The 57,671-nt window shown below is 71.4% G+C and carries 45 protein-coding genes (2 of these 45 only partly in view); 22 read left to right on the forward strand and 23 right to left on the reverse strand.

What is annotated here, in order from left to right:
• From ACIBAG_RS30905 to ACIBAG_RS30920, 4 genes are all read right to left on the reverse strand, one after another.
• Positions 1–619, reverse strand: partial view of a MurR/RpiR family transcriptional regulator gene (locus tag ACIBAG_RS30905; protein ID WP_399109521.1) — the 5' portion only. The gene continues 305 nt to the left of window position 1, outside the view; the window shows 619 of its 924 coding nt (coding positions 1–619); it begins with the start codon at positions 617–619; its stop codon lies beyond the left edge, outside the window.
• 82 nt (positions 620–701) lie between these two features.
• The gene (locus tag ACIBAG_RS30910) at positions 702–2,381 is read right to left on the reverse strand and encodes an ArnT family glycosyltransferase (protein ID WP_399109842.1); all 1,680 of its coding nucleotides are present in this window, start codon (positions 2,379–2,381) and stop codon (positions 702–704) included.
• Between the two features lie 93 nt (positions 2,382–2,474).
• Positions 2,475–4,397 carry a phosphatase PAP2 family protein gene (locus ACIBAG_RS30915; protein WP_399109523.1) on the reverse strand — a complete coding sequence of 641 codons (1,923 nt, stop codon included), beginning with the start codon at positions 4,395–4,397 and terminating at the stop codon, positions 2,475–2,477.
• A gap of 196 nt (positions 4,398–4,593) precedes the next feature.
• Positions 4,594–5,502, reverse strand: a complete 909-nt coding sequence (locus ACIBAG_RS30920; protein WP_399109524.1) for a BadF/BadG/BcrA/BcrD ATPase family protein — start codon at positions 5,500–5,502, stop codon at positions 4,594–4,596.
• A 331-nt stretch (positions 5,503–5,833) separates the two neighbouring features.
• Between ACIBAG_RS30920 and ACIBAG_RS30925 the strand changes: the two genes are divergently transcribed.
• From ACIBAG_RS30925 to ACIBAG_RS30950, 6 genes are all read left to right on the forward strand, one after another.
• Positions 5,834–6,955, forward strand: a complete 1,122-nt coding sequence (locus tag ACIBAG_RS30925; RefSeq protein WP_399109526.1) for an ROK family transcriptional regulator — start codon at positions 5,834–5,836, stop codon at positions 6,953–6,955.
• A gap of 274 nt (positions 6,956–7,229) precedes the next feature.
• Entirely contained in the window at positions 7,230–8,552 is a 1,323-nt protein-coding gene (locus ACIBAG_RS30930) for an extracellular solute-binding protein (RefSeq protein ID WP_399109528.1), read from the forward strand.
• Between the two features lie 123 nt (positions 8,553–8,675).
• Positions 8,676–9,587: a carbohydrate ABC transporter permease gene (locus ACIBAG_RS30935; RefSeq protein WP_399109530.1), complete on the forward strand. Its 912-nt coding sequence runs from the start codon at positions 8,676–8,678 to the stop codon at positions 9,585–9,587.
• Positions 9,584–10,486: a carbohydrate ABC transporter permease gene (locus ACIBAG_RS30940; protein ID WP_399109532.1), complete on the forward strand. Its 903-nt coding sequence runs from the start codon at positions 9,584–9,586 to the stop codon at positions 10,484–10,486. The genes ACIBAG_RS30935 and ACIBAG_RS30940 overlap by 4 nt, the downstream gene beginning before the upstream one ends.
• A 2-nt stretch (positions 10,487–10,488) precedes the next feature.
• The gene (locus ACIBAG_RS30945) at positions 10,489–12,207 is read left to right on the forward strand and encodes a hypothetical protein (RefSeq protein WP_399109533.1); all 1,719 of its coding nucleotides are present in this window, start codon (positions 10,489–10,491) and stop codon (positions 12,205–12,207) included.
• A gap of 71 nt (positions 12,208–12,278) precedes the next feature.
• The gene (locus ACIBAG_RS30950) at positions 12,279–14,111 is read left to right on the forward strand and encodes a hypothetical protein (protein ID WP_399109535.1); all 1,833 of its coding nucleotides are present in this window, start codon (positions 12,279–12,281) and stop codon (positions 14,109–14,111) included.
• Positions 14,112–14,122: 11 nt separating this feature from the next.
• On the opposite strand, the gene ACIBAG_RS30955 is transcribed toward ACIBAG_RS30950, so the two are convergent.
• Together ACIBAG_RS30955 and ACIBAG_RS30960 are read right to left on the reverse strand one after the other, a co-directional pair.
• Entirely contained in the window at positions 14,123–14,728 is a 606-nt protein-coding gene (locus ACIBAG_RS30955; RefSeq protein ID WP_399109536.1) for a hypothetical protein, read from the reverse strand.
• Positions 14,729–14,732: 4 nt separating this feature from the next.
• Complete coding sequence (locus ACIBAG_RS30960; protein WP_399109538.1) at positions 14,733–15,413, reverse strand: nucleoside/nucleotide kinase family protein; 681 nt, start codon at positions 15,411–15,413, stop codon at positions 14,733–14,735.
• Between the two features lie 211 nt (positions 15,414–15,624).
• Here ACIBAG_RS30960 and ACIBAG_RS30965 point away from each other — a divergent pair, with 211 nt between their 5' ends.
• The 4 genes from ACIBAG_RS30965 (at position 15,625) to ACIBAG_RS30980 (ending at position 20,367) form a co-directional block, all read left to right on the forward strand.
• Positions 15,625–17,121 (forward strand): hypothetical protein, encoded by a 1,497-nt coding sequence (locus ACIBAG_RS30965; protein ID WP_399109540.1) that lies wholly within the window; start codon positions 15,625–15,627, stop codon positions 17,119–17,121.
• Positions 17,118–18,062 carry a lysylphosphatidylglycerol synthase domain-containing protein gene (locus ACIBAG_RS30970; RefSeq protein WP_399109541.1) on the forward strand — a complete coding sequence of 315 codons (945 nt, stop codon included), beginning with the start codon at positions 17,118–17,120 and terminating at the stop codon, positions 18,060–18,062. The genes ACIBAG_RS30965 and ACIBAG_RS30970 overlap by 4 nt, the downstream gene beginning before the upstream one ends.
• 75 nt (positions 18,063–18,137) lie before the next feature.
• A complete protein-coding gene (gene prcB, locus ACIBAG_RS30975) occupies positions 18,138–18,992 on the forward strand; it encodes a proteasome subunit beta (RefSeq protein WP_399109543.1) in 855 nt (284 codons plus the stop codon).
• A 166-nt stretch (positions 18,993–19,158) separates the two neighbouring features.
• Complete coding sequence (locus ACIBAG_RS30980) at positions 19,159–20,367, forward strand: HoxN/HupN/NixA family nickel/cobalt transporter (protein WP_399109545.1); 1,209 nt, start codon at positions 19,159–19,161, stop codon at positions 20,365–20,367.
• Here ACIBAG_RS30980 and ACIBAG_RS30985 read toward each other — a convergent pair.
• Complete coding sequence (locus ACIBAG_RS30985; RefSeq protein WP_399109546.1) at positions 20,333–21,292, reverse strand: hypothetical protein; 960 nt, start codon at positions 21,290–21,292, stop codon at positions 20,333–20,335. The two genes, ACIBAG_RS30980 and ACIBAG_RS30985, sit on opposite strands and share 35 nt — an antisense overlap.
• Before the next feature lie 11 nt (positions 21,293–21,303).
• Positions 21,304–22,776: an APC family permease gene (locus ACIBAG_RS30990; protein ID WP_399109548.1), complete on the reverse strand. Its 1,473-nt coding sequence runs from the start codon at positions 22,774–22,776 to the stop codon at positions 21,304–21,306.
• Between the two features lie 312 nt (positions 22,777–23,088).
• Here ACIBAG_RS30990 and ACIBAG_RS30995 point away from each other — a divergent pair, with 312 nt between their 5' ends.
• Entirely contained in the window at positions 23,089–23,589 is a 501-nt protein-coding gene (locus tag ACIBAG_RS30995; protein ID WP_399109550.1) for a DUF5709 domain-containing protein, read from the forward strand.
• 22 nt (positions 23,590–23,611) lie between these two features.
• Here ACIBAG_RS30995 and sthA read toward each other — a convergent pair whose 3' ends face one another.
• Positions 23,612–25,015, reverse strand: a complete 1,404-nt coding sequence (sthA, locus tag ACIBAG_RS31000) for a Si-specific NAD(P)(+) transhydrogenase (RefSeq protein WP_399109552.1) — start codon at positions 25,013–25,015, stop codon at positions 23,612–23,614.
• Positions 25,016–25,203: 188 nt separating this feature from the next.
• On the opposite strand from sthA, the gene ACIBAG_RS31005 reads away from it, so the two are divergent.
• A complete protein-coding gene (locus ACIBAG_RS31005; RefSeq protein WP_399109554.1) occupies positions 25,204–26,340 on the forward strand; it encodes a sulfite oxidase in 1,137 nt (378 codons plus the stop codon).
• A gap of 108 nt (positions 26,341–26,448) precedes the next feature.
• Here ACIBAG_RS31005 and ACIBAG_RS31010 read toward each other — a convergent pair whose 3' ends face one another.
• Both ACIBAG_RS31010 and ACIBAG_RS31015 read right to left on the reverse strand, forming a co-directional pair.
• Positions 26,449–26,655, reverse strand: coding sequence for a hypothetical protein (locus ACIBAG_RS31010; RefSeq protein WP_031487251.1), 207 nt, complete (start codon positions 26,653–26,655; stop codon positions 26,449–26,451).
• Positions 26,656–26,867: 212 nt separating this feature from the next.
• Positions 26,868–28,076: a glycoside hydrolase family 64 protein gene (locus ACIBAG_RS31015; RefSeq protein ID WP_399109555.1), complete on the reverse strand. Its 1,209-nt coding sequence runs from the start codon at positions 28,074–28,076 to the stop codon at positions 26,868–26,870.
• Between the two features lie 494 nt (positions 28,077–28,570).
• Here ACIBAG_RS31015 and ACIBAG_RS31020 point away from each other — a divergent pair, with 494 nt between their 5' ends.
• Positions 28,571–29,467, forward strand: a complete 897-nt coding sequence (locus ACIBAG_RS31020; protein WP_399109556.1) for a GNAT family N-acetyltransferase — start codon at positions 28,571–28,573, stop codon at positions 29,465–29,467.
• Between the two features lie 142 nt (positions 29,468–29,609).
• Positions 29,610–29,936, forward strand: coding sequence for a hypothetical protein (locus ACIBAG_RS31025; RefSeq protein WP_399109558.1), 327 nt, complete (start codon positions 29,610–29,612; stop codon positions 29,934–29,936).
• 137 nt (positions 29,937–30,073) lie between these two features.
• Here the strand turns inward: ACIBAG_RS31025 and ACIBAG_RS31030 are convergent, their stop codons facing one another.
• A complete protein-coding gene (locus tag ACIBAG_RS31030; RefSeq protein ID WP_399109560.1) occupies positions 30,074–30,961 on the reverse strand; it encodes a Gfo/Idh/MocA family protein in 888 nt (295 codons plus the stop codon).
• Positions 30,962–31,334: 373 nt separating this feature from the next.
• Here ACIBAG_RS31030 and ACIBAG_RS31035 point away from each other — a divergent pair, with 373 nt between their 5' ends.
• From ACIBAG_RS31035 to ACIBAG_RS31055, 5 genes are all read left to right on the forward strand, one after another.
• Complete coding sequence (locus ACIBAG_RS31035) at positions 31,335–32,192, forward strand: aldo/keto reductase (RefSeq protein WP_399109561.1); 858 nt, start codon at positions 31,335–31,337, stop codon at positions 32,190–32,192.
• Positions 32,193–32,292: 100 nt separating this feature from the next.
• Entirely contained in the window at positions 32,293–34,062 is a 1,770-nt protein-coding gene (locus ACIBAG_RS31040) for an ABC transporter ATP-binding protein (protein ID WP_399109562.1), read from the forward strand.
• Between the two features lie 400 nt (positions 34,063–34,462).
• A complete protein-coding gene (locus ACIBAG_RS31045; RefSeq protein ID WP_399109564.1) occupies positions 34,463–35,725 on the forward strand; it encodes an MFS transporter in 1,263 nt (420 codons plus the stop codon).
• Positions 35,725–39,069 carry a type I polyketide synthase gene (locus ACIBAG_RS31050; RefSeq protein WP_399109565.1) on the forward strand — a complete coding sequence of 1,115 codons (3,345 nt, stop codon included), beginning with the start codon at positions 35,725–35,727 and terminating at the stop codon, positions 39,067–39,069. Before ACIBAG_RS31045 ends, ACIBAG_RS31050 begins: the two co-directional genes overlap by 1 nt.
• A complete protein-coding gene (locus tag ACIBAG_RS31055) occupies positions 39,066–46,418 on the forward strand; it encodes a MupA/Atu3671 family FMN-dependent luciferase-like monooxygenase (protein ID WP_399109566.1) in 7,353 nt (2,450 codons plus the stop codon). Before ACIBAG_RS31050 ends, ACIBAG_RS31055 begins: the two co-directional genes overlap by 4 nt.
• Before the next feature lie 60 nt (positions 46,419–46,478).
• On the opposite strand, the gene ACIBAG_RS31060 is transcribed toward ACIBAG_RS31055, so the two are convergent.
• Positions 46,479–46,826, reverse strand: a complete 348-nt coding sequence (locus ACIBAG_RS31060; protein WP_399109568.1) for a hypothetical protein — start codon at positions 46,824–46,826, stop codon at positions 46,479–46,481.
• A 140-nt stretch (positions 46,827–46,966) separates the two neighbouring features.
• The gene (locus tag ACIBAG_RS31065; protein WP_399109569.1) at positions 46,967–47,932 is read right to left on the reverse strand and encodes a GlxA family transcriptional regulator; all 966 of its coding nucleotides are present in this window, start codon (positions 47,930–47,932) and stop codon (positions 46,967–46,969) included.
• A gap of 212 nt (positions 47,933–48,144) precedes the next feature.
• Between ACIBAG_RS31065 and ACIBAG_RS31070 the strand changes: the two genes are divergently transcribed.
• The 3 genes from ACIBAG_RS31070 (at position 48,145) to ACIBAG_RS31080 (ending at position 49,631) form a co-directional block, all read left to right on the forward strand.
• Positions 48,145–48,606: a DUF2269 family protein gene (locus ACIBAG_RS31070; protein ID WP_399109571.1), complete on the forward strand. Its 462-nt coding sequence runs from the start codon at positions 48,145–48,147 to the stop codon at positions 48,604–48,606.
• A gap of 125 nt (positions 48,607–48,731) precedes the next feature.
• The gene (locus ACIBAG_RS31075) at positions 48,732–49,268 is read left to right on the forward strand and encodes a hypothetical protein (protein ID WP_399109572.1); all 537 of its coding nucleotides are present in this window, start codon (positions 48,732–48,734) and stop codon (positions 49,266–49,268) included.
• A gap of 147 nt (positions 49,269–49,415) precedes the next feature.
• Positions 49,416–49,631: a hypothetical protein gene (locus ACIBAG_RS31080; RefSeq protein WP_399109573.1), complete on the forward strand. Its 216-nt coding sequence runs from the start codon at positions 49,416–49,418 to the stop codon at positions 49,629–49,631.
• A gap of 15 nt (positions 49,632–49,646) precedes the next feature.
• On the opposite strand, the gene tgmB is transcribed toward ACIBAG_RS31080, so the two are convergent.
• The 9 genes from tgmB to ACIBAG_RS31125 form a co-directional block, all read right to left on the reverse strand.
• Complete coding sequence (gene tgmB, locus ACIBAG_RS31085) at positions 49,647–50,621, reverse strand: ATP-grasp ribosomal peptide maturase (RefSeq protein WP_399109574.1); 975 nt, start codon at positions 50,619–50,621, stop codon at positions 49,647–49,649.
• Positions 50,622–50,637: 16 nt separating this feature from the next.
• Positions 50,638–50,829, reverse strand: a complete 192-nt coding sequence (gene tgmA, locus ACIBAG_RS31090; RefSeq protein WP_399109576.1) for a putative ATP-grasp-modified RiPP — start codon at positions 50,827–50,829, stop codon at positions 50,638–50,640.
• 118 nt (positions 50,830–50,947) lie between these two features.
• On the reverse strand, positions 50,948–51,244 hold the full coding sequence (locus ACIBAG_RS31095) for a DUF1232 domain-containing protein (RefSeq protein WP_399109578.1): 297 nt from the start codon (positions 51,242–51,244) through the stop codon (positions 50,948–50,950).
• Between the two features lie 291 nt (positions 51,245–51,535).
• Positions 51,536–52,663, reverse strand: coding sequence for a hypothetical protein (locus ACIBAG_RS31100; protein WP_399109580.1), 1,128 nt, complete (start codon positions 52,661–52,663; stop codon positions 51,536–51,538).
• A gap of 218 nt (positions 52,664–52,881) precedes the next feature.
• The gene (locus tag ACIBAG_RS31105; protein ID WP_399109582.1) at positions 52,882–53,376 is read right to left on the reverse strand and encodes a lamin tail domain-containing protein; all 495 of its coding nucleotides are present in this window, start codon (positions 53,374–53,376) and stop codon (positions 52,882–52,884) included.
• Between the two features lie 102 nt (positions 53,377–53,478).
• Positions 53,479–54,444 carry a DUF1152 domain-containing protein gene (locus ACIBAG_RS31110; RefSeq protein WP_399109583.1) on the reverse strand — a complete coding sequence of 322 codons (966 nt, stop codon included), beginning with the start codon at positions 54,442–54,444 and terminating at the stop codon, positions 53,479–53,481.
• A 99-nt stretch (positions 54,445–54,543) separates the two neighbouring features.
• Positions 54,544–55,908, reverse strand: coding sequence for an FAD-dependent oxidoreductase (locus ACIBAG_RS31115; protein WP_399109585.1), 1,365 nt, complete (start codon positions 55,906–55,908; stop codon positions 54,544–54,546).
• A 205-nt stretch (positions 55,909–56,113) separates the two neighbouring features.
• The gene (locus ACIBAG_RS31120) at positions 56,114–56,932 is read right to left on the reverse strand and encodes a chitosanase (RefSeq protein ID WP_399109587.1); all 819 of its coding nucleotides are present in this window, start codon (positions 56,930–56,932) and stop codon (positions 56,114–56,116) included.
• A 142-nt stretch (positions 56,933–57,074) separates the two neighbouring features.
• Positions 57,075–57,671, reverse strand: the final stretch of a protein-coding gene (locus tag ACIBAG_RS31125) for a SpoIIE family protein phosphatase (protein WP_399109589.1). Its footprint extends 2,181 nt past the window's final position; the window shows 597 of its 2,778 coding nt (coding positions 2,182–2,778); its start codon lies beyond the right edge, outside the window; the stop codon is at positions 57,075–57,077.

The raw sequence follows: 57,671 nt of genomic DNA on the forward strand, positions 1-57,671 counted from the left end.
CCCAGGTGCCGCCCGCCTCGCGCGACTGCAGCAGCGCGTCGTAGGCGACGCTGCCGCCGCGCGTCACCAGCCGCACGTCCGGGTGGATGCGGCGCGCCGCGTAGGCGAAGTACTCGGCGAGGCACCCCGAGATGCGCAGCCCCAGGATGGTCAGCGGGGTCGACTGCGACAGCTTGCGGCCGATGTCGATCACCTGGTCGGGGTTGGCGAAGTCGCGCCGCAGGTTCTCCAGGTTGTCGATCTCGGCGTCCACCGCGGCCTGCAGTTCGTTCGCGCCGTTCTCCTCGGCCGCCGCCGGGCCCCCGGCGAGGGCGCCCAGGGCGATCGACTGGAGCTTCTCGCGCAGCGCGGGGTAACCGCTGAAGCCGACCGCCGCGGCGAACCGCGTCACCGACGGCTGGCTGACGCCGACCCGGTCCGCGAGGTCGGTGATCGAGAGGAACGCGGCCTCGGTGATGTGCTCGATCAGGTACTGGGCGATGCGGCGCTGTCCGGGCGACAGCCTCGGCTGGTCGAAGAGCGCCCTGAGCCGGGAAGTCGGGGATGCCTCGGCCTCCGGGACCGCTTTGCCCGAGGTGATGGCGGATGCCTGTGCGCGTGCCTGCTGAGGCGATGGCACCGGTGCGCCTCCTTTGTCTCCCACAGTGCTTCAACATAGCTCACACAACGTGGCGACCCCGGGGACCGGCGACGGGCGACGATCAGCGCCGGTAGATCGTGATCGAGTGGCCGACCGTGTCGACCGGACGACTGGTGTCGATCAGTTCGGCCAGCCGCCCGGTCGCCTTGGCCACCGAGGAGTCCGACACGACCAGCAGCCCGCGGACCTCACCGACCGGCACCCTGCGCGGATCGCCGGCACGGATGCCGTAGTGGGACGGCACCCCGCTGCCCTTGTACACGAGCCAGATCCGCTCGCCCCGGTACCGCTCGCGCAGTCGGTCGGCCAGCCGGCCGAGGTCCTGCCCCCAGTCCACGTTGGAGTCGTGCAACCGCAGATGCGTCTTCTCCGGCCCCCCGAACGCCTCGTTGGAGTACGGCAGGTAGTAGGGGTACGTCCGCAGCGAGCTGACCGCGACGAACAGCACCAGCGCCCCCGCCCAGACCGGTGCCCACCGCCATCGCACCGCGAGCACACAGCCCGCCGCCACCGCGAGGAACATCGGTACGAACACCGCATAGCGCGTGCCGAAGTCCCGTGACCCGAGCATGGCCGCGGCCAGCAGCACCGCCGCGGGGGCCAGCAGATACGGCGCCACGGGCCGCAGCCGCCGTACCGCCACCGACGCGAGGGCACCCGCCGCCCACAGGGCGAGCATGCCGAGCGGTGTCTTCACCAGCAGGGCGGCCGGCAGGTAGTACCAGAGCGAGCCCGTGTAGAGCCGGCCGAAGAGAAAGCCCTGCCACGGATACTCCTCGAAGCCGAACTGGACCCGCATCCCGTCCCGGTACGCCTCCGGGAACGGCAGCAGCCGAACGATCAGCCCCCGCAGCCCGTGCACCACCGGCACCGGCTGCTCCGGCGCCCAGCGCAGCCGCGGATCGACGACGAGATACGCGGCCCATACGACGGCGACGGCGGCCAGCGCCAGGACGCCCGCGCCGGCGACAGCGCGCAGGAGCGCCCTGCGGCGGGGCTCCTCCGGCGCTCTCGCAGACCACACGGACAGGGCGGTGAGTGCCAGCAGGACCGGGACCGCCGCCAGGGTGCTCATCCTCGTCGCCAGCGCCGCCCCGAGCGCGGCCCCGGCCAACGGCACACAGAGCCGGGGCCGCCGCCGGGCCCGCCACAGCAGCCAGACCGACGTGAGCACGAACCCGGCCGCCGGCACGTCCAGCGTGGCGAGCGAACCGTGCGCGATGACGTCGGGGGAGAAGGCGTACAGCCCGAGCGCCGCCAAACCGCCCACCGGCCCGGCGAGTTCACGGGCGAAAGTGAAGACGACCAACCCGAACCCGAGCGTCAGCACGATCACGGGGAGGCGGGCGAACAGCATCAGGCGCCACGGGTCGTTCCCGGACTCGTACAGCAGATGGCGGCCCAACCGGCCCTGATCGCCGGTGAAGGACCGGTCGACGTGCGGATCGGCCAGTGCCACCCCGGCGCCGATGACCAGCTTTCCGAGCGGCGGATGCTCGGGGTTGTGCCGCAGACGGTGCTCGCGCAGATACTCCGCCGCGGTGCCCACGTACACGGGTTCGTCGATCGTCGGCGTCTGCTGGACGGCGGTCGTGACCATCGCGACGGCCATCTGGCCCAGCAGCACCAGCACAAGGAGGGGGACGACCCAGCGCCGCGCGGGCCACCGCGCGGTCCGCGCGCCGGGCGGCCCGCAGAGCGTCTCCGGGACCGGGGCCGAGTGCTGTTCGAGCGCCATCATCCGCTCCGCGGCGCCGCCGGCCCCGTGGCGGCGGGAGCTGATGCCGAGCCGGCCCATGTGCCTACTCTGCATCAGCTCCCGCCGGGAACGGCGTTACCGCTTGAGGAGTCGTACCGACAGACCTTCCGCCGTGTAGACGGGTACGGCCCGCAGTGTGCCGGAGTTCAGCTCCACCCGGTCGAACTGGCCGCGCAGCCGCTGTGCCTCGATGACCGGCACCGTGGTCCCGGCGACCGGCGGGCGCTCGGTGTCGAGACGCAGCGACAGCACGCTGCCCCGGCCCAGCACCACCCGGCCGCACACCTCCAGCGCCGGACCGTGGTTCTTGCGCAGCAGCAGCTCCAGGGCCGTGTCGCCCTCCTGGACGTAGCCACCGCGTACCCGCAGCACCTTGTCCGCGCGGAGCGTGCCGCCCAGCACCCGCACATCGCCCTGACCGAGCGCGTTCGCCGACCCGGCGACCAGCACACCCGCCTCTACGACGGTGCCGCCGTGGTAGCGGTTGTGGCCCGTCAGGGTGAGCCTGCCGGTGCCGCGCTTGGTCAGGCCGCCCTCGCCGCGGATGTCGTTGCGCCACGTGTCCGCCGCGCCGAAGCCCCCGGCCGCCGCGTCCAGCGTGACGGTCACGTCGGAGTCGAAGGCGCCGTAACCGTCCGCCGCGGCGAACAGGTTCAGCCGGCCCCACTGCTCGAACGCGTCCAGCAGGACGTACCCGGCGGGCAGCGCGGTCGTGCGCAGCACCTCGCGGCGCTGGGCGGCGTCCAGGTACGGCTGCCGCGTCTCCAGCAGCACCTCCGCGCCCTTGGGTACGGTCAGGGGCTCGTTCCGGCCGCTCCGGGTCAGCACGTACGTCAGCTTGGGCCTGACCGCGCGGGCGTTGGCCTCCCGGTCGGCGTACGGGTCGGTGTCGGTGCCGGCCGAGTGGGCGTACGCGTACAGGGTGTCGGCGGTCGTGCCGGTCCGCTCCTTGAAGTAGGCGAGGGCCTGGGCACGGGCCGCGGCCTTGAGCTCCGCGTTGGCCGGGTCGGCGAGGGCGGCGGCGGCCAGGGCGGTGGCCATGATGCGCCCGCCGAGGACGTCGACCGTGGAGTGCATGCCCGCCACGATGCGGGTGTGGCTGAGCTCGAAGGCGCGGGTCACCAGCTCCTGGAACCGCTCGGGCACGGCGTAGGCGTACGCCAGGGCCGCCAGGTGCAGGGCGTTGGTGTGTCCGCTGGGGAACCCGCCGTCCTCGGCCGCGTTCTCGGAGCGCTGGCGCAGCAGCTGCGGGGCGACGACCACCTCCGACTCGTACACCGGGAACCCGAACGCGTCCTTCTTCCCGGTGTCGACGACCTCGCTGTCCTCGTTCATCCGCCACGGCCGCGGGTACTGGAAGGCGAACTTGGCCGGGTTGCCCGAGGCGAAGGGGCCGCGCACGGTGTCCACCAGCTTGGCCACCTTGCCGAGTTCCGAGTCGTACGACCCGGCGCCGATCGCGGAACCGGCCGGCGCGTCGGCGGGCAGGGCGTCGCTGATCTTCCCGGCGGGAGTGCCGTCCGGCGCGTTGGTGATCGAAGTGACCGCCTTGGCGCCGGACTTGTACAGGTCGGCCAGCGGACCCAGTCCGGCGATCACCGAGTAGCTCTGGTGCTGCCGGTCGACGATGAACGATTCCTTCGCCTCGGCGTCCGTGCGCGTGGCGGTGATCCGGGCGCAGTAGCGCATGTTGGCGCGCAGCACCTCGGGCATGAGCGGCGTGCCGGTGTTCCAGGCGTCGCCGGTCTTCCACACCTTCGCGAAGCCGCCGAGGATGCGGACCACCGCGTTGGTCTCGGGCGTCTGGTTCGCTACGACGTTGGTCTTGTAGTCGTCCACGAACGCGGCGGCGTTCACGGCTGCCTTGGCGTCCGCGGAGGGAAGCCAGCCGGCGAAGGCGGGGACGGCCACCAGGGCCGCGCCACTGCCGACGGAGGTCAGGAGAAAGCGCCTTCTGTTCATGGACGGGGTGGCGTGGCGCCCGGCGGTTGACGGCATGCGTGCCTCTCTTGAGCTCTTCGGCCGTACGGCCGGGGGAGAAGATCGAAACGATCGACTCGGCCGTCCGGAGCGCGGGAGACAGCGGGTGCGCGGAGGCGCAGAGGCGTGGGTAAGCGCTTGAGGCCGAGTCGTACGAGCGAAGATCTACGGGCGAGTTGTGTCGGACTCGGGATGGCCCGGCGTCCGGCAGGTGTCACCCAAGTGAACGGGCGATGGTCACCGCCCCCTCCACCGGAGGGAGTTGGAGCGGCTGGGCCCGTGCCCCGGGCACCCTCTCGGCGAGGGCGGAGGTGAAGGCGTCGTACAGGACGGGCTGGGCCAGGACCGTGCTGCCCGCGACGACGACGTCGTCCACCGCGACTCCGCGCGCGGCGAGCCGCGCCACGAGCGCGGCCAGCGAACGGCCGCCCTCGGCGATCACCGCACGCGCGAGCGCCGAACCGGCCTCGGCGGCAGCGAACACGACCGGCGCGTGCCGGCCCCACTCGGCGGAGATGTCCGTGGCACCCTCCAGCGCCGCGCCGAGCGCGGGCACCTCGTCGACACCGAAGGCGTCGACGAGCCCGCGGGCCAGCGCGTCGGGTTCCTCGCCGCGGTCGTGCGCCGCCCACACGGCCCGCGCGGACTCGCGGACGAGCCCCGCGGAGCCGCCCTCGTCGCCGAGGACCGCGCCCCAGCCGCCGACCTGGACCGGCGTGCCGTCGGCCAGCCGGCCGACCGCGACCGAACCGGTGCCGGCGACCAGGCCGACCCCCTTGTCCAACCCGGCGGCGGGGACGAGCAGTTCGGCGTCGCCCACCACCGACGCGGGCGTGTCGAAATGGAGTTGGAGAGCGGTGCGGATCTGGTCGCACTGGCGAGGGGTTTCACAGGCGTGCCCGCCCACCGCGAGGGCGGACGGGCGGACGCCCTTCGGCAGGGCGCCGGCGACCAGGGTGGCGAGCCAGCCGGCGGCGGTCACGGGGTCGTGCGGCCGCCAGCCGCTGCTCGTCCGGACGTGATCGGCGACCAGGGTGTCCTCGGCGTAGGCGCGAAGATGCGTCTTGGTGCCGCCCACGTCGATGCCGACAACGACCGTGGCCGAGTGGGGGGTGTCCTGCACGGATCCTCTTTCGTCGGTGCGCTTGAGCTGCGACGGCGGGCGAACCGTGCCTGCACGGGCGGGATGCGGGCACCTTGCGACAGGTGCCGCTGAGCGGCCGTGCCCACGTCGCGAACGAGCGGCGTGGACCCGCGCCGGCGGTCGTCGGGAAGCCCCGGGACGGGCTTCGGAATGTGTGCGGCAGGCGAGTACCGCTGGAGTTCGTTAGGAAGTTAACTAACGAAGTAGGGTGCGTCAAGGGCCGCGGAATTCCCGGTGCCCGACGATCATTTCGGCGGTACGTCCGTCTCATTTCGGCGGTACGTCCGTCGCAGCACGACCTGGGGAGACCATGGACCTGAGCGAGAGCGCGCGAGCGGTGTTCGCGGTGCTGGCCGCGGCGGGCACCGCCACCCGCCCGCAGCTGGCGGCCGGTGCGGGCCTGTCCAAGCCGACCGTCTCCGCCGCCGTGGCCGAGCTCGAGGCCGTCGGCCTCGCCGCCCACTCCGGCACCGCCTCCGGCGCCACCGGACGCTCCGCCGCCGTCTACCGGCTCGGGCCCGCGTCCGGCGCCGTACTCGCCGTCGACCTCGGCCCCGCCGAGACCCGGGTGCACGGCTGCGCCCTGGACGGCACCCCGCTCGCGCAGGGCACCGGCTCGCGGACGGAGGCCGCCGACACCGTGCGCAAGGCACTCGGCGCGCTGCCCGCGAACGCCCCCCTGCGCGCCGTAGTGGTCGCCGTCGGCGACGTCACCGTCCGGGACCCGCAGGGCACCGGCGAGCGGCCCGCGACCGCCAAGGCCGGCCCCGTCTTCGACGCCATGACCGTCGCACTGCCCCCCGGCGTCCCCGTCCACCTGGAGAACAACGTCAACTGCGCCGCCCTCGCCGAACTGCACGAGGGCGCGGCCCGCGGCCGCGGGACGTTCGGCTACCTGCGGATCGGCGTCGGTATCGGTCTGGGCATCGTCGTCGGCGGCCAGGTGCTGCGCGGCGCCAACGGAGCGGCCGGTGAGGTCGCCCGGCTGCCCTTCCCCTGGGACGAGAGCCGTGAGCCGCGACATGAGGCCCTGGAGGAGCACATAGGCGTCCGCTCCCTGCTCCGGCGCACGGCCGACGCCTGGCAGGACGCCGACGGACCGTGCCCCGACACCGCCGAGCGGCTCTTCGCCCTCGCCGATGAGGGCCACGCCACGGCCGGCGCCGTGGTCGGCCGGCACGCCGTCGACATCGGGCGCCTCGCCGCCGCCGTGGCCGCCGTGCTGGATCCCGGCCTGATCGTGCTCGGCGGCGCCGTCGGCTCGAACCCGCAGCTCCAGTCGGGCGTGCGGGCCGAGCTCGCCCGGCTGAGCTGGCCCTGCGAGGTCGTCAGCAGCGCTCTCGGCGACAGTGGCACCGTCGTGGGGGCCACCCGGCTGGCCGTGGCACGTGGAATCCAAACCGTGACCGGAGCGGTCGAGGTGAGGCATTGACGGACTCCACCCGCTTCTGCCAATGTCCGGACAAGCGCTTTCTAAGTCGGTCGGGACGCCGGCTTGGGCGAGCGTCCCGCCCGTACTCGACGTACGGCAACCGCACCAGGGCGTGCTTGTGCGGCGGCGGCCACAGCGGCCGGGGACCCTCGTCCGTCAGGATGACGCGGCCGGGCGAGGCCGCGCCCTCGGAAAGCGAACCTTCCTGCAAGATGCACCCGTGCCGCCTCGGTCGGCGCCGTGCTCCGTCCCCTACCACGAAATGGGATCGAAGATGACCACTGTGGGTGTGCGGCGCTCCCGCCGACTCGGCCGCGGCGGTACGCGCCGCCTGGTTCCCCTCGCTGCCGTGGCCACGGCAGGTGCCCTGCTGCTCTCCGCCTGCGGGTCGGGTTCCGAGTCGGGCGGGACCTCCAAGTCGCTGACGTTCTGGATCTCCACGGTTCCGGGGCAGGACGCGGGCTGGAAGAAGATGGTGGCGCAGTACAAGAAGGAAGCCGGCGTCGACGTCAAGCTCGTCAACATTCCCTACGACGGCTACACGACCAAGCTGCACAACGCCGCGCAGGCGAACTCGCTGCCCGACGTGGCGGCCGTGCCCGCGCTGGACCCGATCTGGTCGAACAAGCTGATCGACCTCAGCTCCATCGCCAACGACAAGACCAACAGGATCAACGGCAACTTCGTCGCCAAGGACTCGTCCGGGAAGGTGCTGTCCATCCCCTCGGACATCACCGCGTCCGGCATGTTCATCAACAAGTCGCTGTTCGAGAAGGCCGGCGTCTCCTACCCGACCTCGCCCGAGAAGACCTGGACCTGGAAGGAATTCATCAAGGCGGCGGACGAGGTCCGGGAGAAGACCGACGCCAAGTACTCCCTGACGTTCGACCAGTCGCCGTCCCGGCTGCGCGCCATGGTGTACGAGATGGGCGGGAAGTACGTCCACGCGGACGACTCCGGCAAGTTCTCGGCGGACGCGGCGACCAAGAAGGCCGTGAACTACTTCGTCGGACTCAACGACGACAAGACCATGCCGAAGTCGGTGTGGACGAGCGGCGCCGACCCGTCGGCCATGTTCCAGAGCGGCGACGTGGTCGCCTACTGGTCCGGCGTGTGGCAGGTCGCCGCCTTCGCGGAGAGCATCAAGAAGTTCGAGTGGGCGAGCGTCCCGACCCCCGCCGAGCCGGTGCAGGCCAGCGACGTCAACAGCGGCGGCATGGTCGTCGGGTTCAACAACAACGCCGACGCGGCCACCGCCGCGAACAAGTTCCTCTCCTGGCTGTACGAGCCGGACCACTACCGCGAGCTGTGTGAGGCGTCCGGGTTCCTGCCCGTCGAGACCGGTCTGAACCCGGAGTACCCCTTCAAGTCGGAGGCGGCGCAGGCGGCGTTCAAGCTCTACAACGAGTCGATCCCGCTCTACGACCCGATCTCCGGCTACTTCAACAGCGCGCAGGCGAACTGGGTGCTGAAGGGCAAGAGCCTCACCGAGGACCCGACCAAGACGGAGCTCGGCAAGGCGATCAACGGCCAGCAGTCGGCCGACAAGGCCCTGCAGAACATCGTGGACGGCTACAACCAGCAGGTCGGCGGCTGAGCGCAGGCCGGCAGACCCGGGCGGCGGGGCTCGTCCCCGCCGCCCGGCCCCGGGAGCCCACGTGTTGCAGGGCTCATGGCCTGAGCCCTCGGCAATCCCATCCACCAGCACGGAGTCAGGAAGATGACAAAACGCGCCTCGGACGTGAACGTGAGCCCGCCCAGGAGACGCAGCAAGTACACCCTCGCGCCGCTCGTCCTCATCGCGGCCAACGTCGTGCTCTTCGCGCTGTTCTTCGTCTGGCCTGCGGTGATCGGGCTCGTCTACTCCTTCACGAACTACACGGGCGTGGGGGCGTTCCAGTTCGTCGGACTGGACAACTACAGCAACCTCGTGGGGGACTCCACCTTCTACGACGCGCTGACCCGGACGCTGCTGTACACCGTGCTCTTCGTTCCGCTGAACTTCGTGTTCTCGCTGCTCATCGCGAATGTGCTGGTGAGCAGGCACGCCAAGGGCGTGTCGGTCGCCCGCGTCTTCTTCTTCATCCCGTGGCTGCTGTCGCCCATCGTCGTGGGTGTCCTGTGGCGGTGGCTGTTCGGTGAGAACTTCGGACTGGTCAACTACCTCATCGAGAAGCTCGGCGGAAGTGCCGTTCCATGGCAGTCGAACGCGGACCTGTCGCTGATAGTGGTGGTCGTGGCGGCGTCCTGGGCCTGGACGGGCTTCTCCATGCTGCTGTTCATCGCGGCGATCAAGAACGTGCCGCAGTCGTACTACGAGGCGGCCGCGCTCGACGGCGCCGGTCCGTGGCGCCAGTTCATGAGCATCACGCTGCCGAGCATCGCGCCCACGTCCTTCATCGTCATCCTGCTCAACACGATCCACGCGATGAAGGAATATCCGCTGTTCGCCTCCCTCAACAACGGCGGCCCCGGAACGTCGAACAACCTGCTTGTCCAGTACATCTACCAGACCGGCTTCAAAACGGGCCAGATCGGCTACGCGAGCGCCGCGTCGTTCGTGCTCATGCTCATCCTGATGGCCGTCGCGATCGTCCAGCTGGTCGTCAACCGGCGGGTGGAGAACCGATGACAACCACAGACATGCCGCGCAAGGTCGACGCCGATTCCGTACGCGCCGTCTCCAAGAAGGGGCCCCGCAGCGGGCGCAGTGGTGGGCTCCGGCGCGCGGTGCCCGCGACGACACTGCTGTGGGTCCTGGCGGCCCTCTACGCGGTGCCGGTGCTGTGGTTCGTCCTCAGCTCGTTCAAGCCTGCGGGAGACCTGTTCTCCCTTCCGCTGACGCTGTTCCCGGACAACCCCACCGTGTCGGGTTACAAGGCGGCGTGGGAGAGCGCCAACTTCTCCCAGTACTTCATCAACACGACCATCGTGTGCGTGATCGCGACGATCCTCACGGTGGGAGTCAGCTGCTGTACGGGCTACGCGCTGGCCAAGTACGACAACAAATGGCTCAAGGCCTTCTTCGTCGGCATCCTGGCCACCACGATGCTGCCGGGCGAGGTCATGCTCGCCCCGCTGTTCCTGGTGGTCCGCGACCTCGGCCTCTACAACTCGCTCGCCGGCATCATCCTCCCGGCCCTGCTCACCGCGACCGGCTGCTTCATGTTCCGCCAGTTCTTCCTGACGGTCCCCGACGAGCTCATCGAGGCCGCCCGCATCGACGGCGCGCGTGAGCTGTCGATCTTCCTGAGGATCATGGTGCCGATCTCCCGGCCCATCATGCTGACGCTCGCCATCCTGTCGTTCCAGTGGCGGTGGAACGACTACATCTGGCCGCTGCTGATGCTCAACGACCCCGAGAAGTTCACCGTGCAGATCGGCATCCAGAGCCTCGTCGGGGCGCAGAACATCAACTGGTCGGTGCTGCTCGGCGGATCGGTCATCTCCATGATCCCGCTGATCGTCGTCTTCCTGGTGTTCCAGAAGTACGTCATGAACGCCGACATCAACGCCGGACTGAAGGACTGACCTTGCCCCACCCGCTCGACCACGAGTTCGTCCGGTCGGCGGCACGCGCCGCCGACCGGACGGCGGCCCCGCTGGCGGCCGACCCGGACGTGGAACCCGCCGGCGTGCCGCACCGTGGTCTGGCGCGGCGGGTGAAAACCCTGACAGCGGCATACCGTTCCCCCGACTCGGCACTGCACGGCAGCGGACAGGCGGTCGCCGCCGCGATGACCCACCTCCGCGCCCTGCGGGCCGTGCAGACGCCCTCCGGCCTCTTCGCCGGCGGCGACAACGTCCAGTCACCGCCCGACTCCGCGTTCACCGTCAACGACGTGTGCGACGCGTACGTCCTCGCCGCCGACGCGGGACCGGAACTGGGCGAGGTGACGGCCGCGCTCGCCGAGATCGCCGGCGCCGCCACCGGCAGTCTCCTGAGCGGTGGGGTGCACACCCCGAACCACCGCTGGGAGCTGAGCGCGGCGCTCGCCCGGCTGCACCGGTCGTTCCCGGACGACCGGCTGCTCGACCGCGTCGAGGAGTGGCTCGCCGAGGGCGTCGACATCGACGCGGAGGGCCTGTACTCGGAACGCAGTGCCGTCTACGCGTCCCTCGTGACCAACCCGGCGCTGCTGTTGCTGGCCGAGGTGCTCGGGCGTACCGACCTGCTGGACGCCGTCGAACGCAACCTCGCCACGACCCTGGACCTGATCAGGCCGGACGGCACGGTGGAGACCGTCCACTCGCGCCGCCAGGACCAGAAGCTCTCGTTCCCGCTGTGGCCCTACCTGCCGCACTACCGGCTGCTCGCGATCCGCACCGGCCGGGGCGACTTCGCCCGCGCGGCCCGCCTGGCGGCCGCCGACGGCATCGACGACCCCGACCTGCTCGCCCAGACCCTCCTCACCCCGGATCTGTGCCGCGCCCTGCCGGCCCCGGACGCGGAGAAGCTGCCGCGCGAGCGGTACCTCCCCACCGCACGCCTCGCCGCACACGCCTCGGCCACCGCGCACACCGTGGTGTACGGCGGCTCCGACGTGCCCGAGCACCGGCGCATCCGCTCGGGCCTCGCCTGCAACCCCACCTTTCTGCGCCTGTTCGCCGGTGACGCCGTCCTCGACGCGGTCCGTCTCTCGCGGGTGTTCTTCGACCTGGGCCCGTTCCGCGCCGCCGACATGGAACGGCTCGCCGACAACCGGTACCGCCTCACCCAAACCCTCGCAGCCGCCTACTACCAGCCGCTCCCGAAGGACCAGAGGCGCGACGACGGCGCCTACCGCCTGGTGGACGAGGGCCGCTTCTCCGCAGCGATGGCCTTCCCGGACCGGCCGCAGGACGAGTTGTCCCACACGATCCGCGTCGAGGTGGACCTGCGGGAGGACGGCGCCGAGCTGCGGATCGACATCAGCGGACCACCGGTGCCCTGGTCCCTCGAACTCACCTTCCAGCCGGGCGGCGAGCCGCAGGGCGCCGTACCGCTCGGCGACGGACGCTGGTGCATGACGACCGAGACGATGACCTACCGCGTCGGCGACGACGAGATCCGGGTCGAGGCCGCCGTCGAGACGGGCGAACCGCTGGTCGGGCCGGACCGGAGCGACGTACTGCGGTACGACCCCGGGCAGGACTACACCGTGGCGGGCGGCACCGACGCGACGACCGGAAACCGCGTCTACCTCGGTGGGCACGGACCGCAGACACTGACCCTCGCACTGCGTGCCCGCCGTCCCGCACCCGTCATGTGACCCCGACGAACCACGCCATGGCCCCCCCCAGGCATGAAGGGCTGATCCCCGTGCACCTCACGCCCCCTCCCGTGCATCTCCCTCGCCAGCTCGGCGCCCTGCACGACCTCCCCGACACCCCGGAGGCCTACGACGCCGTCCTCGCCGGTGTCGCCGAGGAGGCCCTGGCCCGGCTCACGCCGGAGGGCAACCTCGAACACCCCGACTGCGTGGACGACATCGGTGACACCTCCCTCGGCATCACCTCGCTCCTCGCCCTCGCCTGGCAGCGCGGCAAGGACCCCCGGCTGCCGGAGGCGGTGCGCCGCAGCCTCGCCTTCCATCTGCGCGAGCGGGTGTACACCGAGGACAACCCCGGTTACCCGAACCTGAAGGTGCGCGACTCCGGTCTGCCGTACGCCCGTTACACCCTCGCCGCGGGCGCGCACCCCATCGGGGACTGGCCCAGCACGGTGTGGGCGCTGCTTCAGGCGGTGAACATGCTGGACCTGGCCGAGGGGCTCGTCGAGGACGGGCAGCGCGCCGAGCTCGTCGAGGTGGCGCACGGCTACTGGCGCTGGCTCACCGAGGCGACCTTCTTCAACCCGCAGGAGGCGGGCAACCAGGCCATCGGCTGCGTCGTCGGCGGGCTGATGCTCGCCCGTCATCTCCCGCCGGAGCAGGGCGCGCAGGTGCGTTCGCGCGCGATCGCCGTGTACGCCGACGAGATCAGGGCCCACCGTGTCGCGGACCGTGGCGCACTGCTGCCTCCCGAGCACGGGGGCGCGTACGACAACAACTACGGCCCGATCTCCCTGTCCTTCCTCGCCCAGGCCCACCGGATCAGCGGCGAGGAGATCTTCGCCGAGGACGGCGACGCGCTCGCCCGCTACGTCGACGCCCGCCTGACCACCGGCGGCTTCGACAACGGCGGACCGCGCTACAGCGAGCAGCACAGCGGTTTCGAGTCGGTGCTTGGCCTGCGCTACTTCAGCGCCCGGATCGGGTCCGACCTCGGCCGCTACCGGGGCGACACCCGGTGGGGCCGGCACGCGGTCAAGGCGGACGGCGGCGTCGACGGTCACTTCGCGTGGATGCTGGTCTGGCAGGTCCAGGACACCACTCGCTGGCACCGCACACCGTCCACGACCCCGGCCCGCCACCAACTCCGCGCCGGCACGGTCTCGGTGGCCTTCGACAGCCGGATGACCCCGTCGCTGGTCGAGGCCGGGGGCACGTACTACCTCCCGGCCGCGGTGAACCGGCAGCACGGCTTCGGCCCGGTGACGGACGGCTTCCTGTACTGCCGCCCCATGGGCGAGGTACGGGTCCGGGACGTCCGCGCCGAGGGCCTGGTGGCCAAGCTGGTCACCAAGCCGGTCGTCGGCCGCGACCATGTCCTGCGTCATGTGCGGTCCCTGTACGTCTCCGACGGCACCAGCCTCTGGACGACCGTCGCGGTGGAACGGCTCCCCGGAACGCCGTACCTGCTCGCCGGACTGCCCTACGCAACGGACGACGGCGACCGGGTGCGCCGGACCGCGGAGGGCCGGGTCACTTCGGCGGGCGAACTCCGGCTCACCCATCCGGAGGCGGACGGCGTGGACCACTTCGACGCCCGCGCCGAGCGGACCCAGGAAGAGGCGGCCTTCGCCCTGGCGGCCGACCCGCGCGGCTACGGCAATCCCGACGAGGGCTGGCGGCACCTGGTCAGCTCCACCGCCCTGGAGGCCGAACCGGCCCCCGGCGCTCCGGAGGACCTGCACGTCTTCGCCGTACGCTACGGACGGACGGGCGAGTTCGTGCCCACGTTCACGCACGACGGTTCGGCGCTGACGGTCCGCACCGAGGCGTTCACCGCCGTGATCGGCGAGTCGGCGGGCGATGCGCACGGGGAGCCGGAGCTGACGGTGCTGGCCGTGTAAGGGGCTCGCGCTCACCACGGCAGGCCGAGCAGCCCCCAACCCCGCCGCTCGGCCTCGCCCACCACCGCCGCCCACTCGCGCAGCAGCACGGCGAACGCGTCGAAGTCCTCGATCCACCCGCCGGGACGCGCGGCCTGGACGTCGTACGCCTCGCGCAGCCCCTCCAACAGCGGTTCGGCGGTGGCCCACCGCTCGGCCAGCTCCGCCACCGCCCTCGGCGGGCACGCGACGAGCAGGCCGGGCCGCCGGGGGCCGGGATCGCCGTGCAGGAGGCCGTCGAGCGGTGCCGGCGCGGACTCGTCGTGCCAGAACAGGCCCCGCATGAACCCGTCGAGGCTCTCCCGCAGCGCGGGAACGGCGAAGTCCCGTACGGCCTCCCAGCCCTCTCCGGCCCAGAAGTGCGGCTTGTACGAGCCGCTGGTGCAGTGGAACGCGTACCGGCCGCACCAGCGCGGACCCGGTACCGCCGGCCACACCCACCCGGCTTCGGGCGCCGCGTCCAGGTCGAGGTCGATGTCGGGATACGCGGCGTCCTCCAGCGCGGGGAGCCGCTCACCCACGGGAGTCGACTCCAGCCGCTCCCAGTCCACGACCACAACCGTGATGTCCAGCCCCATACGGTCAGGCTCCGGCACGGGCGGCCGGCGCCTCCTGCGGGAGGGGCAGGGCAGTGCCCGGCACCACCAGGTCGGCTCGGTCCCGGCTCGCGCCGACCAGCTCCGCGTTGCGCTGGTCCGAGCGCATCACCCAGGCCACCGCCTCGCCGTGCGACTTGCCGAACCGCTCGTGCCGGGCGATCAGCCGCCGGAGCCGCTCGTCCTCCTCGAGCTCGCAGAACCACACCTCGTCCAGCTGCGGACGCACCCGTGCCCACGCGCCCGTGTCCAGCAGCAGGTAGTTGCCCTCGGTCACGATCAGCCGGGCCGTCGGCTCCACCGGAACGGCGCCCGCGATCGGCTGCTCCAGGACCCGCTCGAAGCCGGGCGCGTACACGATGTCGTCGTCGGCCTCCGCGTGCAGCCGCCGCAGCAGCGCCGCGTACCCCGCCGCGTCGAAGGTGTCCGGCGCGCCCTTGCGGTCCCGGCGGCCCAGCCGGTCCAGCTCGGCATCGGCGAGATGGAAGCCGTCCATGGGCACATGGGCGACCCAGGGCTCCCCGGCTCCGTTCAGCTCCCGCACGAGGTGCTCGGCCAGCGTCGTCTTGCCCGCGCCGGGGCTGCCGGCGATACCGAGGACGGCACGGCGGCCGTCCCGGGGTAGGGACCGGGCGCGGCTGAGGAGATCGTCGAAGGTCAGGGTCACACAGCAGAGTGTGTCACCTGGGCGGCGACGAATTCCGGCCGTCCCGGCCGGCTGACGCCCGGACACCACTCGAGCCCGCGCGGCCGGCGCCCCCTCGGTGAGCGCGGGACCGGCCCGCATCAGGCGCCTGGCCGAACTCCGCGCTGCGTGATCTCCCCATGCAGGTTAGTTTGTCTGTGATTTCTGACCTTGCAGGGTTAAGGGGTGGATGATGACCCACGGCACGAAGCCCGTGCTCATGAGCATGGAGCGGCGCTTTGCGGCGACCGTGCCCGGCGGGTCCTGGCGAGCGCGCGGCGACGGCCTGCTGGCCGCGGTGGGCGGCGTCTTCACCCTCGCCCAACTCCTCCTGGTACGGCCCTCGATGGGCCTCGGCTGGGACGAGGTGGTGTACGTCAGCCAGGTCGGGAGCGAGGCCCCGGCCGCCTTCTTCAGCGCTCCACGCGCGCGTGGCGTGCCTTTGCTGGTGTGGCCCGTCGCCTCCTGGTCGTCGTCCACGACCCTGCTGCGCGTCTGGCTGGCCGTCATGTCCGGACTCGCCCTCTACCTCGTCCTGCGTGCCTGGCGCGGACTGTTCCCGCCCGCCGTCCTGGCCGGCGCGGGCGCCCTGTTCGCCTCCTTGTGGGTGACCCTCTTCTACGGCCCGCAGGCCATGCCCAATCTCTGGGTGGCGTTCGGCGCCCTGCTCTGCGTCGGCTGCTTCCTGCGCGCCCGCGCCGACCGCTTCGACGGGCGGGCCCTGTGGGGCGTCCTGGCCGGTGCCGCGGTGATGGCGTGGATGCGGCCCACCGACGCCGCGTGGATCGTGCTGCCCCTGCTCGTCCTGGCGGTCGCGGCACGGCACCGGTGGCTCGGGGTCGCCCTGGCGGCGGGCCTGGTGGCCGGGGGCGTGCAGTGGGTGATCGAGGCCTTCGTCAGCTACGGAGGTCTGCGGGAGCGGCTGAACCAGGCCTCCCGTATCCAGGGCGACCTGGGCTGGAACCTCGCCGTCGACGACCAGCTGCGCAGCCTGGTCGGCAGTACCCTGTGCCGGCCCTGCGACGGTGGGATGCCCGCCCCGGTCGTCTACGTCTGGTGGTTCGTCCTGCCCCTGCTCGCCGTCTACGGTCTGGCGGTCGCGGCCCTGGCCGGACGCACCACCCGCACCCTGGTCCCGCTGGTGTGCGCCGCGACGGCCGCCTTCCCGTACCTGTTCATGATCGGCTACGCGGCGCCCCGCTTCCTCCTGCCCGCCTACGCGCTGCTCGCCATCCCGGTCGCGGACGCGTTGCTCCACCTGGCCAGAAGGCCGAACGGCCGGTGGCGCCCGGCGGTCGCCGCCCTGATCGCGGTCGGGCTGGGCGGGCATCTGGCCGTGCAGTACGCCGTCCTGGACCGCACCGTGGACCGCAGCACCGCCAACCGTCAGGCCTGGGCACGCTCGGCCGACGAACTCCACCGCCTCGGCGTACGCCCGCCCTGTCTGCTCACCGGGCACGAGGCCATCCCCGTCGCCTACTACACCGGCTGCGCGTCCGGCGCGACCCGCGGCCACAACGCCAACACCACGACGGCCGAGATCCTGCGGAACACCCGCCGTATCCCGGTCGGCGCCCTGACCGCCCCCGGTGGAAAGCCGCCCGGGTACGCCCGGGACTGGGAGCGCCACCGACTCGACGGCCTGGAGGTCCGCATCGCCCCGATGCCGGGCGCGGGCGGACGGGCATGACGTCTGATCAGCTCCTCGCCACGTCCCGGCGCGCACGCACCTACTGGCACATCGCTCTCACGCTGACCGTCCTGGTGGCCGTGGTCTGGCTGGCGAGGCGCCACTGGCCGGCCCTCGAATCCGGTGCGGTGCGGCTGGCCGTCGCCGACCACGGCTGGCTGCTCGTGGCCGCGGCGGCGACCCTGGCGACGTGGCCCTGCTCGGCCCTCGCGCTGCAGGGCGCGGTGCCCCGTCGGCTGCCTCCCGCGCAGTTGGTCGCGGGGCAGTTCGCCGCCTCCGCCGCCAACCATGTGCTGCCCGCCGGACTAGGCGCGGGCGCGGTGAACCTGCGCTTGCTGATGCGCTGCGGCATACCCGTCGCCGGGGCGGCCGCGGCCCTCGCGGTCAAGGGCACGGTCGGCGTGATCGTGCGCGGCGCGCTGATCGCCGTACTCGTCGCGTCCTGCCCCGGTGTGCTGCGCCTCCCGCAGGTCGGCGGCGGACACCTGGTCGCCGTGTGCGCCGTGGCCGTCGGCGTCGCGGCCCTGGTGGCCGGCCCGCTGTGGGCCCGGTGCCGGCGGGCCCTGACGGCGCTGCGGGCGTACGTCGCGGCCGTGCACGCGCGGCCGGCGAGGGCGGCGGCCCTGTGGGGCGGCTCGCTGGCCTTCGTGACGCTGCACTGCGGCGTGCTCGTCGCCGTCACCCGGGCGGTCGCCCTGCCCCTCCCACCGGCCCGGGTGGCGCTCCTCTACCTCGCCGCCAGTACGGCGGCCGCCCTGCTGCCCACGCCCGGCGGACTGGGCTCCCTCGACGCGGTGCTGGCGTTCGCCCTCACCGCCGTCGGCGCTCCGGCTGCGGTGGCCGCATCGGCCGTGCTCGGCTATCGGCTGCTGACGGTGTGGCTGCCGCTCCTTCCGGGGCTGGTGGTGCTCGGGGTGCTCGTCCGGCGCCGGGCGCTGTGAGCGCCAAGTGGGTTTCCCGGTCGGCCGGTTCAGGTAGGAGTCCGGTTGTCGGCCGGTCGGAGGAGGGGGAGTGAGATGGCGAGCAGTGAGCACGAGGGGCGGTTGGGGGAGGAGTTCTTCACTCCGGGGACCTCGTCGTTCACCGAGTTCCTGGCGGCGCACCGCCCGGGCCTGTTGCCCATGCGCCGCCCCTTCCCCGACGGCGTCCGCGCCGCACCCGACCGCTTCCCGCACGGCACCACGGTGCTGGCCCTCACCTACCGCGACGGCGTGCTGATCGCCGGCGACCGCAGGGCCACCATGGGCAACCTCATCGCCCAGCGCGACCTGGAGAAGGTCCACCCCGCGGACGACCACACCGCCGTCGCCTTCGCCGGCACCGTCGGGCTCGCGCTGGACATGGTGAAGCTGTACCAGGTCGAGCTGAAGCACTTCGAGAAGATCGAGGGCATACCCATGACCCTCAAGGCGAAGGCGACCCGCCTCGCCGGCATGATCCGGCAGAACCTCGGCCAGGCCATGCAGGGCCTCGCCGTGGTGCCGCTCCTCGCCGGTTACGACGTGAGGGCGCCCGAGGGCGCGCGGGGACGCATCTTCGACTTCGAGGTCACCGGCGGACCGTACGAGAAGTACGACTTCCACGCCGAGGGCTCCGGATCGCCGTACGCGCGCGGCGCCCTCAAGAAGCTCTACCGCGCGGGGATGTCCCGGCACGAAGCGGCCCTGGCCGCACTGCACGCGCTGTACGACGCGGCCGACGACGACTCGGCGACCGGTGGGCCGGACCTCAGCCGCCGGATCTTCCCCAGTCTTTCGGTGATCACGGAGGACGGTTTCGAGCGGCTGGCCGACTCGCAGACGGAGGAACTGAGCCACGAGATGGTGGAGCAGCGCCGCACGCGGCCGGACGGGCCCAACGCCGCTCCCTGACAGGCCGTTCGTGCTGCTCGGGCGCTTTCCCTCCGCATGACCGGAGCTTTGGTTTCCATGGGCAAGAACTGTCGCGGCCTTTACTGCACAAGGTTTGCACGTGCTGAAGGATGGCCGCAGGCTGTACTGCGCAGCCGCCCTCCGGAAGAAAGACGCTCCCTCCCCGATGACGGCTGCCCCTGACTCCACTCCGAACCTCCCCGCCACGGCCCCCGCCCAGCGCACGGCCTGGCACCGCGTCCGCACCTCCATGACGCGGCAGGAGTGGAGCAGGGTCGGGGGTATGGCGGCGTTCGTGCTGGCCCTGCATGTCATCGGGTGGTTCACGCTCGTCGCCGTCGTCGCGCCCGGGCACTACAGCATCGGCGAGCAGTCCTTCGGGATCGGCATCGGCGTCACCGCCTACACGCTCGGCATGCGGCACGCCTTCGACGCCGACCACATCGCGGCGATCGACAACACCACCCGCAAGCTGATGGGGGAGGGGCAGCGGCCGCTGTCGGTCGGCTTCTGGTTCTCGCTCGGCCACTCCAGCGTCGTCTTCGCCCTGGCGCTGCTGCTCTCCCTCGGCGTCAAGACCCTGGCCGGACCGGTCCGCGACGACGACTCACGCCTCCACGACATCACCGGCCTCATCGGTACGACCGTCTCCGGTACCTTCCTCTACTTGATCGCGGCGATCAACCTGGTCGTCCTCGCCGGCATCTGGAAGGTGTTCCGCCGGATGCGCTCGGGCGGCTACGACGAGGCGGCCCTCGAAGAGCAGCTGAACAACCGCGGCTTCATGAACCGCCTCCTCGGCCGCGCCACGCGGTCGATCACCAAGCCCTGGCACATGTACCCGCTGGGGCTGCTGTTCGGCCTCGGCTTCGACACCGCGACCGAGGTCGCCCTGCTCGTCCTGGCGGGCTCGGGCGCCGCGTCCGGTCTGCCCTGGTACGCGATCCTGTGCCTGCCCGTGCTGTTCGCCGCCGGCATGTCGCTCCTGGACACCATCGACGGCACGTTCATGAACTTCGCCTACGGCTGGGCGTTCTCCCAGCCGGTTCGCAAGGTCTACTACAACCTCACCGTCACCGGCCTGTCCGTCGCGGTCGCCCTGCTCATCGGCACGGTCGAACTCCTCACCCTGCTCGCCGACCGGTTGGCCCTGCACGGCCCGGTCTGGGACCGGATCTCCGGCCTCGACCTCAACACCGCGGGCTTCGTGGTCGTCGGCCTCTTCGCCGTGACGTGGGTCGTGGCGCTCGTGGTGTGGAAGGCCGGGCGGATCGAGGAGAAGTGGACGGCCGGTGCGGACTCGGGGACGAGCGGCCCGTCGGCCCCGACCCCCGAGCCGGTCACCGGCGCAGGCCCAGCTCCGCCCGCCATCTGACGAACTGCTTCTCCGGATCGCCGGTGTACGCCCACGGCGCCCGCGTGGCCCGGCGTCCCAGCATCCGGAACAGGGCCGCGGCGATGTCCTGGACCCCTGCCTGACACGCCGCGTGCGCCAGGTAGTTGAGGTCGCGCAGCTCGCCGGGGGCCACGTCGGCGTCGGCGCGGTTCGTGATCCAGCGCTCCCAGGTGCGGCGTACGTCGCTGACGGCGCCGTCGTGACTCCAGTGCTGGCCGAGACCCATGGAGGCGTGCTGCCCCTTGGCCGCGTCCAGGGCGTAGCGGAACTCCTCGACCCGGGCGTACTGCACGAGCACCGGCAGCGGGCAGCCCGGCGGCGCGACCCCGGCCGCGTCGCGGGCGAAGTCGTACATCAGACCGTGGGTGCCGTGCCAGCGCGCGGAGTAGTAGTGCAGCACCTGCAGATGTCCCTCCACGCTGTACGGGTCGCGCTGGTGCAACTCGTCCCACCAGCGCCCCAGTTCCTGCCGCCGTACGCCCGACGGATACAGCCGTGCGACGCAGATCAGCGAGATCCACGGCGTCGGGTCGTCCGGGTAGGAGTCCGCGGCCCTGAGGCACGACAGCACCGCGGTGTCGATGCGCTGCTGGTCGATCGGCACCCCCCGGCCCGCGGAGATCGCCAGGTTGAACGCCCGTGTCGTCTCCGTGGCCGCCCGCAGCACCAGCGCGTCGGAGCTGTGCGGTTCGGCGGCCAGCCATGACTCCACCGTCGAACTGCCCGCACAGGCCTGCGCGAGCAGCCTGACCCGGTGGCCGCGCACCAGCCAGTTCGGGCCGGTGACCCGCAGCAGCTCCCGCAGCCCTTGCCAGCGGCCGATGACGATGTCCTGGCGGGCGCAGGTGAGGGGCGCGTCCCCGCAGTCGGGGTCGAAGTCGGGAGCGAAGCGGTCTTTCGCCATCGAGGGCTCCCTCAGAAGTCGGTGGAAAGACCCTCGTGGACAAGGGGGTTGGTGCCGCCGCCGTCGGCGGGAACGCAGTCCGCCTCGACGGTCCGCGCGGCGTCCAGCCTGGCCGGCCGGTAGTAGTCGCTGCCCTGCCGCCAGTACCAGAGCATCGGGATCAGCCCGGCCGCGAGGCCGCCGATGCCGATCGTGATCGCGGAACGGCTCAGCTCGCCCAGCGACTCGACGAAGATCCAGAACATGAACAGCGCCCCGAACAGCGGCCACAGGCCGCCGAGTACGAAGTTGCCCACCGACTTCAGCAGCATCCTGCGGTAGGCGACGACCACCGCCAGGCCGGTCAGCCCGTAGTAGACGGCGATCTGGAGCCCCATCGCGGAGATGGCGTCCGAGAGGATGTCGCCCACCGTGCCCAGGGAGTTGGCGGCGATGAACATCGCCAGCGCCACGACTCCGACCACCGTGATCGCCACCCACGGCGTGTTCCACCGGCGGTGCACCCTGCCCAGCGAGGACGGCATCGTACGGTCCCGGCCCATCGCGAACAGCGACCGGGTGACCTGGATCAGCGTGGTCTCCAGGGTGGCGATGGTGGACAGCATCACCGCCACGATCAGCAGTTTGCCGCCCCAGCCCGGCCAGACCTCCTCACCGAGCACGGCCAGCACATTGGCGTTGTTGTCCTGGATCTGCTGCGAGGAGAGGATGACGTTCACCGCGATCGTGAACACCTCGAACAGCAGGAACACGATGCCCACCCCGATGAGCCCCGCGAGACCCGTCGTACGGCGGCTGTTGCGGGTCTCCTCACTGAGGTTGCTGGTGACGTCCCAGCCCCAGTAGTAGAACGCGGCGATCAGCGCCCCCGAGGCGAACCCCGTCACCCCGTCGAAGTGCCCGAAGCCGAGCCAGGACCAGTCGAACGCCCGGGCGCTGTCCGAGTGGAAGAGGGCGAGCACGGCGAACAGGGCCAGTATGGCGAGTTCGACACCGGACATCACGAGCTGCGCCCGGACGGTGAGGCGGGCGCCGCCCAGCACCACGCACAGCATGACCAGGAACCAGCCGGCGCCGACCAGCGTCGACAGGGCGGTGTCGTCCGCGAGTTCCGGGTCGAACAGGGCGAGCGTCATCGATCCGGCGGGCAGGGAACCGGCCACCATGAAGATGGTCGCCGAGACGACGAGCGCCCAGCCGCTGATGAACCCCAGGAACGGGTGCAGCGTGCGACCCACCCACGAGTAACTGGCGCCCGCGTTCACGTCGATCCGGCTGAGATAGCTGAAGGCCAGCGCGATGCCCAGCATCGGTATCGCGCAGTAGAGCAGCGTGGCCGGACTGGCCAGGCCGACCGCGCCGACCAGGACCGCCGTGGTCGCGGCGATCGAGTACGCCGGGGCGCTGCCCGCGACCGCCATCACCACCGTGTCGAACGTGCCGAGGACATTGGCCTGCAGCCCTCTGCCCCTGTTGTTGCTCATGGATGCGCTGCTTTCCGTCTTGCACGACGCGAGGGCGAACCCGGCCCGGACGACGTATGGGGGGTGGGGTGGTGCAACGCCACGAACCGACAGAGGGATGGCCTCGGGGCAGGGGGCGGCGAAAGCGGGTGGCGGACACAGTACGCCGTTGCGTTGCCGTGCAGTCACGCCGCGTGTGCGAGTGATGATAGCCACACTCATTGATGTTTCAAGGGCGGGGGATCTTCCGGGGTTGGAGACCGCGCAACGGGAAACGCGTTCAGGACATGCGTGAACCGAACCAGCCGACGCGCGCGAACGAGGGAGGCACTCATGGGCACCGAACACACGCCCTCCGAGCCGATGGCGGACGACGCGTACCAGCCCACCGGAAGCAACGAGGAGCAGGAGGACGCCGCACCCCTCGACCTGCAGGACGCCGTGGACGAGCGGACCTACGACGACACCCTCGACGAGGGCTACTCACCGCCCGAGAGGCCGCTCGGTGTGACCAAGTACGGCACGACGGCGGCCGAACGGCACGAGGGCGAGACCCTCGACGAGCGGCTCACCCAGGAGGTCCCCGACGCGGCCGAGCCGGCCGGCGACGGCGTGGGTGATCTGCCGGGCGGCGACGGCGAACCCGTCGACCCCGAGGCGGGCGCCGACCGGGCGGGCCGCCTGGTGGCCCCGGACGAGGGCGCCCATCCCGACATCACGAAGGAGGAGATCGCCGCCGACCGCGGCGTCGACGCCGGAGCGGCCGGCGCCGAGGAGGCCGCGGTGCACGTGGTCGACGACGACTGGCTGCCGGAGGACGACCGGGAAACCTGACGCGGAAGACCGGTCGGAGACCTCACTCCCCGATCCGGTCGATCTGGCGCAGCCGGTTCGTGGCGTCGAGGGCGGCGACCTTGTACGACTCGGCCAGCGTCGGGTAGTTGAACACCGCGTCGACCAGATAGTCGACCGTTCCGCCGCACCCCATCACCGACTGCCCGATGTGAATGAGCTCCGTCGCCCCCGAACCGAAGCAGTGCACACCCAGCAGGGTGCGGTCCTCGGGAGACACCAGCAGCTTCAGCATGCCGTGCGAGTCACCGATGATCTGCCCCCGGGCCAGTTCACGGTAGCGGGATATGCCCACCTCGAACGGCACCCGGTCCTCGGTGAGCTGGTCCTCGGTCCGCCCGACGAAGCTGATCTCCGGGATGGTGTAGATGCCGATCGGCTGGAGGTTGTGCATCCGCCCGACGGGCTCCCCGCAGGCGTGGTACGCCGCCGCCCGCCCCTGCTCCATCGAGGTCGCCGCCAGGGCCGGGAAGCCGATGACGTCGCCGACGGCGTAGATGTGCGGGACCTCGGTGCGGTAGTGCTCGTCGACCGTGATCCGCCCCCGCGCGTCCGCCGCCAGCCCTGCCTTGTCCAGGTCCAGCCCGTCGGTGAGCCCCTGCCTGCCCGCCGAGTACATCACCGCGTCGGCGGGGATCTTCTTGCCGCTCTCCAGGATGGTCAGCGTCCCACGCGGATGCCGCTCGACCGCGGCGACGGTCTCCCCGAAGCGGAACGTCACGGCGAGATCCCGCAGGTGGTACTTGAGCGACTCGATCACCTCGACGTCGCACATGTCGAGCATGCCGGCGCGCTTCTCCACCACGGTGATCTTGCTGCCGAGCGCGGCGAACATGCTGGCGTACTCCATGCCGATCACGCCCGCGCCCACGATGACCATGGAACGCGGCACCCGCTCCAGCGCCAGGACGTTGTCCGAGTCCATGATCGTCCGCCCGTCGAACTCCACGCTGGCGGGCCGCGCGGGCCGGGTACCGGTGGCGATGACGATGTGCTCGGCGGTCAGCAGCCGCTCGTGGCCGGTGACCTCGCGCAGGGCGACGGTGCGCGGGTCGACGAAGCGGCCGGTCCCCGCGTACAGGGCGACGTGGTTGCGGGACAGCTGGCTGCGGATGACGTCCACCTCACGGCCGACCACGTGCTGGGTGCGGGCGGTGAGATCGGCGACGGTGATGTCCTCCTTGAGCCGGTAGCTCTGCCCGTACAGATCGCGCTGGGTGAGACCGGTCAGGTACAGCACCGCCTCGCGCAGGGTCTTGGAGGGGATGGTCCCGGTGTGGATGGAGACGCCGCCGACCATGTCGGGACGGTCGATGACGGCGACCCGGCGGCCCAGTTTGGCCGCGGCGATGGCGGCCTTCTGGCCACCCGGTCCGGATCCGATCACGAGCATGTCGAAGTCGGGCACCCTCAGGAGTCTGACAGCCGGGGGACCCGTTGCGAAAGGGTGAACCGGAAAACATCGTCGGTGTGAAGTGCCGGGCAGGGAACGGAGGTTGCGGCTCCGCACCGTCGGTACGGGAGCGCGCTCGGCGCAGGCTCGGGAGGTTGCGGCCGACCGGCGCGATTGTGTGGATATGGGTCGATAATGCGGGTATGGGGCATCGACTCGCCGACGCGAGCGCACCGGCCCGGCTGGCCGCCCCCGAGGAGGGCATCGGCCGGGACGAACTGGCGCTCGCGACACGCAACCACGGCCTGCCGCTCGAAGCCCTGCGCCACGACCTCACCCCGCCGGGCCTGCACTACGTCCTCACCCACTACGACATCCCGTACATCCCCGACGACACCGCCTGGCACCTGACCCTCGGCGGCCGCGTGCGCCGGCCGCTGCGTCTCGACCTGGCCGACCTGCGGACATACCCGCAGGTCACCGTCCGGGTCACGCTGGAGTGCGCGGGCAACGGCAGGGCACTGCTGACACCCCGGCCGGTGAGCCAGCCCTGGCTCGTCGAGGCGGTCGGCACCGCCGAGTGGACGGGCGTACCGCTGCGTCTGCTGCTGGCGGAGGCCGGAGTGGAGCCCGACGCCGTCGACGTCGTCTTCACCGGGGCCGACCACGGGGTCGAGCGCGGCGTCGAGCAGGACTACCGGCGTGCCCTCCCCTCGGACGTGGCCACCGGCAGTGATCCCGAGGTGCTGGTGGCCTACGCGATGAACGGCGGGCCGCTTCCCCCGCAGCACGGCCGTCCGCTGCGGCTGGTCGTGCCCGGCTGGTACGGCATGGCCCACGTGAAGTGGCTGCGCGAGGTCACCGTCACCGATGTGCCGTTCACCGGGTTCCAGCAGGCCGTGGCCTACCGGCTGCGGCAGCACCGCGAGGACGAGGGCGAGCCGGTCACCCGGATCGCCCCGCGCGCCCTGCTGGTCCCGCCGGGCTTCCCCGACTTCATGTCCCGGGCACGGGTGGTCCGACCCGGTCCCGTGGCGCTGGAGGGGCGTGCCTGGTCCGGTTGGGCGCCGGTCACCCGGGTCGAGGTCAGCACGGACGCCGGTCGCAGCTGGCGGGAGGCCGAGCTGGAGCCCGACGCCGGTCACCGTTGGGCATGGCGCCGCTGGCGGCACGACTGGACGGCCGTGCCGGGGGAGCATGTGCTGAGTGCGCGGGCCACCGACGCCGAGGGGCACAGCCAGCCACTGGAGCCGCCCTGGAACCGGGGTGGCTTCGCCAACAACGTCGTGCAGCGGGTGCCGGTGCTGTGCGTGGACGAGGGTGGATCCGCGGGACGCTGATGAGCAGCTGACGCTGATAAGGAGTGCGGCCGCGGGGCGCGGAACGGCAGGCAGGCACGGTCGCCCCGGGTGCCGGCCGCACCCGAGGGCGACGCGCGCGGACTGCGGCTACGGCAGCAGCTTGTCGAGGGCGGACGGCCCCTCTGCCTCCAGCTTGCGCTTGGCCCATTCCAGGTTGCGCGGAGTGATGTCCTTGCCTGAGGCAAGCACGATGTCCTCGGGTGACACTTCGGTGCCGGTGCGGGCGTGGAGCAGGTCGTCCGGGGTGGCGCGCTCCTCGGACGGCCCGGACGCTTCGGGCTGGGACGTCGGCATCATCTCTGCTCCTCGGATCCGGATGACTTCTTCGGGCCCGGTGCGGTCATCGGGTCTGTTAACACCATTCAACGCCGGAGCCGACCCTGCATCCGGAGCGCCGGGACCGGCTGTCCACCGTGCCCCCTGGCCACCAGGGGTACCTCCTGGCACCAGAGGGAAACCCCGCGACCGGTCCCGGCGCCCGCCCGGGCCGCCCCGGGCCCCTCGCGTCAGCCCTCGAAGGGCGTCAGCGTCAGACGGATCCCGGTCGGCGCCGTGTCCTGGATGTACGACGCGAAGTCGGCCACGTCGTCGAAGGCGAAGCCGTACGCCTTGCCGTCCTCCGTGACCGTGTGCATCGCCTTGGCGTAGTGGTTGGTCAGGCCGGTGCGGTAGAAGGCGGCCGCGTCGGTCGTCGGCTGGGCGGGATGGCTGAGCAGGGTCGAGCGGTTGAATCCCGCGCCCAGGACGGCGGCGACGGGACCGGTGGTGCCGTCGTTGGGGGCGGCCAGGTTGCCGTCGCAGAACAGCACGTCCCGTGTCGACGGCTTGGCGAAGGACACCTGGGCGGGCCCGTCGAAGGTGAACCGGTCGCCGCGCACCCGCCCCGTGAACGTCCCCGCGTTGGTGGTGACGGTGAGGTCCCGCCCGGTGTACGTGCTCCACACCTCGTCGATGTACGGGGCGAGGTAGTCCTTGGCGAACAGACCGGCGTCCAGGCCGTGTCCCGGGGCGATGACGCGTGTGTCGTCCACGACGAGCCGCGCGAACTCCGGGACTTGGCGGACCGCGGCGAACGCGGCCGCGCGCCCGCCTGCCCGCAGCGTGCCCGTCGTCTGGTCCTTGGCGCCGGTCAGCCGGATGCTCAGCGGCACGCTGAACATGTCGACCATGGTGGTGTTGCAGAACATGCCGGCGGCGTTGAAGGTGAACTCCGCGCAATCGTGCAGCACCCGGTAGTTGGGGTCCGACGCCACCCAGCCCGCCGGGTACTGCAGCGCCGCGTTGCCGTTGCCGTCCGTGACGGCCTTGAACCTGAGCTTCTGGCCGAGCGCCACATAGATCCGGCCGGACATCTGGGGAAGCGACAGCCGGGTCTCGCCGCTGCCGGCCAGGCTGATGGCGTAGTCGGTGAAGCCGTCGGGGCCGTTGTCCGACAGGGCGATCGGCGCGAGGGTGCCGTCGGGCGTGACGCGTACCTGCCTGCCGTCCTGGTTGCCGACGATGTAGACGTGGACATTCGCGTTGCCGAAGGAGCCGCTGTTGTTGACGATCGTCAGCGGCAGAGAGGCCGCCGCGGCACGGGTGCCGCGATCCGTGGGCGTGCCCGCGAGGGCGTACGGGGCCAGGGCGGCGGCGGTGGGGACGGCCACGGCCGCGCCGCCGAGGGCGAGGAGAAGCCTGCGTCGACCGGGACCGCGCTGGTGACGGGATGTCATGTGGGGGGACTCCCTTGGTGTTTGTGCGGATACCTGGGCTTCGGTGGGCAGACCGACGACGGGGGAACGGTCCTGTGAGAGCGCTCTCAGAATCGCGGTCGCCATTACCGATGGGCCCCGATGGTACGCACGCCCCCTGTGCGAGCCAATGGTTCTGCCGTCTTTCACCTCCCGCTGAACTGCTGCAACTTGAACGGCCACAGAATGAGCACGGGCCCTTAATCCTTGGCTAAGGGGCGCTTAAGCCCAGCGGGCTGCTGAGAGCGCTCCCGGCGCGGTCGGCCGTCGCAAAGCGGGCCCCGCGGATGTCGAGAAATTCCGTGGACGGAGCCCCGAGAGATCACCTACGGTGTGGATCCACGCCCTGAGACGGACGGAAGGAGGCGAGTGTCGTGCAGTTCACACCCTTCCAGCGCTCCCTCTTCCGCTGCCCCGGCGTGGTTCGTGAGATCTGACCGGGAGCGCTCCAAGCAACCCGCATCCCGGAGGAATCCGTGACCGACCTGGTCATTCGCGCGCTCTCTGCGAGCGACGCCCATCTCTTCGACGCACACCCCGACCCGCTCGGCGCCCGTGAGAGCCACCAGCTGACCCGTTTCCGCCCCGAGTGGAAGCGGGTCGCCCTGCGCGACGGCGTGGTCGTCGCTCGCGGCGCCTGGTGGGGCGGCCCCGACGACTCGGAGCCCATCAACATCAACTGGTTCGACGTGGCCGAGGGCGAGGAGGAGGCCGGTACCGAACTCCTGCGCTCCGCCCCCTGGCAGGTCGAACTCGAGATCAACCTGCCCGGCGGCTGGCGGGACGACCCCGAAATGAAGGCCGCCGCCGAGGCCCGCTTCGCCGCCGCCCGGGCGGCCGGCCACGAACTCCTCGTGGAACGCTTCCTGTACCGCTGGACCCCGGAGCTCGGCCTGCCCGAGCGCCCCGGACGCCTGCGCTTCCGTCCCGAGCCGGACGACGCGGTCTTCCTCGACGCGCTGCGCCGCATCGACTCCGTCACCCTCGACGCCCACTCCCTGCGCGCCATCGAAGAGGGGGGCCTGGACCAGGCCGCACAGGAGGAGCTCGACTTCTTCCACTGGTGCCCGTCCCCACGGGAGTGGTGGCAGCTCGCGCACACCCCGGACGGCGACCTCGTCGGCATCCACATCCCGGCACACAACCCCTCCGGCCCGACCATCGGCTTCATCGGCGTCGTCCCGGAACAGCGCGGCCACGGCTACGCCTACGACCTCCTCGCCGAGTGCACCCACCATCTCGTCCGGCATGGCGCGGAGTTCATCACCGGAGCCACCGACCAGGGCAACTTCCCGATGGCCGCGAACTTCGCCAGGGCGGGATTCCCCGTCGTCAAGGAACGCATCAACTTCCAGGCGGTGGGCCAGGCGTAGCGAGCCGTAGCGCCGGAGGGGCCGGTTGACGACCGGCCGTAGCCGGCAGTCGGTCCGGTCCGACGCAGGTCCGGTCCGACTGTCAGTGCCGGGTGGCATGCTGGCCAGACAGTGTGATCGACAGCGGGCACGGGAGGCGGGCATGGGTTTCGACGGCGAGGTCTGGCGGGTGCGTGGCGGCGACGAGCCGGTGGGGGAGATCCGCATCGACGAGGCCGACTTCCCCTGGCTGTCGGGCCGTTTCACACCCGGCCCGGGATACGCCGCGGTCCGTGACCTGTTCGCCCGTGAACTCGCCCTGCTGGAGCGCGATCTCGACGAGAGCCGGGAGGAATGGGAGACGGCCTACGACGAGATCCGAAGACGCGTCTCACTGTCCTCACCGGACGGCCCCGTCGCCGAGTTCCTGCTGCACATCGACGGTGACCGGGCGTGGTTCCGGTGGAGCGAGGAGGCGTTCGAGGACTGATCGAGCGGTCGGTCTGCTGTCCGGGGAGCCGTGCCGCACCGCTTCCCGGAGCTGATCACGCCGACGCCGACGCGCCCGAGCACAACCTGGCGGGACGCCACACAACCCTCGCAGGGAGCCTGACGGCGAATCCGCCCTCAGGCGCCGCCGTCCAGCAGCTCTTCGGCCGCGGCCAGAATCTCGGTGACCCGCAGTGCGAACGCCGCGTCGCACGCGTGCGCCCGCCCGGTGCGGGAGGCGGCCAGCAGGGCGTCCCCGGCGCGGACCAGGGCGGACACCGCGCTCTCGGAGCTCTCCGGGAGGAGCGTCACCCCGGTCGCGCCCCGCAGCTCCACCGCGGCCCCCGCCGCAGCGGGCGGTGCCGTGAGGCTCAGCGCCAGTGTGCTCGACGCGCCGCCGATGTGCTCTACGACCAGATGGACGGTGTCGCCGGGACCGTGCGCGGCGGCCGTCACGCGCCGTGCGTCACCCAGGACCGGCAGCAGCACGGACAGCGCGTGCGGGCCCACGTCCCACAGCGCGCCCTTCTCCCGCCGCCACGGCGAGGCCGCGAACGGGCTGCCGTCACCGCTGAACACGGCGCCGAGCCACTGCGCCCGCCCGGTGAACCACCCCTCCGCGGCGGCCTGTTCGGCGATCCACGCCTCGGTCTCCGGCTGGAAACGGGTGGTGAAGAAGACGACCGAGGCCACACCGGCCGCCTCGACGGCCTCGACCACCGCCCGTCCCTCCTCCACCGTCAGCGCGAGCGGCTTGTCCAGCAGCAGATGCCGGCCCGCCCGAGCCGCCCGCACCGCCATCTCGGCCTGGACGGACGGCGGCAGGGCCACGGCTACGGCGTCCACGTCGGCGAGCAGCGCGTCCACATCGTCGTAGGCAGGCACGCCGTAGCTGTCCGCCAGCTCCTTGGCGGCGGCCGTACGCCGGCCCCACACGCCCGCGAAGTCCAGTTCCTCGTGCCGGCTCAGGGCGGGCGCGTAGGCCATCTGGGCCCATGGGCCGGTGCCGAGCAGTCCTATGCGCATGCCGAAGCCTCTCGCCGTGCCGAAATATCCGCGACCGATTGCGCTCGGTGTCCCGGCCGATACACCGCCGGCCGGGTCGACCGGGGTCGGTCCAGGGTGAGGGTGTCACACCTCCCGGCAGGCGGCGCAAGGTGATGGGCGGTCGATCTCGGTACGGGAGATTCAGCCTCCGTGCGGGATTTTCAGCCTCCGTGCGGGAGATTCAGCTTCCGTGCGGGGGATTCAGCGGTGCCATCGCTGAATGCGTTCTCCATCTTCTATTGGACCTGCCGCTGAGGGGCGGCCAGGCTGGTGGGAGTCCGGCGGCTGTGATCCCCCGTCCACCGCCGGACGTCAACGTCCTTGCGCGACAGGCGAAAGAGGTCACGAGCCCATGCACACCCGCCGCATCGGTGACGTCGAGGTCAGCGCGATCGGTCTGGGCGCCATGCCCATGTCGATCGAGGGGCGCCCGGACGAGGTGCGTTCCCTCACCACGATCCACGCCGCGCTCGACGCCGGCGTGACGCTCATCGACACCGCCGACGCCTACCACCGGGACGCGGACGAGGTCGGTCACAACGAGACCCTGATCGCCAAGGCCCTCGCCTCCCACGACCTCGGCAAGGACGTCCTGGTCGCCACCAAGGGCGGCCATCTGCGCCCCGGCGACGGAAGCTGGACCCTGGACGGCAGCCCCCGGCACCTCAAGGAGGCCTGCGAGGCGTCCCTGCGCCGGCTCGGCGTGGAGGCCATCGGGCTCTACCAGTTCCACCGGCCCGACCCGAGGGTGCCGTACGACGAGTCCGTCGGCGCCGTACGCGACCTGCTCGACGAGGGCAAGATCCGCATGGCCGGGATCTCCAACGCGAACCCCGACCAGATCCGGCAGGCGAATGACATCCTAGGCGGCCGCCTGGTCTCCGTGCAGAACCAGTTCTCCCCGGCGTTCCGCTCCAGTGAGCCGGAGTTGCGCCTGTGCGACCAGCTCGGCATCGCGTTCCTGCCCTGGAGCCCGCTCGGCGGCATCTCGCGGGCCCGTGAACTCGGCTCCGCATACGCCCCGTTCGCCCGCGTCGCCGAGATGCACGGGGTGAGTCCGCAGCGGGTGTGCCTGGCGTGGATGCTCGCCAAGTCGCCGGTCGTCGTGCCGATCCCGGGATCCAGCCGGCCGGAGACCGTCCTGGACTCCATCGCCGCGACCGACCTCGTGCTCAGCGCGGAGGAGATCGCGGAGCTGGACGCGGTCTGAAACTCTTTCGGGAATCCGCGTCCGACGGCGTGTGCAGGGCCGCCCGGATAGGCTGGGAAAGCGCTTGCTGTGCATCCGGCACCTGGGAAGGACAACGCCGATGGCGTCGTCGCACGAGAGACCGCTCGACCACCGCTACCGGGACGAACACCCCGTACGCACCCTCGCCTACCTGTTCCGTGCCGACCGCCACCGCCTCGCGGCGGCGGTCGGCGTCTTCACGGTCAAGCACAGCCCGGTCTGGCTGCTGCCGCTGATCACCGCGTCCATCATCGACACCGTCGTCGAGCACCGGCCGATCAGCGATCTCTGGCTCAGCACGGGCGTCATCATGCTCATCCTGCTGGTCAACTACCCGCTGCACGTGCTGTACGTCCGCCTGCTGTACGGCAGTGTCCGCCGGATGGGCACCGGCCTGCGCTCCGCGCTGTGCACCCGCATGCAGCAGCTCTCCATCGGCTACCACTCGCGGGTCAGCGCGGGCGTGCTGCAGGCCAAGGTGGTTCGGGACGTGGAGACCGTCGAGCAGATGGTGCAGCAGACCGCCGAGACGGGCCTCGGCGCGGGCACCGTGCTCATCGGCGGCCTCGTCATCATCGCCGTGCGCACCCCGGAGTTCGTGCCCGTCTTCCTCGTCGTCGTACCCGCCGCCGCCCTGGTCGTCGCCCGGCTGCGGGCGCGGCTGCGCACCCACAACGAGCACTTCCGCCACGAGGTCGAGACCCTGTCCTCCCGGGTGACGGAGATGACCCGCCTCATCCCGGTCACCCGCGCCCACGGCCTGGAGGGCAAGGCGCTGCGCCGCATGGACGGCACCCTGCACCGGCTGCTGACCTCCGGCATGCGCCTCGACCTGGTCAACGGGCGCTTCGGCTCACTGGCCTGGGTCGTGCTGAACGTCGTCGGCGTGCTGGTCCTCGCCGGCGCCGCGCTGATCTCGTACTACGACGTCTGGGGCGTCACCGCCGGCGACGTCGTCATGCTGAGCGCCTTCCTGACCACGCTCACCAACTCCACGACAACGCTGGCCGGGCTGGCCCCGGTCATCACCAAGGGCCTGGAGTCCGTCCGTTCCGTCGGTGAGGTCCTCCAGGCCCCCGAGCTGGAGGACAACGAGGGCAAGGCCGAAGTGGCCTCGCTGCGCGGCGCCGTGACCTTCGACGAAGTCGGGTACGCGTACGAGGACAGCGACCGCCCCGCCGTAAGGGACTTCAGCCTCTCCGTCGCACCGGGGGAGACCATCGCCCTCGTCGGCGCGTCCGGCGCGGGCAAGTCCACCGTGCTGAACCTCGTGATCGGCTTCATCCGCCCCACCTCGGGCCGCCTGCTGCTCGACGGCACGGACATGCAGACCCTCGATCTGCGCACGTACCGCCGCTTCCTGTCGGTCGTGCCGCAGGAGTCGATCCTCTTCGACGGCACCGTCCGCGAGAACGTCGCCTACGGCATGGACGACGCCGACGAGGAGACGGTCCGGGCGGCGCTGCGCGACGCCAACGCGCTGGAGTTCGTCGACCGGCTGCCGCAGGGCCTGGACACCCTGGTCGGCGAGCGCGGGGCACGGCTGTCCGGCGGGCAGCGGCAGCGTCTGGCCATCGCGCGGGCCCTGATCCGGGACCCGAGGGTGCTGGTCCTCGACGAGGCGACCTCGGCCCTGGACACCCGGTCGGAGGCGCTCGTCCAGCAGGCCCTCGCCCGGCTCCTGCACGGCCGTACCACGTTCGTGGTGGCTCACCGGCTGTCCACCGTGCGGGGCGCGGACCGGATCGTGGTGCTGGCGGACGGCCGGATCCAGGAGATCGGCACCCACGAGGAACTCCTGCGCCGGAACGGGGCGTACGCGGCCCTGCACAGCGGACAGGTCGCCTGACGGGACGTTCCGGTACCGGCAGCTCGAACAGCGCCGACAGGTCGACGGTGTCGCCGGTGACCTCCCCCGGCCTTGACCACAGTGACCGACGTCGCAAGTCGTGATCGCTTCGAAATCGCCAAATCCGGGCCGGAAGTCGTCTGGACCACACCGGAGTCTTGAACGCACCTGTCCAATTCTGCTTGGGTGGCGGACCGATGGCCGTCGTCCGGCGGCCCACTAGGGGGAATGGTTTCTGTGCTGGGCCGGCCATGGGGGCATGAACACGCCGCGCGACCGTACCGGGGGCTGACCCGGGTCCACGGGTCGTCCGTCCGCCTACCGTCCCGCCGCTGAGCAGCCGGGCGATCATCCCGGCCGCACATCACACACACCCTTCATGCAGACCAGAGGAAGGTGCATGAGGTACTTCCGTCTGCTCGTTCTGGGCAACGGCATCTCGGCGTACGGCAGTTACCTGAACATGGTGGCGCTGAACGTGTTCGTCTACGACGCCACCGGCAGCGCGCTGGCCGCCGGCCTCTTCATGGCCGTACGCCTCGCGACCAATGTCGTGTCGGGCTGGGTGAGCGGCCGTCTCGTCTCGGCGTACGACCGCAAGCGCCTCATGGTCGGCGCCGACCTCGGCCAGGCGGCGGCCCTGTTGACGCTGCTGCTCGCCCCGGACGGCGCGCGCACCGGACTGCTGTACGCCCTCGCCGTGGTCACGGGCGGCTGCTCGACGCTCTCCCAGGTGGCCCTGCGCAGCAGCATCCCGGAGATCGTCGGCGCCGAGCACCGCGTCCGGGCCAACGGGCTCCTGGTGACCGGGCGTTCGCTCGCCATGATCGCCGGGTTCGCCTCATCGGGACTGGTGGTCGCGGAACTCGGCTACTCCGCGGCGTTCGCGCTGGACGCCGCGACCTTCCTGGTCTCCGCGACCGTGCTGTTCCTGCTGCCCGTACGCACCAGGGCGGCCGAGGCGGACGGCGCGGGCGGTGGGGCCGGTGGGTCCTCCGCTGCCGCGCGTTTCACGGCCCGCATGCTGCTGGGCACGGCCCCGGTGCTGATGGCGATGATCGCCGTCCGGGCGGTGGACGGGCTGGGCTCCTCGTCCCACAACGTCGCCCTGCCCATCTACTCCAGCGGTCTGGATCCGGACCATCCGGCGACGTTCATCAGCCAGTTCTGGGCCACCTGGGCGATCGGCAACATCGTCGCCCAGCAGGTGATCGGCAAGGTCACCAAGAAGACCGGGCGGACCCCGGGGGAGCGGGCGTTCGCGCTGGGCGCGTGCGTCATGTCTGCCGGGTTCATCCTGGTCTTCAGCGGACTGCCGACCGTGCCCGCCATCTTGGCCGCGCTCGTCGCCGGAGCCGCCGACGGATTCACCGAGATCGTCTACGTGTCCAGGCTGCAGACCGCACCCGACGACCAGCGGGGCCGCCTCTTCGGGCTCTCCGCCTCGGCCGAGAACACCGGCTTCGGGCTCGGCATGCTGGTCAGCGGCGCCCTCCTGGAGGCCTTCTCACCGCTGCAGGTCGTGGCCGCCTTCCACGGCCTCGCCATCGCTCTGTGCCTCGCCCTGCTCCTGCTGCTGGTCAGGAGAGGCCGAACGACCAGGCGGCGCGCGGCGGAACCGGTCGGCGGGGACAGACCGACGGTGACGGAGGGACGCGGCTGATGAGCACGAGCGAACCGGCCCCGTGGGCGGCCCTCGATCCGGATCCGCGCATGGCCGTCATCGGCATGGCCTTCCGGCTGCCCGGCGCCGACACGCCCGAGGAGTTCTGGCGCGTCATCCGGGACGGCACGGACTGCGTCACGCGGTTCACTCAGGAGGAACTGGCGGCGGCCGGTGTCCCCGCCGAGGAATACCGGGCACCGGACTTCGTCGGCGCCTCCGGTGTGCTGCACGACATCGCGGGTTTCGACGCGCAGCATTTCGCGATGAGCGCCCGCGAGGCCCGCCTCACCGACCCCCAGCACCGCATGTTCCTGGAGTGCGCCCAGCACGCACTGGAGAACGCCGGCTACCCGGACGAGCGGGACGGCACCCGCGTCGGCGTCTACGCCAGCACCGGATACCACCTCTACACCCTGCGGAACTACCTTCTTAACAACGTCCTGCCCAGCCAGGCCGCCACCGACTGGATGGCCGGCATGCAGATGACCGTCGGCAACTACACCGACTTCACGGCCACCCGCGTCGCCCACCGGCTGGGCCTCACCGGACCCGCCGTCAACATCCAGACAGCCTGCTCCAGTTCCCTGGTCGGTGTGCAGTCGGCCGCGCAGTCGCTGCTCATGGGCGACTGCGACATCGCCCTCGTCGGCGCCACCGCCGTCCATGTCCCGCAGATCCTGGGCTATCGCTACGTCAAGGGCTCGATCCTCTCCAAGTCCGGCCGCCTGCGGCCCTTCGACGCCGCCGCAGACGGCACCGTGGGAGGCACGGGTGTCCTGGCCGTCGTACTGAAGCGGCTGTCCCGGGCCGTCGCCGACGGCGACAAGATCCACGGCGTCATACGCGGCTGGGGCATCAGCAACGACGGCGCCGACAAGACGACGTTCACCGCGCCGAGCGCACAGGGCCAGCGAGTGGCCATCCGCCAGGCCTTACGACGGGCCGGCGTCGGCGCGGACACCATCGGCTACCTGGAGACCCACGGCACCGGCACGCTCAAGGGCGACCCGATCGAGTTCGACGGCGCGGCCGGGGCCTACCGCGAGGACACCGACCGCAAGGGCACGTGTGCCCTCGGCTCGACCAAGGCCAACATCGGCCACCTCGACGTGGCCTCAGGACTGGCCGGCCTCGTCAAGACCCTGCTGGTCCTGCGGCACGGCGTCATCCCGCCGATGGCGAACTTCAGTGAGCCCAACCCGCGCATCGACCTCGACAACAGCCCCTTCTACATCCCCCGGACCGCCAGGCCCTGGCCCGACGGTGACGTGCCGCGCCGCGCGGGCCTGACCTCGCTCGGCGTCGGCGGCACCAACGTCCATCTGATCCTGGAACAGGCCCCCGAACCGGCGCCCCGGACCGACGCCGTCTGCCCGCCGGACGTCCTGCTGGTCTCCGGAAGCACCCCGCAGGCCCTCGCGGACAACGCCCGCGCCCTGAGCGACCGGCTGCGGCAGTCGCCCGAACCGCACATGGCGGACCTCGTCACCACCGCAGCCCTCGGCCGGGCCCACCGCCGTCATCGGCTCGCGGTCCGCGGCTCCACCCCGAAGGCCCTCGCCGACGCCCTCGACTCCTGGGCCGCCGGCACGGCAGGAGCGACGCCGACCATGGGGACGGCACTCCAGGACGGACCCGCGCGCGTGGCGTTCCAGTTCACCGGGCAGGGCAGCCAGTACCCGGCAATGGCCGCCGACCTTCACCGGCGCTTCCCCGTCGTACGCGAGGTGCTCGACGCCTGCGAGGACCACCACCGCGACCTCACCGGCGATCCGCTGCTGACACACGAGGCAGCCGGGGAGGGGCCACCGCAGGACACCGACACCGCGCAACCCGCGCTCTTCGCCCTCCAGTGCGCGCTCGTCCGGCTGTGGCGTGAGACCGGCATCGAACCGCACGCCGTCACCGGACACAGCGTCGGAGAGTACGCCGCCCTGTACGCGGCCGGAGCCCTGTTGCTCGACGACGGTCTGCGCCTGACCACCGCACGCGGCCGGCTGATGCGGCAGCGCTGCGAGCCGGGCGCGATGGTCGCGGTACCCCTCGACCACGAGGCCGCCCGCGCCCTGGCCGCCGGGATTCCCGGCCTGGAGCATGCCGTCACCAACGGTGAGCGAGCGCAGGTGCTCGCCGGGCCGGTGGCGGCGGTGGACCGGGCCTGCGCCCTGCTGGACGAGCGTGGCACACCGGGTCACCGGCTGCCCGTGACCCGCGCCTTCCACACCGCCTTGATGGAACCGATGCTGGAGGAGTACCGCAAGCTTCTCGACGACGTGCTCTTGCGGCCCGTACGGGTTCCGTTCGTCAGCGCACTGGACGGTGCGACCCGCCCGCCCGGCTGGATCCCGGACGCCGACCACCTCGTACGGCACACCCGCGAGCCCGTCCGCTTCGACGCGGCGCTGCGCGGCATCGGCGCACAGCGGCCCGGCGTACTGCTGGAGATCGGGCCGCACACCACCCTCAGCAACCTCGCCCGCCGCGCGCTGCCCGAGGTGCGGTCGCTGCCCTCGCTGCGGCGCGGCACCGGGCTCGACGCCCTCTGGGGCGCTGCCGCCGGCCTGCACTGCGCGGGCGCGGACGTCGACTGGCGAGTGCTGCTGGCCGGCGCCGGGGGCCGGCGGATCCCGCTGCCCGGCTACCGATTCCAGCACAAGGACCACTGGACCGGGCCGGAGTTGACGGCCCCGAGCACGGGAACACCAGCGAGAGAGGAAGCGGAAGTGGTACAGCAAGAGGCAGTGGTCGGGCCCGTCCTCCACAGCATCGTCGAGGCGACCGCCCGGCACCTCGGTGAGGATCCGTCGGCGATCGTCGGCGACGCGTCCTTCTTCGACCTCGGCGCCGACTCGCTGCAGATGATCAGTGTGCTCCGGGAGCTGGAGCAGGAGCACCAGGTCAAGGTGACGATGCGCCAGCTGTTCGAGGAGACCGGTACGCCGCGCCGGCTCGCGGAGTTCATCGTCGCCCGCATGCCGGGGTCGCCCCCGCAGGACGTCCCGCAGCCGGGCTTCGCGACGCAGCCCGAGCCCACGGTCCCCGCACCGGCTCCCGGGCGGCCCGCAGTCGCCTCCGCTCCGGAGCCCGTGGCCGCGGTACCTGCTCCCGCGCCTGCGGCCGCGGTACCTGCTCCCGCGCCTGCGGCCGCCGTACCCGCTCGCGAGCCCCTGGCCGCCGCACCCGCTCCCGACTACGCCACCCGCGAAGAGCTGGAGGATCTCGCCCACAAGCTCCAGCAGATATCCCGGATACAGCTGCAGATGATGTCCCAGCTCTCCGAACTGCTCGCCCTCCAGACCACCGCCGCGGCGGACCGTCTCAACGGCAAGGCGGCCCAGTGACCGGGCTGAACGGCATATCCGCCGCACTGGACCAGGACCTCGCGGCGATGACCGAGCTCTCGCAGCGCATCGCCGAGCAGCTGCGGACGGGCGCCGCCACCCCCGCCCCGGACCGGAGGTCCCCGGAACCGGCGCGCGTCCACGGCCCCCGGGTCACGGTCGCGAAGAGCTCCGGAATGGTGCGGGACGGCTCCCCGCACACCCAGCAGGACCACCTGGACGACCTCGTACGCCGCTACACCGCCAAGACGCCGACCTCCAAGCGGATCGCCCAGCGCTACCGCCGTGTCCTGGCCGACAGCCGTGCCGTCGTCGGCTTCCGCAGCGGCACGAAGGAGATGCTGTACCCGATAGCGGGCCACCGGGCGAGCGGGGCACGACTGCAGGACGTCGACGGCCACGAGTACGTCGACATCACGATGGGTTTCGGTGTCCTTCTCTTCGGCCACGAACCGGACTTCGTCACCGAGGCCGTCCGCGAACACCTCTCCCGCGGCATCCAGCTCGGCCCGCGCACCATCGAGACCGGTGAGGCGGCCGAACTCCTCGCCGAACTGACCGGCCTGGAGCGGGTGGCCTTCGCCAACTCCGGCACCGAGGCCAACTCGGCGGCCATCCGCCTCGCCCGCGCCGCCACCGGCCGTGACAAGATCGTCACCTTCCGGGGCGCCTACCACGGCCACGCCGACAACGTCCTCGGCCGCACCTCGGGCAGCGGCGCCGACCAGCTCACCGTGCCCGTCTCCCGGGGCATCCCGCAGGCCGCCGTCTCCGATCTGCTGGTTCTGGAGTACGGCAGTGACACGGCCTTGGAGACCATCGCCCGGCACGCCGACGACATCGCCGCGATTGTCGTGGAGCCGGTGCAGAGCAGGCATCCGTCGCTCCAACCCGTCGAGTTCGTCCGGAAGTTGCGGGACCTGACCCGCCGTCACGGCATCGTGCTGCTCTTCGACGAGATGCTGACCGGATTCCGCCCGGCCCTGCGCGGCGCGCAGGAGCTGTACGGCGTCACCCCGGACCTCGCCACCTACGGCAAGCTGCTCGGCGGCGGCTTCCCCATCGGAGCCATCGCGGGCCGCGCCGACATCATGGACGGCGTCGACGGCGGCTTCTGGTCGTACGGCGACGACAGCTACCCGCCCGCCGACACCACCTTCTTCGGCGGTACGTACATCCAGCACCCGGTGTCGATGGTCGCCGCACGCGCCGTACTGACCCACCTCAAGGAGCACAGCCCCCGTTTGCAGGAGCGGCTCAACGCGCGCACCGCCGAACTGGCCGCGACGCTGAACGACTTCTTCGAGGACGAGGAGTACCCGCTGCGGATGAGCCACTTCGGCTCCCAGTTCCGCTTCGAGCACCGCGCCGACATGGAACTGCTGTACCACCACCTGATGCTGCGCGGCGTGCACGTCTGGGAGTGGCGCAACTTCTTCCTGTCCACCGCCCACTCGGACGGCGACCTCGAGTTCGTGGCCGACGCCGTACGGGACTCGCTGCGCGAGCTGCGGTCGGCGGGGTTCTTCCCGGGCGGGCGGGCCGTGGCACCGAAGGCCGCGCCACCGAAGCCACAGCCGAAGCCGGAGCCGGCACCGGTCGTGCCCGCGACCCCGCCTGCTTCCCCGCCTGCGCCCGCCCCGGTGGCCGCCATGGCCTGGAACTCCGCAGCCGTGACCGGCTCGCGCACGGCACCCGCGCACCGGTCCGCACCGCGCACCCCCGACTTCAGCGTCTACTTCTTCGGTGACTACCCGCAGGACGCCTCGGCACCGAGGCAAGGACAGTACGAACTGCTCATGGACGTCGCCCGGTTCGCCGACCGGCACGGCTTCCATGCGCTGTGGATGCCCGAGCGCCACTTCCACTCCTTCGGCGGGCTCTTCCCGAACCCGGCGGTGCTCGCGGCCGCGCTGTCCCGTGAGACCGAGCGGATCCGGCTCAACGCGGGCTCCGTCGTCCTGCCGCTCCACGACCCGATCCGGGTCGCCGAGGAGTGGTCGATGGTCGACAACCTCTCCGGCGGGCGCGTCGGCATCGGCGTAGCCAGCGGCTGGAGCGCCAAGGACTTCGCCTTCTTCCCCGACCGTTTCGGCAGGCACAAGGAGCTGATGTACGAGCAGCTGGAGGAGGTACGAAGGCTCTGGCGCGGCGACGCGGTGCGCCGGACCACCGGCGACGGCGAGGCCGAGCTGCGGCTCTTCCCGCGGCCGGTGCAGGACGCTCCGCCCCTGTACACCGCGGTGGTCGGCAATCCGGCCTCGTACGAACTCGCCGCCCGCCACGACCTGGGCATCGTCACCAACCTCATGACCCAGACCGTCGAACAGCTCCGGGACAACATCGCCCGGTACCGCAGGACCCGGGCCCAGCAGGGCCTGGACCCGGACGCCGGGCGGGTGGCCGTTCTGCTGCACACCTACCTCGCCGACGACCACGACACCGCGCGGATAGAGGCGTACGAACCCCTGTCCCGCTACATGCGCGCGTCCCTGTCCGTGTTCAGCGGCGTCACCAACAGCCTCGGTCACCACATCGACCTGGCCGCGCTGAGCGAGGACGACCTGGAGGCGGTGTTCCGCCGCGCCTACGGCCGCTACTGCGACCAGCGCGCCCTGATCGGCACGGTGGACAGCGTCCGTCCGGTGGTGGACGCGGTGACCGAGGCCGGTGCCGACGAGATCGTGGCGCTGGTCGACTTCGGCCTCGCCCCGGACGACCTGCGCGCGGGCCTCCCACGCCTGGACGCCCTGCGCCGCCACCACGGCGGGGGGCGCGCTGCTGCGTCGCGCCCCGCCGAACCCGCGAGGGCCGAACCGGCGCCGACCGAACCGGCGAGGGCCGAACCGGCGCGGGCCGAAACCGCCCGGACCGAAGCCGAACCCACCGACGCGCCTTTGTCGCCCGGCCAGGAACGGATCTGGTTCCTCGAGCGCCTCCTTCCGGGACGCACCGCCTACAACGAGGTCAAGGCGATCCGCCTGGACGGCCCCCTCGACGTACCGGCTCTGCACGCGGCACTGCGCGGTCTCGTCGCCCGTCACGAGGGGCTGCGTACCGTCCTCCGCGACACCGGAGGCGAGCCCCGCCAGGTGGTACGGGTATCGACCGAGCCGGACTTCGAGGTCGTGGACCGTCCGCTTCGGGACGTCCTGGCCGCCGAGAGCGCCCGCCGCTTCGACCTGGCGAACGGCCCCCTCTTCGTCGCCCGGCTGGTCAGGCTCGGCGAGGCCGAGCACGTGCTCGTCCTCTCCCTTCACCACATCGTGGTCGACGCGGCCTCCGCCACCGTCCTCGCCCGCGACCTGTCCGCCCTCTACCGCAGCGCACACGACGGCACCGCCCCCGACCTCCCCGAGCTCACCTGGAGCTACGCCGACCACGCCAGGGAACAGGCGGCGTCCGCGAACGGCCCCGAGGCCGACGAGGACCTGTCCTACTGGCGCCGCATCCTCGGCGGTGACCTGCCCGTCCTCGCCCTGCCCACCGACCGGCCGCGGCCCACGACGATGACCTCCAACGGCCGGGCCGTCTTCCATACCCTCGACCCGGAACTCTCCCGAAGCCTGCGGGAGTTGAGCCGCGCCCGCCGCAGCACCCTGTTCATGACGCTGCTCGCCGGGTACGCGGCGATGCTGCACCGGGTCACCGGACAGACGGACATCGTCGTCGGCACCCCGATCTCGGACCGGCCCGAACGGGCCGAGCACCTGCTCGGGTTCTTCGTGAACACGCTCGCACTGCGCCTCGACCTGTCCGGCGACCCCGCGTTCGGCACGCTGCTGGACCGGGTGCGCACGGTCGCCCTCGACGCGTACGACCACGCGCGTGTGCCCTTCGAGACGGTGGTGCGCGAGCTCGCCCCGCCCAGGGCGGTCGACCGCACACCGGTGTTCCAGGCGTTCGCCGAGTTCCAGCGCGCCGAGCCGTTCCGCTTCGACCTGCCCGGCATCGAGGCCACACCGCTGGACGCAGGCCCGGACAAGTCCCTGACGGACCTGACCGTCTACTTCACCGACCAGCCGCACGGCATCCGCTGCCATCTGGAGTACAACACCGACCTGTTCGACGAGGAGACGGTCGAGGGATTCTTCGCCACGTTCCGGGATCTGCTCGCGGCGGCGGTCGACACACCCGAGGCACCGCTGTCGCGGCTCGCTCCGGCAGCCGTCGACGGGGAGCCCGTACCGTCGTCCTGGCGACACGGTCCCGCCCGCCCGCTCGCGGCCACCACCGTCCACGAACTCGTCGCACGGCAGGCCGAGACCCTCCCCGACCGCACGGCCGTGATCAGCGCCGACAGCACCCTGACCTACCGCGAACTGGACGACCGCGCCGAGCAGTTGGCCGCCGCCCTGCGGGCCCAGCCCCCGACGGGCACACGCGAGGTGGCCCTGTGGCTGCCCCGCTCCGCCGACCTGGTCGTCGCCATGCTCGCCGTGCTCAAGGCGGGCCTCGCCTATGTGCCGCTCGATCCGTCCCTCGGCCGGCCACGTGCCGAGCAGGTCATCGCCGAGTGCGGGGCCCGGATCGTGGTGTCGCCGCGCGACGAGGCGGCCGCGCTGAGGCTGCCCGCGGGCGTGAGCGTCGTACCGCCGGACGCGACCGCACCCCGTGCGCCGCGTACGACGACCGACCCCCGGTCCGCGTGCTGCGTCCTCTACACCTCGGGCAGCACGGGCACCCCCAAGGGCGTCGTGGTGCCCCACCAGGCTGTCGTCGACCTGTGCGAATGGCAGCACCGCCGCTTCGCTTTCACGCCGGCCGACCGCAGCGCCGTCGTGTGCAGCCAGAGTTTCGACGCCTCGCTCCTGGAGATCTGGCCGGCGCTGATCGCGGGAGCGTCGGTGACCATCGCCGGCGAGGATCTGCGCCGGGATCCGCTCGCCCTGGCCCGGTGGTACGGCGAGCAGGGCGTCACCTTCTCCATCCTCCCCACCGCCCTGGGCGAGCAGCTGCTGCGGCTGCCCGCCGCCGACCAGCCGCCGCTGCGCCACCTGCTGCTCGGCGGAGACGTGCTGCGCACCCGCCCGCGGCCCGAGGCGCCGTACGAGACGGTGAACGTGTACGGCCCCACCGAGGTCACCGTGCTGTGCACCACGGAAACCGTCGCCCCGCAGGAGCAGGACCCCGCCCGCCCGATCGCCGTCGGCCGTCCGGTCGACAACGTACGGCTCAGTGTGCTCGACGCGTCCGGCGGCCCGGTGCCTGTCGGCACGGTCGGGGAGTTGTACGTCGGCGGACCGGGCGTGGCCCTCGGCTATCTGCACCGCCCGGGACTGACCGAGGAGCGCTTCCTGCCGGACCCGGACGGCGGTCCCGACGCTCGCAGGTACCGCACGGGCGACCTCGTCCGCTGGACGGTCGACGGAAAGCTGGAGTTCTGCGGCCGGGCCGACGACCAGGTGAAGATCCGTGGCTTCCGGGTCGAGCCGGAGGAGGTCTCCCACGTGCTCAACGCCCTGGACGGGGTGCGTGAGGCGGCCGTGCTGGCCCGCCGCAACGATCGGGGAGAGGCCTACCTCGCGGCGTACGCCGTGCCCGCCGACCCGATCGGAGCGGCGGCCGACGACCGGCAGGCCTTCGCCGACCTCCTCGCCGAGGACCTGGCGTCCCGCCTGCCGGAGTACCTCGTGCCGCGCGCCTGGCGGATCCTGCCCGCCCTGCCCCTGTCCGGCAACGGCAAGCTGGACCGGTCCGCCCTGCCGGCACCCGACCTGGTCACCACGGCACCGAACCGAACGCCGTCCGGCGTCGGCGGGGAACCGGCGGGCGGTCACCGCACCGACGTCGAGCGGCGGGTACGGGAGCTGTGGGCGGACGAGTTCGGCGTCGACGCCGGCGGCATCGCGGCGGACGCCTCGTTCTTCGACCTGGGCGGCCACTCCATCACCGCGATGCGCCTGGTCAACCGGGTCCGCGAGGAGTTCGGCACCGACTACCCGATGCTGCGCTTCTACGAGGAGCCGAGACTGCGCGCCATGACGGACCGGCTCGCCCAGCCGACGGGCGAGACGGCGGGCGGTCCGCGGGCAGGCGAGGTCGGCACGGTGGAACGCAGGGCACCCGCCACCGCGCAACAGGCCCGCTTCGCCACGGTGCACGCCGACCATCTCCTCCCGCAGGTCTTCAACGTCGCCCTGCGGATCACCCTCTCCGGAGACCTGGACGTGGCAGCCCTGCACACCGCCTTCACCCGGCTCGTCGAGCGCCACGAGGGACTGCGCACCCGCCTCGCCCGCAGCGGGGACGGCTGGGAGCAGCAGGTCCTGCGGGCCGGACCCGTGGAGCTGCCGGTCGAGGACCTCTCCGCGCGGCCGGAGCGGGAGCGGCAGGCCGCCCTGGAACGGGTCAGTGCCGACGCCGCCGAGACACCGCTCGATCCCACCGACCGGACCCCGATGGAGGTCCGCCTCGTACGCACCGGCGACAGCTCCTGGGTGCTGCTCCTCGTCCTGCACCACTCGGCGTGCGACGGCTGGTCCGTCAGCCTGCTGTTGCGGGAACTGGCCGTGCTCTACGGCTCCGCCGTGACGGGCGAACCGCACCCCCTGCCGCCCGTGCGGTGCCAGCCCGCCGCGTACGCGCGATGGCAACAGGAGCAGACCGACGAGGCCGCCGACGAACGGAAGCTGCGGTTCTGGGTGCGGGAACTCGACGGAGTGCCGTTCACCGTCGACCTGCCCCTGGACCGGCCCCGCCCGCAGCGGCCCAGCGGCCGGGGCGGCGCCGTGATGTTCACCGTGCCGGCCGAACTGCGGTCCGGCGTCGAGCGCCTGGCCCGGCGGCGGGGCACGACACCGTTCGTGGTCACGGCGGCCGCGCTGGGACGAATGCTCGCGCGCAAGGCCGGGCAACGCGACGTCGTGTTCAACATCTCCTACGCCAACCGGGAGCGCCGCGCGTTCGAGTCCCTGCTGGCCTGCACGATCACCGGCTTCGCGCTGCCCGTGCGGGACGGTGCCGACGGGTCCTTCGCCGACCTGACGGACCGGGTCGCCCGTACGGCCGTGGAGTGCATGGACCAGGCCATGCCGGTGCGCCGGATCGCCCCCGCGCTGAAGGAGCTCAAGGGCGTCGAGGTGCCGGACCGGCTGGACGTGGGCTTCGCGTACCAGAGCTCACTGAACGCCGAGATCGAACTGCCCGGGATCACCACGGCGGTCGAGGATCTCGCCCCCGCCGCGTCCCGCACGGAGCTCACCTTCGGGCTGGTCCCGGCCGGGGACGAACTCAAGGGCTTCGTGGAGTACTCGGCCGACCTGTGGGACCGGGGCACCATCGAGGGCTGGACCCGCGACTACGTCGCCCTCCTGCGTGAGGAGGTAGACCGGGCCGTCGAGGGCTGACCGCGCCCGCGACACCGCCCCGCAGGCTGCCGGCGCACCTCGGGGCGGTGTCGCCGACGTTCACGCGGCGCTGCTGCTGCGCGGCATCCCGTGCCGGCACGTCACATCGTGCTCGTTGCCGAGGCTCGTCCACCAGCGCTCGCAGCACGCCGAGTCGAGCTCCGCCCTGACGATCGCCTCGGCGGCGTCGCCCTCACGCCCGGCCCGCGCGACCATCTCCAGCAGCCACCGCCGCTGTTCGCCGATCACGGTCTCCCGTACGACGGCGATGAGCGGCACCAGACCGGCGGCCGCGAACAGGCACGCGGCCCACACGGGGCCGTACCGGATTTCCAGGACCGAGGTCCAGACGAGCCCCGCGCTCGTGGCGGCGTAGAGGACACAGAGGAGGCGGCTGGAGCAGTTCATGGGCGTACACCGTCCTTGCGGAGGATAAATACACCTTGTCCAACTGCTGACCGCCCGCGTGGACTCGGGTGATTTTTCCCACCGTGACCGAACAGTGTGGTCCATCGGTAATGCCTAGGACCTGTCCGGCGGCGCGGTCGCTATACGCGGACCGCGCGCTTCCCCTGGAACGCGGAGCGGTAGGCGTGCGGGGTCGTGCCGACCACCCGGCGGAAGCGGTCGCGGAACGCCGTGGGTGAGCCGAACCCCGCCTGCCGCGCGATCCGTTCGACCGGGTGATCGCTGTTCTCCAGCAGATACTGGGCCCGCCGCACCCGTGCTCGCAGCAGCCACTGCAGCGCAGTGGTGCCGGTCTGCTCACGGAACCGGCGGCTGAGGGTGCGCTCGCTCATACCCGAGCGCTCCGCCAGCTGCGCCAGCGTGACCTCCTGGGCCAGATTGTCCTCGATCCACTCCAGGAGGGGTTCGAGCGCCGAGCCGCGCGGTACCGGCGGATGCTCGTGCACGATGAACTGTGCCTGCCCGCCCTCCCGTTCCAGCGGTACGACGGACATGCGCGCGGTGTGCGCGGCGACCGCCGAGCCCAGATCGCGCCGGATCATGTGCAGGCACATGTCGAGTCCCGCGGCCGCTCCGGCCGAGGTGAGGATCTGCCCGTTGTCGACGTACAGCACGTCCGGCTCGACCTCGATGTCCGGGAACCGCCGGGCCAGTTCGTCGGTGGCCATCCAGTGGGTGGTGGCGCGCAGCCCGTCCAGCAGTCCCGCCTCGGCGAGGACGAAGGCGCCCACGCACACCGACGCGATACGTGTGCCGGCCTGCGCCGCCTGCCGCAGGGCCGCCACGACGTCGGGGGAGGGCGGCCCGGTGTCGTCGCAGCCGGGCACGATGATCGTGTCCGCGTCGGCCAGTCCGTCGAGCCCCCGGTCGATGCGCAGCGCGAAGCCCTCCGTGGGCACCTCCGGCGACTCGGCGCACAGCCGGACCCGGTAGGGGCGGCGCCCGTCCGGCAGTCGCGTCCAGCCGAACATCTGGAACGGCGTCGCCATGTCGAACGGCACCACGTTGTCGAGAACCAGGATCGCCACGGTGTGCATGAACGCCACCCTAGGCGGATTCTCGCCAGGAACAGAAGCCCAGGTCACCGGGGACGGCCGGGGTAAGGCGCCGGACACGGGGCTGGCGAGAACCCGTTGGAAGCTGTCAATTCAGCCTCTGTGCGATCACCGGGAAGATCCCTAGCGTGGGCCGGGCCGCCCCGCGCGCGCCGACCCCGGGGCCCCGATTCCCGCACCGACACGGAGACCGACGCCACCCCATGACCAAGATCCTCCTCACCCTGCACGTCCTGGCCGCCATCGTCGCCGTCGGCCCCGTCACCGTCGCGGCCAGCATGTTCCCTCCGGCCGCGCGCCGCGTTCCGGCGACGGACGGAGCCGTGGCGGTGGGCACCGTCCAACTCCTGCACCGCATCTGCCGCGTCTACGCGGGCATCGGGGTGTCGGTCCCCGTCCTCGGCCTGGCCACCGCACTGGCGATGGGCGTCCTGGGCAGTGGCTGGCTCATCACGTCGATCGCCCTGACGGCGGCGGCCGCCGGAGTCCTGGTCGCGTTCGTCCTGCCCCGCCAGGAGGAACTCCTGGAGCAACTGACCGCCGACAAGCCCGTCGAGCACTCGGCCTCCGTTCAACTGGCCATGTTCACCGGCATCTTCAACGTGCTCTGGGCCACCGTCACCGTCCTGATGATCGTGCGGCCGGGCTCGACGACAGGGGCCTGACCCACCAGGGGCGCGGAGCAACGGCCCACAGTACTGGAGCCTTCCGAATCGTCGGACCCTCGCATCATCGGTGAGTTACTGTACGAACACGCTGCGTTGCCCACCGTCAGTCGAGGAGGAACTCCGTGACATCACCCTGCGACCCCCAGCACGCGCCCGCCGGCGATGTGGGCGCAGCGCTCATGATGGTCGACTCCCGGCTGAAGGCCATCTACGACGACAAGACGCAGCCCGACGCCGAACAACAGGCGCTGACCGACCAGTTCGCCGCATCCCTGGGCCCCGGCGGAGTCGATGACATGCTGGACGGCGCCTGCACGCTCATCTACATGTTCATGCAGTGGCTGCGGATGGCCTACGAGGAGCACGGCAAGGAAGTCATCGAGTGCGTCGTGCCCAACCTCGTGGCCACGATGCGGATGATGCCCAGGAGTATCCGCCCCGAGGCCATCCCCACCATGGCAGGGCTGCTTGTCGCCGCCGGCACGGGTCTGAGCCCCAGCCTGTGGCGCAAGCAGTACGGATACTGGACCAAGGACGAGATGAACCCCCTGGAAGCCACCGCCTTCCTGCTCGCGGAGCACATCAACCGGCTCACCGGCGACCGCGACTTCGCCACCCGCATGATCGGCGAAGCACTGTCCGGCGTGGACGAAGGCTGACAGGCGGCCGTCCGGCTCGATCAACCCTCAGTGGCGTCGCCCGTCAAGCACTCTGGCAGAATTCATACTTCAGTGTGCGTCGGCGCCTAGACTCGACAGCCGTGCCCAAATGCACACAGGGCCACGACAGGAAAGGCGCGTTGACGGGTGTTCCAGGATTGCCCCATCTACGACCGGCTCATCGCTGAGCGCGGCGACATCCCCACCCAGGTGCGTCGGGAGGCCGAACGCGTCAGCCGGGAAGTCGAGTTCGCCATGCAGCCGCTGCTGTCCGGCGGCACCGCACACGCTCCCGTACGACCGGCAGCCCCCGCCCCGACCTGGCAGCGCACCGCCCTGCCGCCGGGCCCTCAGCAGATCTGAGCCCGGGCTCTCGCATCAGACGACCTTCGCGCTCGCCCCGTTGACCCGCGCCTCCCGCCCGGCCGCGGGTCGGGCGAGCCACTCGGCGATGGTGCGGGCGATCGGCTGGCCGGTGTCCACCTCGACGAACCCGAACTGACCGGACTGGTTGCACTCCAGGAACCACCACGTCCCGTCGCCGTCCTCGACGAAGTCGAAGGCACCGTAGGCGAGTTCGGCGTCCCGCAGATAGGCGTGGACGGCCTCGGCGACGCGTGGCGCGACCTCGACGGGCTGCCACGGCGCCTTCGACTCGGCGAAACGGACGTCCACCTCGGCCTCGGCGCCGGTCGCCTTGCGGGCGGCCAGGAGCCGCTCGCCCACCGCGGTGAGACGTATGTCGGCCCGCTTGGCGACGCGCCGCTGCAGCAGCGTGGGTCCGAACGCGACGGCGGAGAAGTCCGCGTCCGGGGCAACCCTGCTGGTCGGCACCGCCCGGGGCGGATCCTGCGGATGCGCGCCGGACACCGGTTTGACCACCAGATCCGGAAACCGCGCGGCGAACTCACGGGCGGCCTGCGGGAACGTCGTGATCAAGGTGGCCGGAACGGGCAGTCCGCAGCGCTGGGCCAGACGCAACTGCCAGGGCTTGTACCGGGCCCGGCGAGCCGCGTCGGGATGGTTCATCCAGCGCGCGTCACTGCCGCGCAGCATGCCGTACAGCGCCTGTCCCGCCTCCTCCGCCAGCCAGGCGGACGGCGCGGCCGCCCGGGACGCCGGGGTCCCCGGCCTGCGCACCCAGACGGACCGCAGCCCGCCGATGCTCACCAGCCGTCCCGCGGCCGACAGATGCCCTCGGAAGGCACCGTGCACATACTCGCCCGACAGAGCGACCCCGCCGGTCAGATCGGCGGGATCGAGGCGGACCACCGGGACGCCGGACGCGTTCAGGTGCACGACCACCATGTCCGCCGTCACGTCCTCTTCGCTGGTCAGAATCAAGACGGTCATCGTCGCCGCCCTGTGTTCAGTCGTCGAAGTGGGTCTTCGACCCCGCGGTGGACGTCGTGGTCCCGAGCTCCCGCAGCAACGCGTGATCACCAGCGGCTATCCGCCCGTCACGGAGCACGTTCAACTGCAGTCCGGAGTCGTAGACGTACGGAGTGCTGACCTCCAACTCCGCTGCCGGCCGTGCATAGTTGAGCGCGAACGGTTGCATCGTCTCTCCCTTACAGGTGCTGCTCCGAACGAGCCTGGTCACCCGGCGCCGCCCCTCGGTCCGCCGGCGCCCTTTGGCATCCACTTACTTAAACGAATCGAACGCGTGGTTGGTTTCCTTACTTTCTGTAATCAACGGGGTCGGGCGCTCCGGCGTGGGGAGAGCGGCGCAGGGTACGCAGTGCCAGCAGGAGCACGCCGATGTCGTCCAGATACACCGGATCGGGCACCAGATCGGTCGGCAGCACGAAATAGAGCAGGGCACCCCAGAACACCCACCGCGGCCCCGTCGGCAGCCCGGCGCGGCGCAGAGTGCGCCGCGTTCGCACGAGCCGCACCAGCACCGCGACGGCCACGGCGAGCAGGACGGCCGCGAGAGCCACGGCGACGACGATCAGCGTGGTGGTCGACTCCACCGGACCCTCCTTCAGCCCTCGGTGCGCACCACACGCACTGCTGGTCGGATTCCCCCTCGAGGCGTGCGCATTGCATGACGGCGGTCACCCGGCGCACGTCTTCACCCGTCAGGAGGGAAGACGCACCATCGGCCCGGACACCTCCCTGGCCAGGCGTGCGGTCCGTCCAGCCACGCACCGGAGAGGACCCGCTCGACGCAGTACGCGGCCCGTACGAGCCCTGCGCAACCGCCGTACGCACCCACGCGCACGGACCGACCGCAGTCGGCTCCGTTGCTTCTCCCGCCCCCGCTAGCGGTCCGACGCCTCCGGCTGCTCCTCGGCGGCCCGGCGGGAGCGGGCCGAGCCCTTGAACCGCTCGAAGGTCCGGGTCAGCTGCTGGAGCGGGGACGCGGACGAGCCGGCGGGCGGCTGGGGCCGCGGTTCGGCCACGGCGTCGGCGGACTCCTTGTAGGCGGCCAGCGCCGCGTGCGCCTGCTCGGCGGCCTCCCGGTACAGGTCGCGGGACTTCGTCATCGCCTCCAGCGCCTCGGCGTACATCGCCACCAGCTTGCGCTCACGGGCGAGCTCCTCCTCGAGCGTCAGCAGCCGCCAGTCCTCCCGCAGGGCGGTGAGGGCGTCCTCCGCGCCGTCCGGCAACGGTCGCGACAGTGCGGCGAAACGCGTCACGGCGTGGATGAGCTCGGCCGGCTGCGAGCCGTCGAGGAAGACGCTGCGTACGGCGAAGTCGTCCACGTCGTAGTCCGACGGCGGCGGAGTCCCGGGCAGCACCACGGCGCCCCCGCGCGGCACCTGGACGCCGGCGTCGCGCAGCGCCCAGTTCACGACGCGCAGTTGGCTCGGCGCCGCCCGGTGTTCGACCACCCGGTGGCGCAGGCCCGGCGGCAGCATGCCGGCCAGCGGCACGCGGCCGCGCTCGTCCGTCGTCATGGCCTCGTGGACGACGACATGGATGCTCCAGCCGTCGCGCAGGGAGTCCCGCAGCACGCGCCGTACGTCCTTGTCGTCCGGGGGCAGCGGGTTGATGTCCCGCAGACGCAGGCCGGTGACCGCGTCCTGGTCCCAGGGCGTGTCCGGGTCCTGCGGCCAGAACATGGCGGCCGGCGACGGCCAGCGGGGGTCCCACGGGGCCTCCGCCTCCGCGGCCAGCACCCACTGCTGCCCGCTGCCGGAGTCGTGCTCGACGGTCAGCCGGGCCCGCACGGTCACCGACCCGGCGACCCGCCATCGGGCCTCGAAGATCCACTCCTGGGCGCCCTCGGACTCGGGCACCTCCAGAAAGTCGTCTATGTCCCCGCTGTCCTTCAGCTGCCGCAGGGTGAGCCGGAGGACATCCTGTGCGGCGGGTCCGGGGTGGCGGCCACGGGCCAACCACACCGAGGGCGGGATCGTGGGGCGGGCGCTGGGGGAGCTGGGCATGGGTCCATCTGTGGGCGGGGGTACGTGTTCGTACCAGTATCGTCGCCGCAGGTGTCTGTCCATCGCGCGGGGTCCGCACACGGGGTGTGCGGACGGCGCACAGCACGGCCGCCGTTCACTCGTGGCCCGCACCACGTCCGGTCATGACAATGGCCCGGTGGGCAGGACCCGCCCACCATCCGCATTGGGGCGGGTCCTGCTCACGCCTCGATGCCCGCTCAGCCGTGGTAGTTGATGTACCCGTTGCCGTCCGCGTCGTTCCCGCTCTTGGTGTAGGAGTGCGAGTCCGCCCCGGCCCCCGAGGGCTTGTACAGGTAGATCGAGTCCTTGTCGTTGTTCCACATGAAGTTGCAGTTGTCGCGGTAGACGACGTTGCCCGCGTCGGAGTCGGTGCCGTTGCCGCCCCGGAGTTTCACGTAGTCGCCGGGCTGCAGGTAGTGGTTGGCGGTGAAGGCGAAGCGGTTGCCCGCCTTGTCCTTCACGACGTAGCCCTTGAGGTTGACCGTGGTACCGGACGAGTAGTTCTTGATCGTCAGGTACTCCTCGTCCGTGTTGCCGGTCCGGCAGTTGTTGGAGTCGCTGCCGGGCGCGTCGTACTGGATGCCCTTGATCTTCAGTGCGGACGAGTACTCGGTGGCCTGGGCCGGCGCGGCGGACAGTGCGGCCAGTGCGCCGACGGTGGCGGCGGATATGGTGAATTGGCGTATGCGCATGGAGAAACATCCCCCCTGTGTGGAGCTTCTGTGAAGATCAGGAGTGTATACAGCCGATACGGCAGCTGTACCGACTTCACCGGAATGTGAGACGCGGGTGCGTCAGTGCGGGTACGCCCGAGGCGGCCGCTGGTGGGGGAGTTCGTCGCGGAACTCCTCGATGACCGAGCTGATCTGGCGCATGAGCGCGGTGTTCTCCAGCCGGTCGAGATAGAGGTTGCGGCGGGCGAGGGCGGGCGCGTCGACGCAGAAGTACAGGGCCATGAGCGGGTTGACGAACAGCTCGCTGTCCCTGGTGCGTTCGGTGAACCGTACGTCGCCGAAATCACCGCGTACGGCGGCGGCGACGGAACCCTGGACGATGCTCGGGTGGCCCGGTGTGCGCCGCTGGGCATGGTCGACCGCGTCGAGGTAGAGGCTCGCCTCGCGGCTGTCGCGCGGCAGCGAGAACGCGCCGAGGTAGCCGCCCTCGCGGTCCAGCGCGGCGAGGTTCTCCAGCACCAGGGAGTGGTTGACGCCGTGATAGGCGTCCACCCCGAAGCCGAGGCACGCCACCAGCCGCACCGGAACCTCGTCGAGCCCGGCCACGGCGGCCAGGCTGGCCATGTCCTCCTCGGGAGTGCCCAGCCCGTGTTCGTCGCCGCGCATCAGGATGTCGGTCCCGCCGTCCACCAGCACGACGGCGTCCACGCCGTTCAGGTGCTCCAGCAGCGCGCGATAGGCGTCCCTGAGCGGGCGGACGCCGGTGCGGGCGAACGCGTACACCGTGTCGGGCAGGTCCTGCGTGGCCAGCCACTGGGCGAGTGCGCGCTCGGGGAAGTAGTCGCCGCGGGCGGCGGTGTCCGGGCGTATCGCCGCGACGTCGTGGTCCACCCAAACGCCGAGGTCCAGTCCGTACAGGTCCGCGAAGGACAGGTTGGCCAGGTGGACCTCCTTGCCGGCCGCCCGCAGCGCGAGGGCCAGTGGCACACCGGCGTACACGTCGAAGCCGCCGCCCGCGCCGACGACGAGCACCCGCCGCGCCTCGCGCAGCCGGGTGAAGAAGGGAGGTTCGAGGAGTGAGAACACCGGGGGACGCTAACAGGCGGCGATCAACGGGGCACGTGAGAAAGCCGAGAGGGCCGGGGTGTGAACCCCCGGCCCTCTCGGTCGGTCCGCGCCGGCGGCTTACGCGCCGCTCTCCCGCAGCATGTCCTCACGCTCGACGATCTTCACGCGCTCACGGCCCTGCGGCTCGCCCAGCGCCTTCTCGGCGGCGTCGAGCTTGTACCAGCCCTCCCAGGTGGTGAAGCGGACCTCGCGCTCGGCGAGGAACGACTCCACGGCCTCCGGCTCCGGCGAAGCCGGCGTCTGCAGACGGCCGTTCGCGAAGTCGTCCAGCAGGTTCGACACGGTCTCGTTGGCGTCGCCCTTGGTGTGGCCGATCAGACCGACCGGGCCGCGGCGGATCCAGCCGGTGACGTACGTCGACTGCAGGTGCTCGCCGGACTCCTGGATGACCCGGCCGCCCTCGTCCGGGACCGTGCCCGACTCGATGTCCCAGGGCAGCTTGGGGAGTTTGTCGGAGAGGTAGCCGACGGCGCGGTAGATCGCCGTGACGTCCCAGTCCTTGAACTCGCCGGTGCCCTTGACGTTGCCGGTGCCGTCCAGTGCGGTGCGCTCGGTGCGCAGGCCGACGACCTTGCCGTCCTCGCCGAGGATCTCCGACGGCGACTCGAAGAAGTGCAGGAACAGCTTGTGCGGCCGGTTGCCGACGTCGCGGATCGCCCAGTTCTCCAGGGTCTTGGCGACCATGTCGGCCTGCTTGTTGCCGCGCCGGGTCTCGATCGAGCCCTCGTCGTAGTCGATGTCCTCGGGGTCGACGATGACCTCGATGTTGGGGGAGTGGTCCAGCTCCCGCAGCTCCATCGGCGAGAACTTCGCCTGCGCCGGGCCACGGCGGCCGAACACGTGGATCTCCAGCGCCTTGTTGGCCTTCAGACCCTCGTAGACGTTCGGCGGGATCTCCGTCGGCAGCAGCTCGTCCGCCGTCTTGGCGAGGATGCGGGCCACGTCCAGGGCGACGTTGCCGACGCCGAGCACGGCGACCTTCTCCGCCTGAAGCGGCCAGGTGCGCGGCACGTCCGGGTGGCCGTCGTACCAGGAGACGAAGTCGGCGGCGCCGTAGGAGCCGTCGAGGTCGATGCCGGGTATGCGCAGTTCGCGGTCGGCCATCGCGCCCGTCGAGAAGATCACGGCGTCGTAGAACGCGCGCAGGTCGTCCAGGCTGATGTCGTTGGGGTAGTCGACGTTGCCGAAGAGGCGGATCTGCGGCTTGTCGAGCACCTGGTGGAGGGCCGTGATGATGCCCTTGATGCGGGGGTGGTCGGGGGCCACTCCGTACCGGATCAGTCCGAACGGCGCCGGCATGCGCTCGAAGAGGTCGATGGACACACCGGGTTCGGCGGCCACGTCGGACTTGAGCAGGGCGTCGGCGGCGTAGATCCCGGCGGGGCCGGCTCCGACGATGGCTACCCGCAGGGGGCGGGGCATGATCAGGTTCCCTTCGAGCGGCGACAAAGCGATCTCGTCGGGAAGCCTAAACTAAGGCAAGCCTAAGTCGGTACACGGGTCCGATCTATGAGCTCATAAGGACACTTTATGAGCCGCGCAGGCTTGCCGGGCCACTCTCCCATGCCCGTGCGAGGCGGGTTCGGGCAGGTCCGGCGCCCGGCCTGTGCGGGGCGCCGGGTGCCGCTCAGTCGAGGTGGTAACTGTCCCCGTACACCTTCCAGTCGAGCGGTGTGTTCAGGTCGAGGTTGCCCTTGCGCAGGAACACCCGCTGGGCCGTGTCGACGCGGCTGGTGTCGCTGTGAGCCTCCTCCTGCTTCATCGCCCACACCCGCGCGTCCAGGAAGGCGTGCAGGTAGGTGACTTCGTCGCCGCCCTGCGCCGGAGGCCGGGCCCGGTTCAGGGCGCGCCTTCGGATGTTGCGGAAGCTGGTGGGGTCGGTGCCGTCGCCGTGCATGACGATGGCGTCGTAGTAGGCGAACTGGCCCAGCACCCGCAGCCCGTCCGTCTTGCCCTGCCGCACGGCCGGGTTGAAGTAGACCCGGTCGCGTTCGTGGTCCTGGGCCCGGCGGAACTCCTGGTCCTGCGCGGCCCGGGCCCAGTCGCGCGGGTAGTGCGGGTCGAGCCCGTCGTGCGAGTCGGTGCCGTTCACCCGGCGCAGCGCCGGCAGGTAGGCCGCGAGGATGTTGCCCGGGCGGCGGTCGGCGTACAACTCGACGAGGTCGAGCATGTCGCCCGTGCCGGAGCAGAAGCCGATGATGCCGGCGGTGTAGCCGCGGCCGTCGCCGATGTCCTCGATGTACTTGTACTGGGCCTTCCAGTCGAGCGAGGAGTTCTCCGCGCTCGACACCAGCTTCATGGCGATCTCCTTCTTCGCCGGGTCGTCGAGCCCCACCGCCGCGCGGAGTGCGGCGGCGCGGGTGGAGTCGATGAGGGGGACTGACGCCAGGGACGCGCCGATCAGCGCGAGGAGGGTGCGGCGTGAGGTGTGTGTGGAGTGCTTCACGGCGGCTCCAAATGGTGGTGGGGGGTGGGGAGTTGGCCGTAGGAACGCTGGCAGGACACTGATAGGAAGGTTTACTATCAGAAGCGGGTCGCGATGGACACCGGTGCGCCAAAGGTTCGTACCTATCTACGAACCGGCCCGGCTACGGCAGCGGCTGCTCCGCCCAGATGACCTTGCCCGACGGCAGGTACCGCGTCCCCCAGCGCTCGGCGAGCTGCGCGACCAGGAACAGGCCGCGCCCGCCCTCGTCCGTATTGGCCGCGTAACGCAGATGCGGCGAGGTGCTGCTGCTGTCGAAGACCTCGCAGATCAGCGTGCGGTCGCGCAGCATCCGTACGCGGATGGGGTCGCCGCCGTACCGGATCGCGTTGGTCACCAGCTCGCTGAGCATCAGCTCCGTGGTGAACGACAGCTCCTCCAGCCCCCACTCCTCCAGCGTCCGCGTCACCGACGAGCGCACCTGGGCGACGGCCGCAGGATCGGAAGGGACGTCCCACTCGGCGACCTGCGCGGGCCCGAGCGCCCGCGTGCGTGCCACGATCAGCGCGATGTCGTCGCCCGGCCGGGCCGGCAGCCGGTCCTCCAGCACTGCCCGGCAGGTCTCCTCCGGTGAACGGCCGGCCCGGGTCAGCGCGGCGCGCAGCAGCTCCAGGCCCTCGTCGATGTCGTGCTCCCGGTCCTCGACGAGCCCGTCCGTGTAGAGCACGAGCCGGCTGTCCTCCGCCAGCTCCAGCTCGGC

The sequence above is a fragment of the Streptomyces sp. NPDC051243 genome, from assembly GCF_044455405.1.
In the GTDB taxonomy this organism is placed as follows: Bacteria; Actinomycetota; Actinomycetes; order Streptomycetales; family Streptomycetaceae; genus Streptomyces.

Excerpts from the sequence above, each read along its gene's own strand:
- ACIBAG_RS31105 (WP_399109582.1), bottom strand. The coding sequence starts at position 53,376 with ATGCGCATACGCCAATTCACCATATCCGCCGCCACCGTCGGCGCACTG.
- ACIBAG_RS31060 (WP_399109568.1), bottom strand. The coding sequence starts at position 46,826 with ATGAACTGCTCCAGCCGCCTCCTCTGTGTCCTCTACGCCGCCACGAGC.
- ACIBAG_RS31040 (WP_399109562.1), top strand. The coding sequence starts at position 32,293 with ATGGCGTCGTCGCACGAGAGACCGCTCGACCACCGCTACCGGGACGAA.
- ACIBAG_RS30935 (WP_399109530.1), top strand. The coding sequence starts at position 8,676 with ATGACAAAACGCGCCTCGGACGTGAACGTGAGCCCGCCCAGGAGACGC.
- ACIBAG_RS30985 (WP_399109546.1), bottom strand. The coding sequence starts at position 21,292 with ATGGCGAAAGACCGCTTCGCTCCCGACTTCGACCCCGACTGCGGGGAC.
- ACIBAG_RS30965 (WP_399109540.1), top strand. The coding sequence starts at position 15,625 with ATGACCCACGGCACGAAGCCCGTGCTCATGAGCATGGAGCGGCGCTTT.
- ACIBAG_RS31005 (WP_399109554.1), top strand. The coding sequence starts at position 25,204 with ATGGGGCATCGACTCGCCGACGCGAGCGCACCGGCCCGGCTGGCCGCC.
- ACIBAG_RS30910 (WP_399109842.1), bottom strand. The coding sequence starts at position 2,381 with ATGATGGCGCTCGAACAGCACTCGGCCCCGGTCCCGGAGACGCTCTGC.
- ACIBAG_RS31050 (WP_399109565.1), top strand. The coding sequence starts at position 35,725 with ATGAGCACGAGCGAACCGGCCCCGTGGGCGGCCCTCGATCCGGATCCG.
- ACIBAG_RS30980 (WP_399109545.1), top strand. The coding sequence starts at position 19,159 with ATGACGGCTGCCCCTGACTCCACTCCGAACCTCCCCGCCACGGCCCCC.
- tgmB (WP_399109574.1), bottom strand. The coding sequence starts at position 50,621 with ATGACCGTCTTGATTCTGACCAGCGAAGAGGACGTGACGGCGGACATG.
- ACIBAG_RS31015 (WP_399109555.1), bottom strand. The coding sequence starts at position 28,076 with ATGACATCCCGTCACCAGCGCGGTCCCGGTCGACGCAGGCTTCTCCTC.
- ACIBAG_RS30990 (WP_399109548.1), bottom strand. The coding sequence starts at position 22,776 with ATGAGCAACAACAGGGGCAGAGGGCTGCAGGCCAATGTCCTCGGCACG.
- ACIBAG_RS31115 (WP_399109585.1), bottom strand. The coding sequence starts at position 55,908 with ATGCCCCGCCCCCTGCGGGTAGCCATCGTCGGAGCCGGCCCCGCCGGG.
- ACIBAG_RS31035 (WP_399109561.1), top strand. The coding sequence starts at position 31,335 with ATGCACACCCGCCGCATCGGTGACGTCGAGGTCAGCGCGATCGGTCTG.
- ACIBAG_RS31045 (WP_399109564.1), top strand. The coding sequence starts at position 34,463 with ATGAGGTACTTCCGTCTGCTCGTTCTGGGCAACGGCATCTCGGCGTAC.
- ACIBAG_RS31010 (WP_031487251.1), bottom strand. The coding sequence starts at position 26,655 with ATGCCGACGTCCCAGCCCGAAGCGTCCGGGCCGTCCGAGGAGCGCGCC.
- ACIBAG_RS30915 (WP_399109523.1), bottom strand. The coding sequence starts at position 4,397 with ATGCCGTCAACCGCCGGGCGCCACGCCACCCCGTCCATGAACAGAAGG.
- ACIBAG_RS30925 (WP_399109526.1), top strand. The coding sequence starts at position 5,834 with ATGGACCTGAGCGAGAGCGCGCGAGCGGTGTTCGCGGTGCTGGCCGCG.
- tgmA (WP_399109576.1), bottom strand. The coding sequence starts at position 50,829 with ATGCAACCGTTCGCGCTCAACTATGCACGGCCGGCAGCGGAGTTGGAG.
- ACIBAG_RS30970 (WP_399109541.1), top strand. The coding sequence starts at position 17,118 with ATGACGTCTGATCAGCTCCTCGCCACGTCCCGGCGCGCACGCACCTAC.
- prcB (WP_399109543.1), top strand. The coding sequence starts at position 18,138 with ATGGCGAGCAGTGAGCACGAGGGGCGGTTGGGGGAGGAGTTCTTCACT.
- ACIBAG_RS31070 (WP_399109571.1), top strand. The coding sequence starts at position 48,145 with ATGACCAAGATCCTCCTCACCCTGCACGTCCTGGCCGCCATCGTCGCC.
- ACIBAG_RS30940 (WP_399109532.1), top strand. The coding sequence starts at position 9,584 with ATGACAACCACAGACATGCCGCGCAAGGTCGACGCCGATTCCGTACGC.
- ACIBAG_RS30995 (WP_399109550.1), top strand. The coding sequence starts at position 23,089 with ATGGGCACCGAACACACGCCCTCCGAGCCGATGGCGGACGACGCGTAC.
- ACIBAG_RS31030 (WP_399109560.1), bottom strand. The coding sequence starts at position 30,961 with ATGCGCATAGGACTGCTCGGCACCGGCCCATGGGCCCAGATGGCCTAC.
- ACIBAG_RS30955 (WP_399109536.1), bottom strand. The coding sequence starts at position 14,728 with ATGGGGCTGGACATCACGGTTGTGGTCGTGGACTGGGAGCGGCTGGAG.
- ACIBAG_RS30930 (WP_399109528.1), top strand. The coding sequence starts at position 7,230 with ATGACCACTGTGGGTGTGCGGCGCTCCCGCCGACTCGGCCGCGGCGGT.
- ACIBAG_RS31025 (WP_399109558.1), top strand. The coding sequence starts at position 29,610 with ATGGGTTTCGACGGCGAGGTCTGGCGGGTGCGTGGCGGCGACGAGCCG.
- ACIBAG_RS31100 (WP_399109580.1), bottom strand. The coding sequence starts at position 52,663 with ATGCCCAGCTCCCCCAGCGCCCGCCCCACGATCCCGCCCTCGGTGTGG.